The organism is Actinoplanes nipponensis, from assembly GCF_016862275.1.
In the GTDB taxonomy this organism is placed as follows: domain Bacteria; phylum Actinomycetota; class Actinomycetes; order Mycobacteriales; family Micromonosporaceae; genus Actinoplanes; species Actinoplanes nipponensis.
This window is the reverse complement of record NZ_BOMQ01000020.1, coordinates 1-54,814: the sequence shown is the minus strand read 5'-3', so window position 1 is coordinate 54,814 and position 54,814 is coordinate 1. Positions and strand designations below refer to the sequence as shown.

Genomic DNA, 54,814 nt, shown 5'->3' with positions numbered 1-54,814 from the left:
GAGATCACGACGTGGCCAGTAAGTTCACCGAGCTCGCGATCGATTGTGCCGATCCGCGCGCGCTCGCCCGGTTCTGGTGCGCGGTCCTGGACTACGAGGTGCGGAGCGAGGACCCCGACGACGGGAGCGTCACCATCGGGCCCCCGCCCGGGCCGGAGGGCCGGGCGGGCACCGGGCCGGTGCCGCCGGTGCTGACCTTCGCGCCCGTGCCCGAGGGCAAGGCCGGCAAGAACCGCCTGCACATCGACGTCAACGCCACCGACCGCGAGCAGGACGAGGAGGTCCGGCGGCTGCTCGGGCTGGGCGCCCGGCCCGCCGACGTGGGCCAGGGGCCGGACGTGAGCTGGGTCGTGCTCGCCGACCCGGAGGGCAACGAGTTCTGCGTCCTGGCGGGCCGCCGGCCCTGACCGGCCCGCTCAGCCCAGCTTCTCGACCGCCTCCACCGTCAGCTCGTCCAGTCCGGTGACGACCAGGTCGGCCAGGGCCAGGGCGTCGGCCGCCGGCGGGTAGACGCCGTGCGGCACGGCGATGACCCGGAGCCCGGCGGCGGCCGCCGAGCGCAGGCCGTTGCTGGAGTCCTCGACCGCCGCGCAGGCCTCCGGGGCCAGGCCGAGGCGCTCGACCGCGGCCAGGTAGACGTCCGGCGCCGGCTTGCCCCGGGGCACCTCCTCGGTCGACAGCGTCACCCGGAACGTGCCGGCCAGGCCCGCCGTCCGCAGCACCTGGTCGATGAGCACCCGCGCCGAGGAACTGGCCAGGGCGACCGGGAAGCGTTCGGCGATGCGCCGCACCGCCGCCACCGAGCCCGGGATCAGCGGCAGGTCCGTGCGGTAGCGCTCGGCCATCCGGGCCAGCACGTCGGCGGCGACCTGCTCGGGGGTACGGGGCACACCCACCTCGGCGCTCAGGTGGGTGGACCACTCGCCGGTGCTCATGCCCATCATCCTGCTCTGGGTGTCCGGGAGGAACTCGCGGCCGTGCTCGGCGACGTAGCCCCGGCGTACCTGCTCCCAGACCTCCTCGGTGTCGATGATGACGCCGTCGAGGTCGAAGACGACCGCCCGCAGCTCCACTGGTTCCTCCTCCGCGGGCCCCGGACGGCGCCCCGCCCCGAACCCTAGCGCCGGCGGCACGACCGGTTGACGCACCGTAGTCGATTGGTAAGTTGTTGCCCGGTCCCCCCTTTGACCCCAGGAGCCACCGCCATGCCTCCCGTGCCGCGACAGCAGGCGCGCCACGAATCGTGGGCGTCCCCCACCGTGACCGTCGTCATCCCCGCCCTCAACGAGGAACACAACCTGCCGCTGATCCTGGAGAACCTGCCGCCCGTGGACGAGGTCGTCGTGGTCGACGGCCGGTCCCGCGACGACACCGTGGCCGTGGCCCGCGAGGTACGCCCCGACGTGGTCGTCGTCCGGCAGACCCGCTCCGGCAAGGGCAACGCGCTGGTCTGCGGTTTCGCCGCCAGCACGGGCGACATCGTGGTCACGCTCAACGCCGACGGCTCGGCCGACCCGCAGGAGATCCCGCGCTTCGTCGACGCCCTGCTCTCCGGGGCCGAGGCGGCGCACGGCTCGCGCTTCCGCCCCGGCGGCGACCACCGCGACGCCGGAGCGCTGGAGCGGTTCGGTCACGGCGTGCTGTGCCGCCTCGTCAACGTCTTCTTCGGCACCCGCTTCTCCGACCTCAGCTGCGGCTACAACGCCTACTGGCGGCAGTTGCTGCCCGCGCTGGAGCTGCCCGCGCCGGATGCCCGGGGCCCCCGCCGCGGCCGGCTGGCCTGGGGCGAGGGCGCGGAGATCGACAACGTGACGACGCTGCGGATGGCCACCCAGGGACTGCGCGTGGTCGAGGTGGCCACGATCGGCTACCCCCGCATCCACGGCGAGGACGACCGCCGCCGGCGGGTGCTGCCGGCAGTGGTGCGCGCGCTGCGCACGGCCTGGAGCGAGTACGCCCGGCGGTGGCGGATCGGTCACCGGCCGGCCGCGCGGCGTTACCCGCCCGCCGATCAGTGGCGGCGCGACGTGCTCCCCCGCTACGACGCTCCCCCGCCCCGCCCCGCCGGAGCCGGCGACGAGGCGACGGGACGGCACGCCGCCCGGCACTCGGTGCCGCCGCCCGCCCGCGACCGCGATCCCCGCGACGGCCGGCGCCTCGAACGGCGGCGCGGCCACCAGCCCGGCCGCCCCGACCTCACCGTGATCCGGGGCGAGGGCCGGGACGACCGCTGGGACGGCCCGGCCCACCTGCGGGCGGTGCCGGGCGAGAAGTTCCGCGGCCGCTAGCTAGCGCGGTCGCGCAGCCGGGGCAGGATCTGCTCGCCGTACACGCGCAGGAACCGGTCCTGGTCGGGGCCGGGCGCGTGGAAGACCAGGTGCTGGAAGCCCATGTCGAGGTACTCGGCGACCTTCGCCGCGTGCTCGTCCGGATCCGAGGAGACGATCCAGCGGGTGACCGTACGGTCCACCGTCAGCGCGTCCGCGCGCCGCTGCATCTCGATCGGGTCCTCCACGCCGGTCTTCTCCTCCGGCGACAGCGCCAGCGCGCCCCAGTAGTGGGTGTCGTTGCGCGCCTGCTCCAGGTCGGGGTCGAAGGAGACCTTGACCTCGATCATCAGGTCCAGGTCGGCCGGCGCGCGGTTCGCCTTCTCCGCGCCCTCGCGGACCGCCGGCAGCAGCGTGTCGGTGTAGAGCTCGTGGCCCTTGCCGCTGGTGGTGATGAACCCGTCGGCGATGCGCCCGGCCAGCCGCGTCGCCGCCGGGCCGGAGGCGCCGATGTAGATCGGCACCGGCTGCTCGGGCTTGTCGTAGATGGTGGCCAGCTCGGTGCGGTAGAAAGTGCCCTCGAAGGTCACCCGGTCCTCCGTCCAGAGCTGCCGGATCAGGGTCACCGCCTCCTTGAGGCGGGCGAAGCGCTCCTTGCCGTCCGGCCACTGCAGGCCGAGCGGGACCTCGTTGAGCGACTCCCCCGAGCCCACCCCGAGGATGACCCGGCCGGGCGCCAGGCAGCCCAGGGTGGCGAACGCCTGGGCCACCACGGCCGGGTGGTAGCGGAACGTCGGGGTCAGCACGCTGGTGCCGAGCAGGACCCGCTCGGTGCTCGCGGCGAGCGCGCCGAGCCAGGGCAGCGCGGCGGGGGCGTGCCCGCCGTCGTGCCGCCACGGCTGGAGGTGGTCGCTGACGAACACCGAGTCGAACCCCTGCTGCTCGGCCTGGATGCCGTAGCGCAGCAACTCGCGCGGGGCGAACTGCTCCGCCGATGCCTTGTAGCCGAACCGAATCATGATCCGACCCTATCCCGCGGCGTTACCCCGCGGCCCGGTACGCCTTGCCCGCCTCGGTCGGCGAGGAGGCATCCCGGTAGAGGCCGAAATCGACGCTGTCGCCGACGGCCGGCAGCCCGAACCAGGCGTACCGCTCGACGAAGGCCCGCTTCTCCAGGCCCGCCGTGGTGCCCCTGATGAACGCCGCCTCCTGCGCGCCGGTGGGGTACTTCGGGGAGCCGGTGAAGTTCATCAGGCCGTACTCGGTGACCCAGACCGGCAGGCCGTAGCGTGCGTGCACGGCGTCGACGTAACCGAGGAACTGCCCGACCGCGGCGGGGCCGAAGTCCGAGCCGTACCAGTGCAGGGTGATGAAGTCGACGCGCAGGCCCTGCTGCTTCGCGCCCTTCATGAACCGGTCCAGCCAGCCGCCCGCGGTGTCGCCGCCGTAGGCCACCGCCGGGCTGCCCAGGCGCAGGCCGGTGGCCTGCAGCCGCGGCCAGGCGGCGAGCGCGTCCGCGACGCTCATGTTCGCCTGCCCGCCCATGTCGGGCTCGTTGAAGCCGAGCAGCACGTCGCCCTCGCGCTTGGCGGTGGCCAGGGTCGCGTCGGTGACGTTGGCCTTGCCCCAGATCATCGGGACGAACTCGACGTCCGCCGGCCCCGGCATGGAGTTGTTGTCGGGCGACCAGTTGTAGTACCAACCGGCGCCGACGTCGTCGAGCGCCCCCTTGATCCCGTCGAACTGCCAGGTGCCGACTCCCTTCTTCGCCGAGGTGGCGGTGGCCGGCACGGGGGCGGCCGGCGCCTTGGTCCTCCTCTTCGAGGGCGACGGCGAGGGCGGGGGCGGGACCGAGGTGGCCCGGGGCGTGGGCGAGCCGGGCGGGGAGAGCCGGGGCGTGGGCGCGGCGGTGGAGACCACGGCCGCGTTGGCCACCGGCTTGTCGGCGTTGGTGTAGACGACCACGGCTGCGCCGCCGCCGGCCACCGTGCCGGTCGCGAGCATGGCGGTCGCGACCCGCCGCCCGATGCCCACCCCGCCCTTCAACGCGATCTTGGCCGCCAGCGTCTTGCCCGAGACGGCGTGCGCGGCGTGCGAGCCGGCCTGGGCGCCGGAGAAGGCGGACAGGGCGCCGCCGCTCAGCGCGTGCGGCAGCGGCACGAGGGCCATGCCGGCCAGCAGCCGCTCCGCCGCCACCAGCCCCGACCAGGCCGGGGAGCACTGCCGGCAGTCCCGGGTGTGGCGGGCGATCCGCTTGCGCCACAACGCGCCCGGCCGGCCGTCCCATTCGGCGGTGACCAGCGCCAGGTCGGGGCACCGCGGGCCGGCGGCCAGCGCCCGCACGACCACCCGGGCCGTCTCGAGCTGGCCCTTCATCCGCTGGATGCGGACCGCGGCGTGCTGGCGGGTCACCTCGGTGGCGGCGACGATCTCGTCGCGGGTCAGCTCGCCGGAGGCCTCCAGCCACCACAGCGAGAGCAGCTCCCGGTTTTCCTCGTCCAGCCAGCGGGTCGCCTCGGCGGTCTCCCGGCGCTGCCCGGCCAGCTCCAGCCGGGTGATCGCCAGGTCGGTGAAGTCGGCGCCCGGGTCGCGCACGTCGTCGGGCAGCAGCGTGTCGGGGGCGGCGCGGCGGACCCGGTAGCGCTCCCGGACCTGGCGCACGGTGATGGCCACCAGCCAGGACCGGAACGCCTCGGGCTCCCGCAGGTCGCCGAGGTTGCGCAGGACCCGCAGCATGGTGTCCTGCACGACGTCGTCGACGTCGGCGTGCCCGTCCAGGGCCCGCCCGACGATCGTGTAGACCAGCGGCAGGTACCCGGCGACCAGGCGGTCGACCGCGGCCGGGTCGCCGGCGCGGGCGGCGACCACCGTCGCGGTGTCCGGTTGAAACGCCATCAGAGTCCTGACCTCTTCCCGTGGGCCTCGATCATTGCGCGCGGTCGTGATTTCGCCGACCACGGGAAGGGAGACCAGCCGAACGGCCTGCGATAACAAGAACTTCGGGCGGCCGGTTCCGGTCCGGGCCGCCGCGCAATCGCCCGTCCGGGGGTTAGTACGGCCGCCGGGCGGGAACATCACCCGCACAGGGCCGGACAGGAACCGGACCGCCACGGGGGAGGAGCCGCATGCGTATCTCGGTCCGGCTGAACCTGCCCCGCGAGGTCGACAGCGTTCCTGCGGTGCGCCGCCTGCTGCGGTGTGCCCTGTCGGCGTTCCAGGTCGACCGCCAGGACGGCGACGATCTGGAGCTCGCCCTGACCGAGGCCTGCGCCAACGTGGTCAAGCACGCCACCGGCGCCGACGGCATCGAGGTGAGTCTCGACGTGGCCGAGGACCGCTGCGCGATCGACGTCGCCGACAACGGCGCCGGCTTCGACGCGAGCGCGGTCGACGACCCGGAGCCGAACAGCGAACGCGGCCGCGGCCTGTTCCTGATCAGGGCGCTGAGCGACAACGTCCGGATGCAGTCGACGCCGCGCCGCGGCAGCCTGATCCACTTCGAGAAGACCTTCGCGCTGGCCGGCGGCACGGCCTCGCGCTGAGCGACCGACCCGCTGCCCGTACCGCCGTTGCCGGCCCATTCCGGCATGCCCCTATCATCCTTGCCGTACAGCAAATATTGCTGTCCGTCACCGCCTCGTGCCCGCGGAAGGAGAGGTCATCGTGCCCCACCGGTCGACACCCGTGGCGGCGCTGCTGCGTGCGACGTCCCCCGATCGACTTCCCGAGGTGGTCGCCGACCACCTGCGCCGGCACCATGCGGCCGGCCCGGTCGAGGTGCTGCTCGGCGACATGACCCTGAGCGGCCTCTGGCCGGTGCTGGCGCCGCAGGACCCGCCCGGCAACGCCCACGCCGTGCGCTGCTTCGGCAGCCAGCGCCCGCTGACCCACCTCACGGCGGACGGCAACCGCTGCTACCTGCCGCTGACCGTCTGGGGCGAGCGCCTGGGCGTGCTGGTCGTGGAGACCGCCCAGCCCTCCGGCGCCGGGCTGATCGACGGCCTGTCGACTGTCGCGGACGAGCTGGCGCTCGCCCTGCGCGCCGCCCACCTGGCCACCGACCGCTACCGCCGGGTGATCCGCCGGGAGCGTCTGACCATGGCCGCGGAGCTGCAGTGGGAGCTGCTGCCCGGTCGCTCGCTGGGCGACGACCGCTTCCTGGTCGCCGGCCAGCTCGAGCCGGCGTACGCCGTCTACGGCGACCACTTCGACTGGACGCTGGCCGACGACCGGCTCACCCTCACAGTCCTCAACGGCGGCGGCGACGGCCTGGAGGCGGCGGTGCTCACGGCGGTGGCGGTCAACGCGATGCGCAACGCCCGCCGCTCCGGCGCCGACATCGTGGAGCAGGCCGAGCTGGCCGGCGACGCGATCCACTCCCGGTACGGCGGCGCCACCCACGCCGCCACCCTGCTGCTCGACATCGACCTGGTCGACGGCCACGTGGAGGCGGTGGACGCCGGCTCGCCGCGCGCGGTCATCGCCCGGGACCGGGAGTTCCACCCGGTCACCCTGGAACAGCAGCTGCCGCTGGGCATGTTCGGCGAGACCCGCTACGAGATCCAGCGGTTCCGGCTGGAACCGGCGGACCGGCTCCTCGTGGTCAGCGACGGGGTGCACGCCGCCACTCCCGGCGGCCGGCCCCCGTACGGCGAGGCCGCGCTGCTGACCGCCCTGCGCCGGACGCGCTTGCAGCCCGCCACCGAGGCGGTCGGTACGGTGATGCGCGGCCTGCGGGACTACCACGAGGGCGCGGAGCCGGACGACGACGCGGTGACCGTCTGCCTCGACTGGCGGCGATGAGCGACGTGGTCCAGTCTTGAGGAGCCGATGACCGGGTACGCATTCAGCACACAGAGGACCGGCATGGAGCCCGTGACGGACGTGGCCGCGGCCGTGGAGTCGACCGTGGAGTCGCTGCTGGGCGTGCTGGACAGCGCCCGGCTGTCCCACTCGCCGGCCGTGCCGCCGGCGCAGCTGCGCGTGCTCACCATCGTCGCGCGCGGCGAACACACGAACATGAGCCGCCTGGCCGAGGCGCTGGCCGTGGTGCCGTCCTCGGCCAGCCGGCTGTGCGACCGGCTGGAGGCCACCGGGCTGCTGCGCCGGGTGCCGGATCCGCGCGACCGGCGGGAGGTCCGGCTGCTGCTCACCGCGTCCGCCCAGCGCCTGCTGGACGAGCTGCGGGACCGCCGCCGGTCGGCGCTGGCCGAGGTGCTCGAACGGATGAGCCCGGCCCGCCGGCAGGAGCTGGTCCGCGCGCTGACGGCGTTCGACACCGCGGCCGCCGCGGCGGAGCCGGGCGACCGGGACAGCCTGCGCTCGGCGTGAGGTAGCGTCTCGCCGTGCGCATCGGCATCGTGATCCTGCCCGACGAACGCTGGTCCGTGGCGGGCCGCCGCTGGCGGCTGGCCGAGGAGTACGGCTTCGACCATGCCTGGACCTACGACCACCTGGGGTGGCGTGACCTGGTCGACGGGCCCTGGTTCGACGCGGTGCCCACGCTGACGGCGGCCGCGATGGTCACCCGCCGGATCCGCCTCGGCACCTTCGTGGCGTCGCCCAACTTCCGCCACCCGGTGCCCTTCGCCCGCGCGGTGACCACGCTGGACGACATCTCCCAGGGCCGGCTCCTGCTGGGCGTGGGCGCGGGCGGCACCGGCTTCGACGCGTCCGTGCTGGGCGCGGCCGAGCTGACCCCGCGGGCCCGGGTGGACCGCTTCGCCGAGTTCCTCGCGCTGCTCACCGAGCTGCTCGAGAACGACAAGGCCGACTTCGCGGGTACGTACTACACCGCCGTGGACGCCCGCAGCACGCCCGGCCCGGTGCAGCGCCCGCACCCGCCGCTGGTGGTCGCCGCGAACGGTCCCCGGGCGCTGCGGCTCGCGGCCCGCTACGGCGACGGCTGGGTGACCACCGGCGCGCAGGCCGTGGACGACGAGCAGGGCTGGTGGCGTTCGGTGGCTGAGGTCAGCGCCCGCTTCACGGAGGCGGCGGACGGCCGCGCCGTGGACCGCTACCTGAATCTCGACTCCTCCCCGGTCTTCTCGCTGAGCAGCCCGGAGGCGTTCGCGGACGCCGTCGGGCGGGCCACGGAGTTGGGCTTCACCGACGTGCTGACGCACTGGCCGCGCCGGTCGAGCTGGTACGCCGGCGACGAGAAGGTGCTGGAAACGGTCGCACCGATGCTGCCGCGACTGCGCACTTCCTGAGCCGCCGGGCCGCGCTCGCCGCAATGTTTGCGGGGGCCGCCATTCCGGCGCCGGCCCCCTATGCCGATGGGCGGGCCGATATCGGCCCGCCGCCGGCTCCGACCGTGACCGCCCGCGTACGCATTGCCACCGGCCGCGATCTTCTAGGTGTTTTCCTTTGCCGGCCGCCGGCCCGCCCGGCGGGGCGCCGCATTACCCCCGGGGACGCCGGCGGGCCGTTTCCGGCCGGGCGATGTGCGCGGTGGCGGGCCGCCCGGCGGGCAATCATCCGGCCGGTCCGGGCGCCGGCCCCGGTGGCCGATTCCGGCGCCCGGGTCCGCCATTCCCACCGCCGCGAGCGGCGCCGGCCGGGGCGCACCACGCTGGCCGGCCCGGGTCCGTCCGAGCATTGACCACGGCCTTTGCCGCTGGGCAAGGGTCGCGGGGGCGCACCGCGGCCCGGCCCGGGTGCCGCGCCGGGCCGGTTATTGCGGACACGCCAAGGGCCGGACAACCGACAGCGGTCGTCCGGCCCTGTGACCTGAGCGGATCAGCGGCCGTGGGCCGCCCGGTACGCATCGCTGACGCTCTGCGGGATGCGGCCCCGCTCGGAGATCTGGTGGCCGTTCTCGGCGGCCCACTCACGAATGAGCCTGTTCTCGTCGCGACTGCTCGCCGTGCGGCCCGAGCCGCCGCCCGGGCGGGCCGGGGTACGGCCGGAACCGCTGCGACCGATGCGCGTGCCCGCCTCGATGAACGGGTCCAGCGCCTTGCGCAACTTGCCGGCATTGGCCTCGGAAAGGTCGATGGTGTAGCTCGTGCCGTCGAGGCTGAACTCCACCGTCCGATCGGCCGGCTTTCCGTCCAGGTCGTCGATGAGGGTCGTGATTACCTGCCGCGCCATAACGACTCCTGACGTAATCCGAAGAACGCGCCCAGTCTCGCCTGTGACGGACTCCGCGCGCAACTGTTCGCCTGAATTTCACAGAATAGACCAGGCCCCGGGCAATTATCGCCCCCGTCCGCCGCCGTTAAATGCGGGCAGCCTATTCCGCGCAATCACCGCCGCCGGGCGCGGTTAGCGCCCGGCGCGGGAAAACCCGGGTGGCTGGGCCCGCGTGGATGCCGTTAGGGTCGTCGCCATGGACGCCGACGACCGTGCCGCCTGGGACGAGCAGCGCCGGCAGGCAGTCGCCGGGCACGCCGCCGCGCTCGAGGCCGGCCGGGCCGCCGAGGCCCAGCAGGCCGGCCGGCTGCTCGCCGACTTCGTGCGCCGGGCCGCCGAACGCGGACTGCCGCCCGCCGTGCTGCGGGCCCGGGCCTTCGACGGGCATGCGACCTACCGCACCCGGCTGCGCGGCTGGTACCTCAAGGCGAACCGCTCGGTGGCCGTCGGCGAGGACGGCCGGTTCTACGTGCTGTCCGTCCCGTCGTCGCTGCGTGCCCGCTTCACCGGCGCCGAGGTGACGCCCAGCGCGCCGCGGCTGATCGTCGGGGCGGGCGGCGGGGACGGCGAGACCATGCCGCTGGAGCAGCTGCTGCGGCGGCGGCTGGACGCGGGAGCCGAGTGGCCGTGAGGCGTACGGACATGCCGGCCCCGCTCCGGCGCGGCGGTGCGGCGATCCTGGCCGCCACGCTGGCCACGACCGTCCTGACCGCCCCGGCCCGGGCCGAACCGCCCCGGGCCGAGCCGCCCCGGGCCGAACCGGCTCGCGCGGCGACGGCGCCGGTGCCGTGCCCGCGGCCCAAGGTCAAGCCGCCGGCCGGGCGCCCGCCCCGGCCGGTCCCGCCGGCCGACGACCCCGTGCTGCGCGCGGTCGGCGGCGACGACCTGGCCACCGACGGCCTGGTCGTGCCGCCCGGGGCGCCGCGGCCGCCGGCCCTGACCGCGACCAGCTGGCTGGTCGCGGACCTGGACTCCGGCGAGGTGCTCGGCGGCTGCGGCCCGCACGTGTACGGGACCCCGGCCAGCGTGCAGAAGCTGCTGCTGGCCGCGACGGTCATGGACAAGCTGGACCCGAAGCAGGTCGCCACCATCACCGACGGCGACCTGGCCATCGAGCCCTACAGCTCGGCCGTCGGGCTCCTCAAGGGCGGCAGCTATCCGGTCAGCACCCTGTGGCTCGGCCTGCTGCTCAACTCCGGCAACGACGCCGCCAACACGCTCGCCCGCCTCGGCGGGGGCCGGGGCGGGCTGCCCGCCACGGTCGCCGCGATGAACGCCGAGGCCCGGCGGCTCGGCGCGTACCAGACGCATGCGGTGACCCCGTCCGGCCTGGACGGGCCCGGGCAGTTCACCAGCGCGTACGACCTGGCCCTGATCGCCCGGCAGTGCTTCGCCAAGCCCGACTTCCGCCGGTACGCGCTCACCGAGCGCGCCCAGATCCCGGCGCAGAAGAGGCTGAAGAAGGGCGGCTTCCAGATCCAGAACGAGAACAAGCTGATCTACAACTACCCGGGGGCGCTGGGCGGCAAGACGGGCTTCACCAAGCTGGCCCGGCACAGCTACGTCGGCGGGGCCGAGCGCAACGGCCGCCGCCTGGTCGCGACGCTGCTCGGCGCCGAGGCCGTCCCGCTGCGCGGCTGGCAGCAGGGCGCCGCCCTGCTGGACTGGGGCTTCTCGCTGCCCCGGGACGCGTCGGTCGGCAAGCTGGTGGAGCCGGACGGCCCGGACCCGCGCGGCCCGGCCGGCGGAGCGAGCGCCGCCCCCGCCGCGGCAGCCGGCCCGCGGGCCAGCACACCTCCGGCCGTGCGCGCCGCCGCGAACCGCGTCCTCTACCTGGGCGCCGCCGCGGTGGTCGCGGTCGTGCTGGCCGGCGCCCCGCTGCTGCTGTTGCTCACCCAGCGCCGCCGCCGGCGGGTGCGGCGCCGCACCCGCGACGCCTCGCCCCTGCCCCGCTGACGCCTCAGGTGGCGAGCAGGCCGAAGACCCAGATCACGGCGATGCCCAGCGCCGCGGCGAACTCCACCAGCAGCGACAGCCCGACCGCGCCCAGCGCGTGCCGGGTGGACGGCCAGGCCTGACCGGGGCCCACCCGCAGCCGCTCGGCCAGCCACAGGCCGCCGACGAAGCCCAGCACCAGGCCGACCACGGGCACCACGAAGAAGCCGACGATGCCGAGCACACCCGCGATCACCAGCGACGACGTGGGCACGCCGGTGCTCTTGAGCCGTTTGCCGGGCCACAGGTACTTCACCACCGTGCCTCCGACCGCCACCACGGTGGCGAGCGCGAGCACCACCCAGCGGCCGCCGCCGGCGTCGCCCAGGACGGCCCAGAGCAGCACCGCCAGCCAGCACAGCAGCAGCCCGGGCAGCACCGGGATCACCACGCCCAGCACGCCGGCCAGCAGGGCCACCCCGGCGATCAGGGTGACGGTGGTGCCGGAATCGGTGAGATCCATGCCGCCCAGCGTGCCGTAGTCGCGCCACAACCCTCAACCCGGACCGCCCCGGGCCGATGGACACTCAGCGCCGCCCGACCCCGCCCGGCGCCTCGTGACCCTGGAGGCCCCGCATGTCCCGCAGCGTCCTGGCGGTCGGCACCCATCCCGGCGACATCGAGTTCGGCTGCGCCGGGACGCTGGCCGCGCACCGGGCCGCGGGCGACTCCGTCACCATGCTCGTGCTGACCTGCGACGGCCCGGACACCTTGCGCAGCCGGCAGGCCGAGGCGGCCGCCCGCGAGCTGGACTGCCTGCTGGTGTGGGGCCCGCAGGCGGCCGAACGCCGGTCCCGGGACCGCCGGTCGCACACCCGCGGCCACCACGACCGCCGCTCCCACCGGCAGGGGCCCGGGGAGACCTGGCCCGGGCTGATCTCGTCGGCCGCGATGACCGTGGCCGCCATCGAGAACGTGCTCACCGGCGTCGACGCCGACGTGATCTACGTGCACGCCCCCGAGGACGCCAACGCCGAGCACCGCGCCGCGGCCGTGGCCACCCTGTCCGCGGCCCGGCACAGCAGCCGGATCCTGCACTACGCCGGCGAGTCGACGCTGCTGTTCACCCCGGCGCTGTTCGTGGACATCTCGCCGTTCCTGGGCCGCAAGCTGGCGGCCCTGGCCGAGGCCCCGGCGCCGGTCGATCCCGAGCTGCCCACCGGCACCGCCCGGCACTTCGGCGCGCAGGCCCGGGTCCGGTACGCGGAGGCGTTCGCCCCCGCCCGGTTCGTCTGGGATCTGGCCGTCGCCGAGGTCCCCGCCCGCGCCGCCTGAGAAAGGGACGAAGCAACCGGTCGGCAACTACGCGTCACCGGAACCCGTACCCGGCGTCACCCAGAGTTTCTCCTTGTCAGCCGGTGCCCACCGCCGCGGGCCACCGACAACACACGGGGGATTCACATGACCAGCACCATGACGACCGCTGCCGACCTCGCCGCCGACACCGCGACCGCCGTGCCGGCCCTGTCCGCCGCGGAGCAGGAAGAGCTGATCCGCACCCACATGCCGCTGGTCGGCCACCTGGTGCGCGACATGCTCACCCGGATCCCCAACCACATCCACCGCGACGACCTCACCAGCGCCGGCCTGCACGCGCTGGTCACCGCCGCCCGCGGCTGGGACCCGACCCGCGGCATCCCGTTCAACCGCTTCGCCACCACCCGCATCCGCGGCGCGATCCTCGACGAGCTGCGCTCGCTGGACTGGGCGACCCGCTCGGTACGGACCAAGGCGCGGGCCACCGACTCCACGCGGCAGAGCCTGACCACCACCCTGGGCCGCACGCCGACGAACGAGGAGCTGGCCCAGGCGCTGGGCACCACCACGACGGACCTGCACCAGACGGACAACGACGTGCAGCGGGCCACCGTGCTGTCGCTGCAGGGCTTCACCACCAGCAGCCCCGACGACCTGGTCACCGAGCGCACGCCCGGCCCGGAGGACATGCTGATCCGCCGCGAGCAGATCGGCTACCTGCACCACGCGATCGCGTCGCTGCCGGAGCGCCTGCAGACCGTCGTCACCGAGTACTTCCTCAAGGAGCGCCCGATGGCCGACATCGCCGCCGACCTGGGCGTCACCGAGAGCCGGATCAGCCAGCTGCGGGCCGAGGCGCTGTCGCTGCTCAAGGACGGCCTCAACACCCACCTCGACCCCGACCTGGCGCCGACCCCGGAGAACCCGGACAGCATCATCGCGCGCCGCCGGGCCGGCTACTTCGCCGCGATCGCCGGCAACACCAGCCTGCACTCGCGCCTGGCGCTGACCAACGCCCACGGCTTCACGCCGCTGGCGCACGGCGCGGCGGCCTGACCGACAGCACGCGGGCGGGGCCGGTGGATCTCCACCGGCCCCGCCCGCGTGCGCGGGTCAGGCCAGCGCGTTGAGCTCCTTGGGCAGGTCGGCCGTGTGCAGCACGCCCAGCCGGCGCGTCGCCCGGGTCACGGCCACGTAGAGGTCGCTCAGGCCGCGCGGGCTCTCCTCGATGATCCGGTCGGGCTCCACCACGATCACGCTGTCGAACTCCAGGCCCTTGGCCTGCCGCACGGTCATCAACACGATGTGGTTGAGCAGATCGGGCTGCTCCCCCACGGCGGCGCCGGGCACCGCGGCGGTGAGCTCCCGGCCCAGCGACTCCTCCAGGCCCGCGGGCACCAGCACCCCCACCCGTCCCTCCGCGGCCACCGCTGCTTCCCGGCGTACCGCCGCGACGAGCTCGCCCGCGAGCGCCTCGGGCCGCACCCGGGCCGCCCACGGCTCCTCGCCGGCGGTCCGCACCGAGCGCGGCGGCTGCAGCGACGGGTCCACTGCGGCGAGCACGTCCGCGGCCACGGTCATCACCTCGGCCGGGGTGCGGTAGTTCACGGTCAGCTCGGCCAGCCGCCAGCGCTGCGCGACGTACGGCTCGAAGACCTGCTCCCAGGTCGTGGTCCCGGCCAGCTCGCCGGTCTGCGCCACGTCCCCGACCACGGTCATCGACCGGCTCGGGCAGCGGCGCATGAGCAGCCGCCAGGCCATCGGCGACAACTCCTGGGCCTCGTCGACGATCACGTGCCCGAAGACCCACGTGCGGTCCGCGGCCGCCCGCTCCGCCGTGGTCCGGGTGTCGATCACCTCGTGCCGCTCGACGAAGGCGCTGGCGTCGACGACGTCGACGGCGGACAGGATCTCCTCCTCCTGGTCCTCGAAGTCCAGCGACCGGGAGCCCTCGACGATCTCCAGGACGCCCTCGGCGTACTCGATCGCCTGCTCCCGCTCGCGGGCCACCGCCCGCGCCCGCAGGGTGTCGTCGACGCCCAGCAGCTCGGCCAGCTCGTCCAGCAGGGGCACGTCGGCCGGCGCCCAGCCGGCCCGTCGCTCGCGCAGCAGCAACGCCCGCTCGTCCGCGCCGAGCCGCGGCGCGGCCGAGGCCAGCCGGTCGGCGTCGGTGAACAGGTCGCGCAGCACCTGCCGCGGCGTGAGGATCGGCCACAGCTCGAAGAGCGCGGCCTGCACGTCCTGGTCCTCGCGCAGCTCGCGCCGCGTCTCGGCGAGGTCCGCCTCCTCGAGCAGGTTGTCGCCGCCGAGCGGGTCGGCGCCGATGCGCTCGGCGATCTGCAGCGACAGGGTGTGGATGACCGCGGTCACGAAGATCGACCGGGCCAGGTTGTGCGGCCGGCCGGACCGGCGGGCCTCCGCGCGGGCGTCCTCGCAGACGGCCCGCTCGATGCGCAGCGGGAAGCCGTCGTGGTCGACCTCCACGTAGTCGTCCGGCACGGTCTGCCGGTCGGCGACCGCGGCCGCGAGCACGTCGAGCATCTCCAGCCGGCCCTTGAGCGCCGCGGCGGCCGGCGCCTCGCTCGCCCGGGCCGTCACCGAGGGGAACATGTCGCCCAGGGTGGCCAGCAGCACGCCGGTCTCGGCCAGCGACGGCAGCACCTGCGAGATGTACCGCAGGAACGTGGCGTTCGGACCGAGGATGAGCACGCCCTGCCGGGTGAGCTGGGCCCGGTGCGTGTAGAGCAGGTACGCCGCCCGGTGCAGCGCCACGGCCGTCTTGCCGGTGCCGGGCCCGCCCTGGACCACGAGCACCCCCGGCAGCCCGGCCCGGATCACCTCGTCCTGTTCGGACTGGATGGTCTCCACGATGTCGCGCATGCGCCCGGTGCGGTTCGCGGTCAGCGCCGACAGCAGCGCCGCCTCCCCCGTCACGTCCTCGCGCCCGTCCGGCGCGCCGGCCTCGATGTCGAGCACCTCGTCGTCGATCGCGGTCAGCTCGCGCCCGCGGGTGCGCAGGTGGCGGCGGCGGGTCACCCCCTCGGGGGACACCGCGGTGGCCAGATAGAACGGGCGCGCGGCGGGAGCCCGCCAGTCGACCAGCAACGGATCCTGGTCGCGGTCCTCGGCGAACAACCCGATCCGGCCGATGTAGCGGGGATAGTCCGCGGCGAAATCCAGCCGCCCGAAGCACAGACCGTTCTCGACGGAATTCATCTGGGCGAGCTGCTCGGCCCAGTGGCTGCGGGTGGCCTCCCGCTGGGACCGGCCCTGCGGCGTGCCGCCCGCTTCCAGCAGGATGGCGCGCAGGCGCTCGTCGGCCTGCTCACGCAGCAGGTCGAGGCGGTGGTAGAGGACGGCCAGGTAGGCCTTTTCGGACTCGATGTCGTCGTTCCGCAGAGTTTCCGTACCGCCGGCGGAGCTTGACAAAGCCACTCCCTGTTGTGGTAGCATTCCGAGGTCAGCGACCTTTTATGGTCGCTTTTTTCGTTTCCGTGGAAACGCTCAGAATAGCCGATGCCTCCGCCGCCGCGCGAGTCCGTGACGCAGGTAACGGGACGGCCGGAAGGTGTCAGGAATCCGTCAGCGCGGGGCCTGGCCGTTACGCCGGATGGTCCATCGACATTAAGCGGTGCATGAACCACAGCCACCCGTTCCGACGCCTCGGCGCGCTGGCGCTCATCGCCGTCGCCACCGTCGCCCTGACCACCGCCTGCTCCGACGACGACCAGGAAGACGCCCCGGCCGGCAACGCCGCCGCCGCGGCCGCGGGCGGACCGCAGCCCAAGACGATCGAGGGCGCCAAGGCCGCCGCGCAGACCGTGTTCGACCGGTTCAGCGGCGGCGACTTCGCCGGCGCCTGGGACATGTACACCGCCGCCGGCAAGCAGGCCATCACCAAGGCCGACTACATCAAGCTCAACACCGCCTGCTCCCGCAAGGGCCTGGCCATCCAGCTCTCCAGCGCCCGGATGGAGGGCGCCGACAAGGCGGTCGTGATCGCCAAGCAGCTCGTCGCGGCCCAGTCCTACACGATGGTCTACGAGGGCGACTCCTGGAAGCTCGAACCCGCCCGGGAGGGCCTGGCCCTCTACGCCAAGGGCGCCGACCGGGCGATCGCGGCCCAGAAGAAGGCCGGCACCTGCGCCAACGCCTGACCCGCGCCTGGGGCCGGCCCGGCCGGCCGGTCTCAGGCGGCCACCGGCAGGCCGTCGGCGCCGGTCAGCGCCAGCCGGTCGCGCAGGCCGCCGCGCTCGGCGATCTGGTCGTAGTACGCCGCCCGGCGCCGCGCCACGCACCCGTCCTTGGCCGGGCTCTGCGCCGCCAGGGCCGGGTCCAGGTGCGTGTTGAGACCGTCCTTGAGCAGGGCCAGCGCCTCGGCGCGCAGTTGCGACACCCGCGACTCGGTGACCCGCAGCTCCTCGGCGATCTCGGCCATCGGCCGCTCCTCGAAGAAGTAGCCGATGACCACCGCACGCAGCCGGTCCGGCAGCACGTCGACGGCGTGCCGCAGGTAGCCGAGCCGCTCCCGGCGGATCAGCAGCTCCTCCGGGCCCGCGCTGGGCTCGGTCACCATGTCGTCGGCCCCGGCGGTGGCGAAGCCCTGCAGGCTGAACACCACCGCGCGCTGCACGTCGTCGTCGGCGGACTCGATGTCCTCGACCGTGCACCCCAGGTGCGCGGCGACCTCGGCGGCGGTCGGGGTGCGGCCCAGCTCGGCGGTCAGCTCCTGCCGGGCGACGTCCGTACGCCGGGCCCGCTGCCGCACCGAGCGGCTGGCCCAGTCCAGTCCGCGCAGCTCGTCCAGCAGCGCGCCGCGGACCCGGGCCGCGGCGAACCGGGCGAACGGCACCCCGCGCGCCTCGTCGAAGCCACGGGCGGCGGCCACCAGGGCCGCGTACCCGGCCGAGAGCAGGTCGTCGCGGTTCACGTGGGCGGGCACCCGGGCCAGCATCTCGCGGACCAGATGACCGACGAGCGGCATGTGCGCCCGTACGACGTCCTCGCGACGGCGGTCGATGACAGCGGCACCGCTCATGGGGGTCTCTCCTCGGATACCGGCCGGTGGGGGAATCCGGCCCTGAGCAGAAACGGTGAGCGTCAGGGGGTGCAGGCAGGGTCACAGCCGGGTGCGGCGCGGTTGCTACCGATCAGCGCGTACACTTGATCTCGCGGCCCGCCCAGTTCTGCCTCGGGCCGCCTTTGGATCGACCACCACGCGCCGCGACCCGTGAGGTCTGCGCCGGGCAGGACGACCCCTTCAGACTTACGGAGTTCACACCTACATGTCCTCGTTCACCGACCTCGGCGTGCCCACGAAGCTTGCCGCGGCGCTCGCCGACCTCGGCATCACCACCCCCTTCCCGATCCAGGCCGCGACGCTGCCGGACTCGCTCGCCGGGCGCGACGTGCTCGGCCGCGGCCGCACCGGCTCCGGCAAGACGTACGCGTTCGTCCTGCCCGTGCTGGCCCGGCTGGCCGAGAGCAAGTCGCCGCGGCGCCCGACCCGGCCCCGCGCGCTGATCCTGGCCCCGACCCGCGAGCTCGCCACCCAGATCGAGGCGACCATCGCCCCGCTGGCCGCGACGCTCGGCCTGCGCACCCTCACCGTTTTCGGCGGCGTCGGCGCGAACCCGCAGATCAAGGGCCTGAAGGCCGGCGTCGACATCCTCGTCGCCTGCCCGGGCCGGCTGGCCGACCACATCCAGCAGGGCTACGCCAGCCTGGACGCGGTCGAGATCACCGTCCTGGACGAGGCCGACCACATGGCCGACCTGGGCTTCCTGCCGGTGGTCAAGCGCCTCATGGACGGCACCCCGGCCAACGGCCAGCGGATGCTGTTCTCGGCGACCCTCGACAACGGCGTCGACGTGCTGGTCAAGCGGTTCATGCACAAGCCGGTCACGCACCACGTCGACTCGGCGGCGGAAGCCCCGATCGAGATGACCCACCACGTGCTGCACGTCCGCCACGACGACCGCTTCCCGGTGCTGGTCGACCTGACCGCGGCGCCGGGCCGCACGGTGGTGTTCACCCGCACCAAGCGCCGGGCCAAGACGCTGACCCGCCAGCTCGTGCAGGCCGGCGTGCCCGCGGTGGAGCTGCACGGCAACCTCGCGCAGAACGCCCGCAACCGCAACATGGCGGCGTTCTCCGACGGCAGCGCGCAGACGCTGGTGGCCACCGACATCGCGGCCCGCGGCATCCACGTCGACGACGTGGCGATCGTGATCCACGCGGACCCGCCGGTTGAGCACAAGGCGTACCTGCACCGCTCCGGCCGTACGGCCCGGGCCGGCGCGCAGGGCACAGTCATCACGCTGATGACCGACGACCAGCAGAGCGAGGTGCGCGACCTCACCCGCAAGGCCGGCATCAAGCCGACCACCAGCAAGGCCCGCCCTGGCGACGCGCTGCTCGCGCAGCTCGCCCCCGGCGAGCGCACCTACAGCGCGCCGGTGTCCCCGGTGCCCGAGCCGGCCGAGGAGTCCAACGGCGGCGGACAGCCCCGACGCAGCCGGCCGAGCGGTTCCCGCGGCGCGGCCACGGGCGGCACGCGCGGAACGGCGGCGGGCGGTGCTCGCGGCACGTCCACGGGCGGCGGCAGCCGGGCCGGCGGCGGTGGTGGCCGCGGTACGGGCGGGCGCACCGGTGGCGCCACCCGCGGCGGCGAGCAGAGCGGCCGTACGCAGGGCGCGGCGTCCCGTGGTCGGCGCGGCGGCACGGGCTCCACGGCCGTCCACACCAGCCAGTCGTCGACGGGTGGGGCGGCGGCCTTCTCGTCGCGCAGCCGCGCCGGCCGGTAACCAGTCGAGGCAAGGGGCGCCGGGTCTCCCCCGGCGCCCCTTTTCGTCGTCCGTCAGGTGGCCCGCAGCGCCGGGTCACGCCACCCGGTCAGCACGCAGAACTCGTTGCCCTCCGGGTCGGCCAGCACCACGTACGGCTCGTCACCCCGCTGGCCCACGTCGGCGGGCCGGGCGCCCAGCGCGATCAGCCGCTCCACCTCCGCGGCGGGATCGTCGGCGGTCAGGTCCGGGTGGGCGCGATTCTTGCCTGCCTTCGGGGCCGCCGACGCCTGCAGCCACACGTGCTGGGTGCCCAGCGGGGCGTCGTCCGGCGGGAGGAGCATGGCGTTGCCGTCGTCGTCCCGCTCCACGCGGTAGCCCAGCGCGGCCGACCAGAATGCCGTCATCACCTCGATGTCCCGGACATCCAGGGTCAATTGCGCGATTCGCAGCATGGCGGACGACTACCCGGGGCCCGGCGCGCCGTAACGCAGCGCTCGACAATCACGCGCCGGCGGCCCGCTGCAGTGAATCTTGTGCAGGCGAACCGAGTCAGCATGCGGTGGCCGCCCCAAGATCCACCACGTCGGCGCCCCTCGGGGGCGAATCCGAGGCACCGACTACGCCCCCGGCACACGCCCCGCGGCAGATCTTGTGCAGCCGAGCCGAGTCGGCACCGGCGCGCCGCCCCCTCGGCGTCGTGGGGGCGAACATCGGGGCACCGGGCCGGCTTGCAGCACACGCCCGTTGCGGATCTTGTGGAGCCCAAACGAGTTAGCGCCAGCGCGGCGCCCCAAGATCCACGATCCCGGCGTCATGGGGCGAACGTCGGAGCACCGGACCGACCCACGGCACCCGCCAGATGCGGATCTTGTGAAGCCGAACCGAGTCAACACCGGCGCGTCGCCCCAAGATCTACCACCTCGGCGTCCGGGGCTGAAATCCGAGCCGCCGGACCGACTTACGGCACACACCGGCAGCAGATCTTGTGGAGCCGAACCGAGTCACCATCGACGCGCCGCCTCAAGATCCACCGCGTTGGCGGCCCCAGGAGGAATGTGAGGCCACCAGACCGACCCCCGGCCCACGCCCCCGACAGATCTTGAAGAGCCAAACCGAGTCAACGCCGGCGCGCCGCCCCAAGATCCAGCATCTCGGCGTCCAGGCTGAAATCCGAGCCGCCGGACCGACTTACGGCACACACCCACACCAGATCTTGTGGAGCCAAACCGAGTCACCATCGACGCACCACCTCAAGATCCACCGCATTGGCGGCCCCAGGAGGAATGCGAGGCCACCAGACCGACCCCCGGCACACACCCACACCAGATCTTGAAGAGCCAAACCGAGTCAGCACCGGCGCGCCGCCCCAAGATCCAGCATCTCGGCGTCCAGGCTGAAATCCGAGCCGCCGGACCGACTCACGGCACACACCCGCAGCAGATCTTGCGGAGCCGAACCGAGTCACCATCGACGCACCACCTCAAGATCCACCACGTTGGCGGCCCCAGGAGGAATGTGAGGCCGCCAGACCGACCCCCGCCCCACGCCCCCGACAGATCTTGAAGAGCCAAACCGGGTCAACACCGGCGCGCCGCCCCAAGATCCAGCATCTCGGCGCCTCGAGGACGAAGGCGACCGCACCAAAACCGACCCACGCACACGCCCCCGGCAGATCTTGTGAAGCCGAACCGAGTCAGCACCAGCGCGCCGCCCCAAGATCTACCACCTCGGCGTCAGGGGCTGGAGCCCGAGCCCCCGGACCGACTTACGGCACACACCCGCAGCAGATCTTGTGGAGCCAAACCGAGTCGCCATCGGCGCGCCGCCCCAAGATCCAGCACCCCGGCGCGGTCGGCACCTCGGTGCATCGGCGCGGCGGAGCGCCGGCGCGCCGGGACGCCGATGCGCCGGGACGCCGATGCGCCGGGACGCCGATGCGCCGGGACGTCAATGCGCCGCCAGACAAAGCCAGCTCCCGAAACCAACACCACGCCGACCGGCCACCCTCGAATCCACCCACCCCAGGCCGCGAACGAGCGCCAGAAAGCCAACCAAGGCCCAAGAGCCAACAACCGCAACCAACAAGCGGCACCGGCCATACGGCCAAATCTCACCAGAGGGGTAGCGGAACGGAGCCGACAAGGGGGAACGACACCTAATCGGCGGAAGCGACGATCACCACCATGCCTCCACCCACGACCGAAAATCGTACGAAAGGCTCACCCCACCCGAACCGCGATCTCCGGCGCCAACCGGTACCCGTCGCACAGCTCGAGATCGTCCCCGCTCCAGAAGCGCCCCGGGTCGTACCAGCTCGGCTGCCTGCCCCGGGGCAGCAGCCCCATGTCCTCATAGGTCACCGCCACCACCTCCGCGCAGTACGCCGTCTCCAGATCCGCTTCCTCCTCGGCGGCTTCCCGCCACGGCAGCCGGATCTGAGGCACCCGGCCGCGGGCCCAGCGCCAGGCGAGCTGGGCGCTGGACGGGAACGGCGTGCCGTCGAGGCGGGCCACCGTCTTGAGCGCCTTGTCCTCCATGTCGGCGGTCGCCGGCTGTTCGAGCTGGCGCAGCCAGCCGCGTTGGCCGTACCGCTTGGCCCAGACGCTGACCGCGTCGCGCAGGTCGTGCAGCTGCACGCCGCGCTGGAAGGTGCCCGACCACAGGTCCGGCAGCGACTTGCCCAGCTCGGCGTGCCACATCAGCGGGGGCATGTCGTCGATGACCAGCGACATGCCGACGTGGTTGACCGGGCTGTTGGTCAGCGTCTGGATGGCCCGGTCCGGGCCGGAGCGGCCGCGGAAGATCCAGATGTCACCCGTACGCGTCAGATCCATTGCCTCGTCGAGGCTGATGTCGGCGACCACGTGTCTATCCTCAGCAGATGCGTTGGTGGAAGGTAGCGGGACTGGCCGGGCTTGCGGGGATCACAGCCACGGGGGTGGTGCTGGCACGCTCGGAGCGCCGGCGCCGGGCGTACACGCCGGACGAGATCAGGGAACGGTTGCACGCGCGGGTCGCGGAGGGCACGGCCCGCACGGAGCCGGCCGCGGACGGGGACTGATCCTCACACCACATCGGTGTCCCGCAGCAGGGTCCACAGCCCGGCGCCGTCCGGGGCGGCGAACCAGGTCTTGCCGCCGGAGCCGACCACCTCCGGGGTGCCCGAGGGCCCGGGGATCGCACCGGCCAGCACGGCCTGCGTCGGCGACAGCCGGCGGATGGCCACGGCGGCGACGTTCTCCGGGTGTTCGTGCGCGAACTCGGAGTAGATCTCCTGGTCGTGCTGGCCGTCGTCGCCGATCAGCAGCCACTTGATGTCCGGGAACTCGGCGGCCAGCCGGCGCAGCGTGTTGCGCTTGTGCTCCTGGCCGCTGCGGAACCAGCGGTCCGGCGTCGGTCCCCAGTCGGTGAGCAGCAGCGGCCCGGCCGGGTACAGGTGGCGGGACAGGAAGCGGGCCAGCGTGGGCCCGACGTTCCAGGCGCCGGTCGACAGGTAGAACACCGGCGCGCCCGGGTTCGCCGTGACGAGCCGTTCGTAGAGCACCGCCATGCCCGGCACCGCGGCCCGGGCGTGCTCGTCCAGGACGAACGTGTTCCAGGCGGCCAGCAGCGGGCGCGGCAGCGCGGTGACCATCACGGTGTCGTCGATGTCGGAGACGACCCCGAACTTGATGGCCGGGTCCACCACCCGGATCGGCGCCTCGACCGGCTGGGCGCCCTCGGTGCTGAGCCGCACGGTGGCCCAGCCGGGTTCGAGGTCGCCGGTGACCCGGGTGTCGACGTAGCCGCTGCGGTCGGTGCGGGTCTCGTGGATCCGGTCGCCGATCTGGATCTGCACCAGCGCGTTGTTGACCGGGGACGTGGTGAAGCTGCGCCAGCCGCGGACCTTGTCGCGCTTCTTCACCGACCGGGTGCGCCGGGTCAGCACGACCCGGGCCATCACCCGGGCCCAGCCGGGCGCGCCGTATCCGGTGTACGCGGTGATCACCGGCTCCCAGCCGCGCTGGCGCAGCCGCCGCTCGACGATCTCGTGCACGGCGTCCTCGACGCGCGCGGCACGGTGCAGCCGTACGGCAGGCGGGCGGCCCGCCGGGGTCAACGACACTTCGGCCTCCTGCCGTCCGTCATCAGCGCCCCTGACGGTACCTGGCCTGCCCGGTTCGCGCGCCGCAAGCCCGCGCGCCGGCCCTCCCCCGGGTGTCGCAGGTCCACTCTGGACGATCGCCGGGGGTTCAGCGGACGGCCAGTCGGGCCTCGGCCGGGCGCACCGGCGTCCACTGCTGTTCGTAGTGCACGTCCCGGCCGGCCTCCTCCCGGACGGTGAGCACCTCGGCGCGCAGGCTGCGCACCGTGGCCGCGGCCCGCTCGGCCTCCTGCCACGCCTGCCGTTCCTGCTCGGCCGCGGCCCGGTAGGCGGCGTACCGGTGCTCGCGCACGGCGGCGCGCAACGCGGCCTCCTGCGCCACCGGGTGCCGCCGCGGGTTCCACTGACCGCGGTGCGCGAGGGCCTCGTTGAGCTGGGCGATGGACAGCTCCCGCTGCCGGCAGGCCGCGGTGGCCATGCGGTGCAGGTTGCGGGTCCGGTCGGCGATCTCGGCCCGGGTCCGCCGCTGCTTGAGGATCGGGAAAGCGGCCGCGGCGGCGACGCGGCGGGCGTCGCGGTCGGCGGCGTCGAACTCCGCCCAGGCCGCGTCGACCCGCTCCTGGGCGCGCAGCCAGTCGGCCCGCCGGCGGCGGGAGACCTCGGCGGCCCGCTCCGCGGCCAGGGCACGCTCGCCGGCGCGGGGATCGGCGGGCGGCGCGGCGGCGCGGGCGGGCCGCCGGGGCACAGCGAACAGGGCCGTCGCGGCGGCGACGGCGATCAGCAGGACCATCCAGATGGTTGCGGCGGTTTCCACGATGAACTTCCGCTTCTCTCGGGTGTCTCGGCGGCTCTGATCGGGGCATCGTGCTGCGTGGCCGGCCTTCAACCGGATCCTGTACGCGCACAGGAGTCGCTCGTGAAAGCCGAGGGGCCGGCGCCGTCGGGTGACGGCGACGCCGGCGCGGTGCGGGGCAGGTCGCCCGGCTCGCGCACCGCGGGCGGACGGGCGAGCGGGCGTTAGCGCGCGGACGGCGCGCCGGCCCGGGCAAGGACCGAGCACCAGCTCGGCCGCAGACCGAGCACCAGCTCGGCCGCAGACCGAGCACCAGCTCGGCGCACGGACGGCACACCCGGGTCAGGCGCACAGACCGCGCCCGGATCAGGCGCGCGGTGGGCCGCGCTCCCCGTGGGTGCCCGGGAGGACGCCGCCGGCAGCGGCGCGGGAATCGGCGCAGATCCGGCCGCTGTGCCGCACCTGCACCGGCAGCGCGGTCAAGGTCTGCGTGGTGCCCGGTCCGGCCGGGGCGGCGGCCTGGGCCGCGCTCTCAGCCCCCTGGGCAGCGCTCGACGCGCCCTGAGCCGTGCTCTCGTTGCCCCGGGCGACGCGCGTCGCGTCCTCGGCCGCGTTGTCGACGTCCTGGGCCGTGCTTACGGCCTCCTGGGCCGTGCCCTCGGCGCCCTGGGCCGCGCTTCCGGCTTCTCCGGCCGCGCCCTCGACACCCATGGCCGCGCTTCCGGCTTTTTCGGCCGCGCCCTCCGCACCCATGGCCGCGCTTGCGGCCTCCTCGGCCGTGCCCTCGGCGCCCAGAGCAGGCTCAGCGGCCTCGGCCAGGGAGGACCCGGCGGCCGCGGCCGGCGCCGGGCCGGGAACGACGATCACCGGCAGGCCCGGGCGCACCGGGGTGTCGACCGTCGTGAGGATCGTGACCGGGGTCTCGGCGGGCGTGGCGGCCGGGCCGGCGAGCGCCGGGGCGGCGAAGGCGAGCGCGATCAGCGCCAGGCCGGTGAGGAATTGCAGCAGGCGTCGCCCGTCCCAGTGACGGGGCAGCAGGCGCGCGACGGTGGCCACCCGATCAACTTACCGTTCTCGGCCGCTGCGTGCACAGATAGTCGTGAGTGCGTCCTTCGTCCCACTCCGTTGGGTGAGGGACCATGGTGGGGTGACGCAGATCGAACAGCTCGCCGCGTGGGTCGGCGACGGCGGCGTGGTCGTGCTCAGCGGGGCCGGCCTGTCCACCGATTCGGGCATTCCGGACTACCGCGGGCCGTCCGGTGCGGCCCGGCCGAGCACCCCGATGACCTACCAGGCGTTCACCCGGGATCCGGTCGCCCGGCGGCGCTACTGGGCCCGCAGCCACCTCGGCTGGCGCACCATCGGCGACGCGCGGCCCAACGCCGGGCACCGCGCCGTGGCCCGACTGCAGGAGCTGGCCCGCCTGGACGGCATCATCACCCAGAACGTCGACGGGCTGCACCAGGCCGGGGGCGCGCACGGCGTGGTCGAGCTGCACGGCAACCTCGCCCGGATCGTCTGCCTGGGCTGCGGGGAGCTGACCGACCGCCGGGCGCATTCGGCGCGGCTGGACGCGGCCAATCCGGGTTTCGCGGCGGCGGTGACGGCGGTGAACCCGGACGGCGACGTGGACATCGCCGAGGCCGAGCTGGACGGCTTCACGGTCGTCGACTGCGTGTCGTGCGGCGGCATGCTCAAGCCCGATGTCGTGTACTTCGGCGAGACCGTGCCGGCCCCCCGGGTGAGCCGCAGCTTCGAGCTGGTCGCGGGGGCCCGGACGTTGCTGGTGCTGGGCTCCTCGCTGACTGTGATGTCCGGGCGCCGGTTCGTGCTGCGGGCCGCCAAGGACAACATCCGGGTGGCGATCGTCAACCAGGGCGTCACCCGCGGCGAGCCGTACGCGGACCTGGTCGTGGACGCCCCGCTGGGCGAGGTGCTGCCCGAGGTGGTACGCCGGGTCGAGGGTGTCGCCGTACCCGGGTGAGCTGGGTATGCGGGCTCATCCGCCGCGCCGCGGCGCCCGCCTAGGTTCGTCCCATGCCTGCGACGAAGCTGTTCCGCACCCTGGCCGGGTTGTCCGCCCTGGCCGCCGCCACCGTGTTCGCCTGGTGGGTCTGGCTGGGCCGGGACACCACCATGTACCTGGACCCCGAGACCGGCGACTACGCCGGTCCGTACACGACCGCGCAGGTCGCCGGGCTGGTGCTGACGCTCGTCGCGCTGCTCGTGGCGGCCGTGCTGCTGTGGGTGCCGGCGCTGCCGGCCGCCGCGGTGATGACCGTGGCGCTCACCGCCGCGTGGACCGTGAACGCGGCCCGCGAGGACGAGACGGGGCTCTACCTGGTGGGCACGATCATGGTGCTGGTCGGCATGACGGCGGGGACGACGGTCATCGCCCTGCTGACCTCGTGGCTGTGCGGGCGCCGACGGCCGGCCCGCTGACCCTGTCCGGTTCGCCCGGTATCGGGGCCCTTGCCAAGCACGTAAACGAGTAAGGCGCAACGTGGTTACCGTCTCGAAACCTAAATAAAGGCACCGACGCGTTGACGTGACCCGGCTCACCGGAGTTAACTGCCCGGAACCGCTCCCGAAACCGGTTCCGAAACGGCGGATTAACCGCCTGGACACAAGTCGGAGGACACGTGCCAATCACCATCGCCGATGTGGCGGCCCGGGCCAAGGTCAGCAAGACCACGGTCTCCCGGGTGCTCAACGGCAAGGGTGAGCTGGACGAGTCGACCGCCGCCCGGGTCCGCAAGGTCATCGAGGAACTGGGCTACGTGCCCAGTTCCCGGGCCGTCGGCCTGGCCCGGGGCCGCACCCGGGTGGTCGGCATGCTGGTCCCCTCGCTCACCTGGCCCTGGATCGGCGAGGTGCTCCAGGGCGCCGTCGACGTGCTGGAGACCGAGCGCTACGGCCTGCTGCTGTTCACCTGCAACCGCGGCGAGGAGTCGATGCGCCAGTTCGGCGCCCAGGTCTCCGCCAAGAGCTTCGACGGGCTGCTGGTCATCGAGCCCGAGGGCACCCTGGACTACATCGCCATGCTGCACGCCCGCGGCCTGCCGGTGGTGCTCATCGACGACCGCGACACGCAGCCGGTGCAGATCCCCAGCGTGGGGACCACCAACCACACCGGCGCGGGCGCCGCCGCCCGGCACCTGCTGGCCGTCGGCCGGCACAAGCCGCTGGTCATCGCCGGCCCGGAGCGCTTCGGCTGCACCGTGCAACGCCTCGACGGCTTCGCGAGCGTCTACGCCGAGGCCGGCCACCCGATCAGCCCGGAGCGCATCCTGCCCGGCGACTTCACCATCGCCCGCGGCTTCCAGGCCGTCCAGGCGGCGATCGGGTCCGATGTGGAGTTCGACGCGATCTTCGCCCACAACGACCTCTCGGCCACCGGCGCGATGCAGGCCGTGCTGGACAGCGGCCGGCGCATCCCGCAGGACGTCGCGGTGGTCGGCTTCGACGACATCCCGATGGCGGCGCACACCCAGCCGCCGCTGACCACCGTGCACCAACCGCTGCGCGAGATGGGCGAGGCGGCGGCGCGCACGCTGCTCGCCCACTTCGAGGGCTCACCCCTGCCCAATCGTCCCACCGTCATCCCCGCCACCTTCACCGTTCGCGGTTCCACCGGCCCGAGCCCCCATAACGACCACTCGTAAGCCGCAGCTACCCCATAACCCGTCACACGGCCGGCGTTCCGACGTCCGGCGGACTCGCCCTGCCTCGGGGCACCCCCTCTCACCCGATTCGCACCACCTGAGGAGAAATCAGAGATGCAGCGCAGGAAATTGTTCGCGGTCGCCCTGGCGGGCGTGCTGGCCTCGGGCGGCCTCGCCGCCTGCGGCGACTCCCCCAACGAGGGCAACAAGAAGGCCGGCAGCGGGGCCACGTTCCTGACCGTCGGCATGCCCAACGGCCCGCAGACCGAGAACCACAACCCGTTCCTCACCACGTCGGCCGGCGCCTCGCTCGGCTACCGCTGGATGATCTACGAGCCGCTGATGATGTGGAACCCGGTGAAGCCGGCCGAGCCGTCCCGCCCGTGGCTGGCCACCGGCGCCGAGTGGACGCCGGATTTCAAGAAGGCCACCATCACGGTCCGCGACAACGCCAAGTGGTCCGACGGCAAGCCGGTCACCGGTGACGACGTCGCCTACACCTTCGGCCTGATCAAGAAGAACGAGGCGCTGAACCAGGCCGCCACCCCGTACGGCGACATCACCGCGAGCGGCAACACGGTGACGGTCACGTTCACCAGCTCGATGTTCGTCTACAAGGACAAGTGGCTGGGCCAGACCCCGATCGTGCCCAAGCACATCTGGGAAGGCATCAAGGACCCCACCACCGACCCGAACAAGACGCCGGTCGGCTCGGGCCCGTACACGCTGAAGTCCTTCACCCCGCAGACCACCACGCTGACCGTGCGCGCCGACGGTTACTGGCAGGACCTGCCGCAGGTCAAGGAGCTGCGCTACACGTCGTACACCGACAACAACGCGCAGACCACGGCCCTGTCGGACGGCTCCAACGAGTGGTCCTTCGTCTTCATCCCGAACTACAAGACGGTCTTCATCGACAAGGACCCGGCGCACTACAAGGTGTGGGCCCCGCCGGTGCTCGGCATCCACGGCCTCTACATCAACACCACCAAGGCGCCGTTCGACAACGTGGCCCTGCGCAAGGCGATGAGCATGGTCGTCAACCGCGAGGACATCTTCAACCAGGCCGAGGCCGGCTACTTCCACCCGCTGGTGACCAGCGTGACCGGCCTGCCGTCGCCGGCCGGTGACGCCTTCGTCGCGCCGGAGTACAAGGGCAAGACGCAGGCCGTCGACGTCGAGGGCGCCAAGAAGGTGCTCGCCGACGCCGGCTTCAAGCTCGAGGGCACCACGCTGAAGGACCCGAGCGGCAAGCCGGTCAAGATCACCCTGACCGACCCGAGCGGCTGGTCCGACTACCAGACCTCGCTGGAGATCGTGAAGAGCAACTTCGCGCAGATCGGCATCGCCGCCACGGTCGACAAGGCCAACCAGGACGCCTGGTTCCGCAACGTGGAGGAGGGCAAGTTCGACGCCACCTTCCGCTGGACCAACGGTGGCGCGACGCCGTACGACATCTACCAGACCATCATGGACGGCAAGCTGCTGAAGAAGATCGGCGTCGCCTCCCCCGGTGGCAACTTCGGCCGCTTCAACAGCCCCGAGGCGACCGCGGCCCTGGCCGCGTACGCCAACGCCGGCGACGACGCCGCCCGCACCACCGCGCTCAACACGATCCAGAAGATCTTCGTGGAGCAGGTGCCGATGATCCCCGTCGGCGCGGACAACATCGGCATGGCCTACAGCACCAAGAACTGGGTCGGCTGGCCCGACGACACCAACCCCTACAGCGCCGGCCAGCCCACGCAGGCCAACGCCCTGGACGTCGTCCTGCACCTCAAGCCCGCCAACTCCTGACCCGCACCGCCGTGCCCCGGACGGGCTCGACCCCGTCCGGGGCACGGCACCGCGGCAGTTCCGACACCCCTGCGAAGGAACTCGGCATGACGTTGAGCCCAGAGGCCGAGGCGCCGGCCAACGAGGTGGTGCTTGAGGCGATCGGCCTGACCAAGCACTTCCCCGTCCGCCGGAAGCTGCGCGACCTTTTCAACCGCACGCACGACGCCGTCCACGCGGTTGATGACGTACATCTCACGCTGCGACGCGGCCGCGTGACCGCCCTGGTCGGCGAGTCCGGCTCCGGCAAGTCCACTGTGGCCCGCCTGCTCGCGCAGCTCTATCCCCGTACCGCCGGGGACATCAAGCTGCACGGGGAGAGCACGAGGGTGAAGGGCGGACGGCAGTTCCGCCAGTACGCCGCCCGGGTCCAGATGATCTTCCAGGACCCGTTCGCGTCGCTGAACCCGGTGCACACGATCCGGTACCACCTGACCCGGTCGCTGAAGATCCACGGCAACGCCGGCTCCTCCGCCGCGGAGCTCGAGGCCGCGCTGAGCAACCTGCTCACCCGGGTCAGCCTGACGCCGCCGGAGCGCTACCTCGACAAGTTCCCGCACGAGCTCTCCGGGGGCCAGCGCCAGCGCGTCGCCATCGCCCGCGCCCTGGGCGCCGACCCGGAGGCGCTGCTGGCCGACGAACCGGTGTCCATGTTGGACGTGTCCATCCGGCTCGGCGTGCTCAACCTGTTGCGGGACCTCAAGGAACGGCTCAACCTGGCCATCCTCTACATCACCCACGACATCGCCTCGGCCCGCTACTTCGCCGACGACACGATGGTGATGTACGCCGGCCGCATGGTCGAGGGCGGCGACAGCGAATCGGTCACCCAGTCGCCGGCGCACCCGTACACCCGGCTCCTGATCGATTCCGCGCCCGACCCGGACCGGATCGCGGCCATGCTGGCCGACGCCGAGGACCGCGGCAACGGCGAGCCACCCAGCCTGATCAACCCGCCCGGCGGCTGCCGCTTCCACCCGCGCTGCCCGATGGCCATGCCGCGCTGCACCACCGACCTGCCGGTCCGCCTGGAGATCGGGGACCAGCCCGGCCACTGGGCCGCCTGCTGGCTCTACGACGAGGCCACCGTCGCCGCCCAGCCGCCCGGCTCGGCCGCGACCGGCCAATCGCCCGAGGCCGTCACGGTGGCCGCGGACGCGCACCCGGAGGAGGTCCGATGAGGTTCCTGATCCAGCGGATCCTGTTCTATCTCTTCACCGCCTGGGCGGCCATCACCATCAACTTCTTCATCCCCCGGCTGATCCCCGGCGACCCGGTGAAGTCGCTGCTGGCCCGGTTCCAGGGGCAGATGAGCTCCGACGCGATCGACTCGCTCTACGTGCTCTTCGGCCTGGACAAGAACGCCAGCCTGTGGAGCCAGTACGTCGACTACTGGAAGCAGCTCTTCCACGGCGACCTGGGCCTGTCGTTCACCGCGTTCCCGTCGCCGGTCTCCGAGGTCATCTCGGACGCGCTGCCGTGGACCGTGGCGCTGGTCGGCATCACGACCGTCATCAGCTTCCTGATCGGCACCGGCGTCGGCGTGGTCGCCGGCTGGCGGCGCGGCTCGTGGATCGACGGCCTGCTGCCGGCCACCACGTTCCTGTCGTCGATCCCGTACTTCTGGCTCGGCCTGCTGGCCATCTACCTGCTCGCCGGGCCGGACAGCTTCTTCCCGTCCTCGGGCGGCTACGGCACCGACGTGGTGCCGTACCCGGACTGGCCGTTCATCTCCAGCGCGATCCAGCACAGCCTGCTGCCGGCGCTGACCATCCTCATCTCGTCGGTCAGCGGCTGGATCCTGAGCATGCGCAACATGATGGTCACCGTCGCGGCGGAGGACTACATCACGGTCGCGCACGCCAAGGGGCTGTCCGACCGGCGGGTGGCGCTGAGCTACGCGGCCCGCAACGCCCTGCTGCCCAACATCTCCGGCTTCGCGCTGGCCCTGGGCTTCATCGTGGGCGGCACGCTGCTGGTGGAGATCGTCTTCTCCTACCCGGGCCTGGGCTTCCTGCTCTTCCGCGCGGTCGGCGCCAAGGACTACCCGCTCATGCAGGGCATCTTCCTCGTCATCACCATCTCGGTGCTGGTGGCCAACCTGATCGCGGACATCGCCTACCTGATGCTCGACCCGCGTACCCGCAAGGAGGGCTGACAGGTGACCATCCCCACCTCCAGCATCGACCAGGTCATCCCCGGCCAGGGCGCGATGGCGCAGCCCGAGGCGGCGAAGCCGAGCAAGGCGGCCAAGCGCCGCAGGTTCCGGTTCGTCGCCAACGCCAAGGCCATGACCGGCCTGATCGTGCTGGGCATCTACGTGCTCTTCGCGATCATCGGCCCGTGGGTCGCGCCGTACGACCCGGACGCCCGCGGCGACCAGTTCGTGGCCCCGCCCTCGGCCGACCACTGGTTCGGCACCACCCACCTCGGCCAGGACATCTTCAGCCAGATCCTGGTCGGCACCCGGGCCGTCATGCTGGTCGGTTTCGCCGCCGGCGTCATCGCCACCGTGCTGTCCGTCCTGATCGGCGTCACGGCGGGCTACCTCGGCGGCGGCGCCGACGACGGCCTGTCGGCCCTGTCCAACGTGTTCCTGGTGATCCCGGCCCTGCCGCTGATCATCATCGTCACCGCGGCCGTGCCCAGCGGCGGTGACGCCCTGGTCGCCCTGATCATCGGCTTCACCTCGTGGGCCTGGGGGGCCCGGGTGCTCCGGGCCCAGACGCTGTCGTTACGCCGACGCGACTACGTCGAGGCGTCGCGGGCCAACGGCGAGTCCACCTGGCGGATCATCATCTTCGAGATCCTGCCCAACCTGACGGCGATCATCGCCTCCGGCTTCGTCGGCACGGTCATCTTCGCGGTCACCTCGGAGATCACCCTGGCCTTCATCGGCATCGGCTCGGCGACCTCGTGGAACTGGGGCACGATCCTGTTCTGGGCGCAGAGCCAGCAGGCCCTGGCCCAGGGCGCGTGGTGGTGGTTCGTCCCGGCCGGCCTGGCGATCGCGTTCCTGGGCACCGCCCTGTCGCTGATCAACTTCGGCATCGACGAGTTCGTCAGCCCGCGGCTGCGCAGCGCCGGCAAGACGAAGATCAAGACCGCGTCGGGACGGACCGTACGGATGCGGGTCGGCTTCACCCCGGTGCTGGACAACTCCGGCGCGCCGCACACCCACGCCAGCCCGATCCCGGTCATCGGCGGCCGGCCGACCCCGGTGAACCGCAGCACGGAGGCGACCCCATGAACGAGCCGGTGCTCGAGATCAAGAACCTCAACGTGGACTACGGCCTGGGCGACCAGGCGGTGCACGCGGTCCGCGACGTGAACCTCACCCTGCACCGGGGCGAGGTGCTCGGCCTGGCCGGCGAGTCCGGCTCGGGCAAGTCCACCCTGGCCTACGGGCTCACCCGGCTGCTGGCCCCGCCGGGCGTGGTCAGCGGCGGCGAGGTGATCTACCACCCGGAGCAGGGCGAGCCGTACGACGTGCTGGGGCTGACCGACCGGCAGCTGCAGGCGTTCCGCTGGGCCGAGACGGCGATCGTGTTCCAGGGCGCGATGAACTCGCTCAACCCGGTGCACAAGATCTCCACCCAGCTGACCGACGTGCTGGCCGCGCACGAGCCGCAGATGTCGTCGCACAGCCGCAACGCCCGGGCCCGGGAGATGCTCAAGCTGGTCGGCATCTCGGCGGACCGGATGGACGCCTACCCGCACCAGCTCTCGGGCGGCATGCGCCAGCGCGTGATGATCGGCATGGCGCTGATCCTGCAGCCGCAGGTGGTCATCATGGACGAGCCGACCACGGCGCTCGACGTGGTCATGCAACGGCAGATCCTGGGCCAGCTCATCGAGCTGCGCGAACGGCTCGGCTTCTCGGTCATCTTCATCACCCACGACCTGTCGCTGCTGGTGGAGTTCTCGAACCGGATCGCCATCATGTACGGCGGCCGGATCGTCGAGGAGGCACAGGCGGCCACGCTCTACAAGGACTCGCTGCACCCGTACAGCAACGGCCTGCTGTCCTCGTTCCCCGCCCTGCGGGGCCCGCGGCGCGAGCTGGCCGGCATCCCCGGCTCGCCGCCCGACCTCAAGGGCATGCCGAGCGGGTGCTCGTTCCACCCGCGGTGCCCGAAGGCCTTCGACCCCTGCGCCGACAACATTCCCGTGCTCGGCCGCCCGGACACGCCGGACGGGGCCACCCGCACCGTCGCCTGCTGGCTGCACCCGGTCCAGCAGACGGTCGGCTGAACGACGAACGCACAGAACGCCGACGGCCCCGGCTCGCACCAGCCGGGGCCGTCCTCGTACCCATCCCCCACAGGAGAACCATGAACCCCACCGTCACGCCCGCCCCCGGGCTGCTCCTGCCCGCCCTCGACCTGCCGCCGTCGTTCAAGTGGGGCGTCGCCACCTCCTCGTACCAGATCGAGGGCGCCGTCGCCGAGGACGGCCGCACCCCGTCCATCTGGGACACGTTCTGCCGCGTGCCGGGCGCCGTGGTGGGCGGGGACAACGGCGACGTCGCGTGCGACCACTACCACCGGATGCCGCAGGACGTCGCGCTGATCAAGAGCCTGGGCGTGGACACGTACCGGTTCTCGGTGGCCTGGCCGCGGGTGCAGCCCGGCGGCCGCGGCCCGGCCAACCCGGCCGGCCTGGCCTTCTACGACCGGCTGACCGACGAGCTGCTGGCCGCCGGCATCGACCCGTGGGTCACGCTGTACCACTGGGACCTGCCGCAGGAGCTCGAGGACGCGGGCGGCTGGCCGAACCGGGACACCGCGTACCGCTTCGCCGACTACGCGATGCTGGTCTTCGACCGGCTCGGCGACCGGGTGCGGACCTGGACCACGCTGAACGAGCCCTGGTGCTCGGCCTGGCTGGGCTACTACGTGGGCGTGCACGCCCCCGGCCGCAAGAACTTCGGCGACTCCATCGCCGCCGTGCACCACCTGCTGCTCGGCCACGGCCTCGCGACCCAGCGGATGCGGGCCGCGGCGACGCGCGAGACGACGTTCGGCATCACGCTCAACATGGGTACGGCCGACCCGGCCACCGACACGAGCGCGGACCGGGACGCGGCCCGCCGGGCGGACGGCATGGGCCTGCGCATCTACCTGGACCCGCTGCGCAAGGGCGAGTACCCGGCGGACATGGTCGAGGACCTGGCCGCGCGCGGCACGGCGTTCCCGGTCCGCGACGGCGACCTGGCGGTCATCGCCACGCCGTTCGAGGTGCTGGGCGTGAACTTCTACTTCGGACAGGACTTCAGCGGCACCGACGAGCACGGCAACACCACCGACGCCGACGGCCTGCCCGTCGTCCGCGCGGTGCTGCCCGAGGGCCCGCGGACGGCGATGGACTGGCCGATCACCGCGGACCGCTTCACCCGGCTGCTGGTCCGGCTGTCCCGCGACTACCCGGACCTGCCGATGGTCATCACCGAGAACGGCGCCGCGTTCGACGACATCGCCGACGCGGACGGGGCCGTGGCCGACGCGGACCGGACCGCCTACCTGGCGGAGCACATCGCGGCGGTGGTGGCCGCCCGCGAGCAGGGCGCGGACGTCCGGGGCTACTTCGCGTGGTCGCTGATGGACAACTTCGAGTGGGCCGAGGGCTACGCCAAGCGCTTCGGCATCGTCCACGTGGACTACGCCACCCAGGTGCGGACGCCCAAGCAGTCCGCGCTCTGGTACCGCGACACGATCAGCCGGGCCCGCGGGAACTGAGGCGGTCCGGGGCGCGGCCGTTCCGGCGGCCCGCGCCCCGGCGCACGGCCCGTACCGGGATACTGCGGTGATGACCGGTTCCGCCCTGCCGCGGCTGCTCCGGCCCCGCGCCCTCGCGCCGGGCGACCTCGTCGTCATCGCGTCGCTGTCCGGGCCGCTGCACGCCACGTACGAGCCCGACCTCGCCCGGGCCGAGGCCACGCTGGAGCGCATGGGCTTCCGCGTGCGCCGGGCGCCGCTGCTCGAGGCGGGCCGGCGCCACTGGTGGAGCGCGGCCCGGCCGGCCGAGATCGCCGCGGAGCTCAACGGCCTGCTCCGCGCGCCCGAGGTGCGCGCGATCATCGCCCATGACGGGGGCCAGACGGCGCTGGGCTACCTGGACCTGATCGACGTCGCGGCGATCGCCGCCGATCCCAAGCCGATCCTCGGCTACAGCGACATCTCGCTGCTGCATCTGGTCCTCTACGCGCGCACGGGCCTGGTCGGCTTCCACGCCGACCTGGCCACGCCCGGCCTCGGCGGGGCGTGGCCGGCCGTGCCGGCGGCGCGCCGGGCGGAACTCGAGAGGCTCTACTCGGCGCTGCTGAGCAGCCCGGAGCCGATCGGCACGCTGCCCGCCACCCCGTCCCGGGAGTGCTGGCGTCCGGGCCGCGCCGAGGGCCGCCTCATCGGCGGGGTGATCAACCGTATCGTGCTGGCCCAGGCCACCCCGTACGCCCTGCCCCTGGACTGCTTCGACGGGGCGGTGCTGTTCTGGGAGGAGACGGGCGGCCAGGCCGCGTACGTGTGGAGCTATCTGCAGGTGCTGCGGCACAGCGGCATCCTGGACCGGATCTCCGGCATGGTCGTGGGGATCCCGCACGCGATCGACGGGCTGGGCCCGCCCGGCGCGTCGCCGACCCTGGCCGAGATCGTCCTGGACGTGCTGGGCGAGCGCAACATCCCGGTCCTGGGCAACGTCGAGTTCGGACACGCCGGCCCGAATCTGCCGATGCCGGTGGGCATCCGGGTCGCCCTCGACGCCCGGCAGCGGACGTTGTCGCTGCTCGAACCGGCGGTGCGGCCCGCCGTCGAGGACCGCACCGCCGGCTGAGCAACGCGGACCGGCCTCAGCTGCGGCCGCGGCTCAGCGCGCGCCGGTGGGCGGCGCGGGACGGCGGCGACGACGGACCCGGCGTGGCCGGCAGGCCACCGTCGGCCAGCAGCCGGGCGATCGGCAGGGTGGCCGCGCCCATCGCGACGGCGTCCGGCCCGAGCTGACACAGGTCGATCCGGGTACGGGAGTACGGGTGCCGCAGGGCGTTTCGCGAGGCTGCGGCGCGAATGTCGGAAAGAAAGCGCTCTCCCAGCGCCAACCCGGCCGGCCCGCCCAGCACGATGCGCTCCGGCGAGAACAGGTTGACCAGCCCCGCGATGCCCGCGCCGAGGTAGCCGACGGTCTGCGTGATGACCGCCCGGGCCGCCTCGTCCAGCGCGCCGTCCGCCGCGAGCATCCGGGTGAGCAGCTCGGGGTCGGGCCGCCGGCCGGTGGCCGCGGCGAGCCGGGCGATGACCGTCTCCGACCCGATGTACGCCTCCAGGCAGCCCCGCGCCCCGCACCGGCAGACGTCGCCGTCGTACACCAGGGTGGTGTGGCCCCACTCGCCGGCGTTGCTGAACGCGCCGCGGTAGCCGCGCCCGTCCATCACCACGGCCGCGCCGACCCCGGTGCCGACCATGACGATGACCGCGTGCCGCGCGCCCCGCCCGGCGCCGAACCACATCTCGGCCTGGCCCAGCGTCTTCGCGCCGTTCTCGACGAACACCGGCACGTCGGTCCCGGCCCGCAACATCTCGCCCAACGGCACGGCGTCCCAGCCGGTGGTCTGCGAGTGCACCACCGCGGACCCGCCGGAGTGGTCGACGACGCCGGGGACGCCGACGCCGAAGCCGAGCACCTCGCTCCGCGCGACGCCGGCCTCGGCGATGACCGCCTCCAGCCCCTCGAGCAGCCGGGCGGCCGTCACCGCGGGGTCCGGGCCGTCGTCGCCGAGCGAGAACCGGGCCACGGCGAGCCGGGACATGGCCAGGTCGTACAGCTCCACCAGCAGCCGGGTCTCGCCGACGTCGGCGCCGGCGACGTAGCCGTACCCGGGCGCCACCCGCAGCAGCGCGCGGGGCCGGCCGCCGTCGGAACCGACCAGGCCGGCCTCCTCGACCAGGCCCTCGTCGATCATCTCGCCGATCAGGTTGCTCACGCTGGCCTGGCTCAGCGCGGTGGTGTCACCGAGCTCCTGCCGGCTCTGCCGGCCGCCGTGGAACAGGTCCGTGAGCAGGCTGGCCCGGTTCGCGCGGCGGACGTCCCGCACCGTCGTACGCCTGGTCTCCAACCCCTACCGCCTTCGCATTCAGCCCCGTCGACCTGCCGTCTCACGCTATGCCACTGCCATCATGTGGCACCGGCGGCCCGGAAACCACCTCGTGACCTGGCCGGTCGTGGGATACCGTCCGGCCGTGAGCGACTACCGCACCGTGAACCTGGCCAGCTGGGACGAACGCGCGCCGGCCCATGCCGCCTCCGCCGACTACGGCGTGGCGGCGTTCGCCGACGATCCGGCCCACCTCAGCGCCGTGGTCCGCTACGACCTGCCCCTGCTGGGCGACGTCAGCGGCCTGCGCGGCGTGCATCTGCAATGCCACATCGGCACCGACACCGTGTCGCTGGCCCGCCTCGGCGCGACCATGACCGGCGTGGACTTCTCCCCGGCCGCGCTCACCGAGGCCCGCCGCATCGCCGCGCTGGCCGGCGCCGCGGTCGACTACGTCGAGTCCGACGTCTACGCCGCGGCCGACGCCCTCGGCCGCGGCGGCTTCGACCTCGTGTACACCGGCATCGGGGCGCTCTGCTGGCTGCCGGACATCCGCCGCTGGGCGCGGGTCGTGGCCGACCTGCTGCGCCCCGGCGGGCGGCTGTTCCTCCGCGAGGGCCATCCGGTGCTGTGGGCACTGGCCGACCCGCTGCCCGAGGGCGGGGTGCTCGCGCTGGAGCACCCGTACTTCGAGCAGCCGGAGCCGACGGTCTGGACCGAGGGCGGCACGTACGTCGAGACCGAGGCCGAGTTCGTGCACAACACCACCCACGAGTGGAATCACGGCCTGGGTGAGACGGTGACCGCCCTGATCGACGCCGGGATGGCGGTGACCGGGCTGGCCGAGCAGGACAGCGTGCCGTGGGAGGCGCTGCCCGGCCACATGCGCCGGGTCGCTCACGACGAATGGCAGCTCACCGACCGTCCCGAGCGGCTGCCGCACAGCTACACCCTGCAGGCGGTACGCCTGCCCGTTTAAAGATCGAAGCATTCGGGGTATCTCGCGGCCAGTCCCCACGACCAAGGAGCCCCGATGCGCGCAGGATCAATCGGCGGAGTCATTCTCGTCCTCTGGCTCGTCCTCGGCGCCGTCGCCGCGTTCGAGCGCGGATACTTCAAGGACACCGGCGACGCGAGCTGTGCCGAAGCCGGCACGGTCGTCGTCACGGTGGTCGCCGGCCCGCTGAACTGGCTGGGCGTCAACCCGAAGATCACCTGCGACATCCCCGAGCCGTCGAAGTAGGCCGGGCTCGCCGGCTGATCGCCGTCGACCGCGAACGCCGCCATCCCACCGGGGTGGCGGCGTTCTGCCGTCAGCCCCTGCTTCAGCGCACCCAGGGCGGGCTGATCGACGAGCCGTCCGGCAGGGTCGCCTCCAGGCCGACGCTGGTGGTGACCCACGCGGTGGCCGGGGCGTCCGCGGTGTTGTCCAGGGCGAACCGCGCCCCGGCCGGCACGAACGCGACCTCGCCGCGGCGCACCGTCGTGGCGGCGCCGTCGATGGTCGCGGTCAGCTCCCCGGTCAGCACGAGCAGCACCTCCTCGCGGCTGACCCGGTGCGGCACCCCGGTCGTGCCGGGGGCGACCTCGAGCCGCCAGGCACAGAGCTCGGCGCTGCCGGACGACGGCGCGACGAAGGAGTGGAACGTGGAGCCGTGCAGCCGATGGGCGACGGCGTCGCGCTCCCGGACGACCGACATGATGATCCCCTTCCGATAGTCAATCTGCTTGACCAAATAGTCAAGTAGCTTGACGTATCTGTCAAACTCCTTCCGTGGACCGCGATCTTCTCGACCTGCCGGTGCTGCTGCTCAGCGCCGCCCGCGCCCTGGTGGACGGCATCGACGCCGGCGTCCGGGCGCGCGGCTTCGCCGACCTGCGCCCGGCGCACGGCTTCGCGTTCGCCCGCCTCGCGGGCGACGGCGCCACCGTGGGCCAGCTGGCCGAGCACCTCGACGTGACCAAGCAGGCGGCCAGCCAGATGGTGGAGGAGCTCGTGACCAAGGGGTACGTGACCCGCGGCCCGCACCCGCAGGACGCCCGGGCCCGCCTGATCGTGCTGACCCCGAAGGGGTGGGCCTGCACCCGGGCCGCGGACGAGGCCGCCGCGGAGGTCCTGCGGCCCTGGGCCGACACCCTCGGCCCGCAACGCCTGGCCGCGCTGCGGGCGGACCTGTCCCGCCTGGCCACCCCGGGCCGGCTGCGCCCCACCTGGTGAGGCCGCGCCCGATTACTTTCGCCGGCCCGGACCGTACTCCTGCAAAGCCCTTCGACCAGGAGTCATCCCGATGCCGAACCCGCAAGCCGAGGTCCGCGCGGAACGCGCCGACCAGGCCGACCTGCTGGCCACCCTGACCCCCGAGCAGTGGCACGCCCCGACCCTCTGCGCCGGCTGGCGGGTGCGCGAGGTCATCGCCCACACGACCATGCCGTACCGCACCTCGACCGCCCGCGTCCTGCTGGACCTGGCCCGCGCCCGCGGCGACGTCAACCGCATGGCCGACCGCGCGGCCCGCCGCGACGCCGCCCGGATGACGCCCGACCGGCTGATCGCGGCGCTGCGCGACAACATCGACCACCCGTGGACCCCGCCGGGCGGCGGAGCCGAGGGCGCCCTCTCGCACGACCTCATCCACGGACTGGACATCACGGTCGGGCTCGGCCTGGACCGCCGGCCGCCGCCCGAGCGGGTCGGCCTGGTGCTGGCCGGGCTGCGCCCGAGGAACATCGGCTTCTTCGGTACGGACCTGACGGGCGTCAGCCTGCGGGCCACGGACCTGGACTGGACGTACGGGTCGGGCAGCCCCGGACGCGGCGCCGCCCAGGATCTGCTGCTCGTCGTCTGTGGCCGGCGGCTCCCACCAGGCCGGCTGGAGGGACCGGCCGCCCGCCGCTTCACCACCGCCGCCTAGACCAGGAGCGGCACGGTGAGCAGGTAGACGACCAGCAGCAGGCCCGCCTCGGGACGGGTGAGCCGCCGGCGCCGGTGCAGCAGCAGCCAGGCCAGCAGGCTCACCCCGACCAGCGCGCCCGCGGCGGGCCACCCGAGACGGGCCGGCGTACCGCGCCCGGCCAGCCCGACCAGCGCCCCGCCGCCCACGCTGTTGATCAGGTTGCTGCCCAGCAGGTTGCCCACCACCAGGTCCCCCTCCCGCCGGCGCTGGGCCTGCACCGTGGTGACCAGCTCGGGCACGGAGGTGCCGAGGGCGACGACGGTGAACCCGATGACGGCCGGCGACAGGCCGAGCCGTCCGGCCGCCCCGGCGGCGCTGCTGACCAGCACCTGCGCGCCGAGCAGCGTGCCGGCCAGCCCCAGCAGCGCCCGGAGGACGTCCCGGCCGGCCCGCGGAGCCGGGCCGGTGGCGAGGAACTCGGTCACCTCGGCCGCCATCGGGTCGGCCGGGCGTACCCGGGAGAAGCGCAGCAGCAGCACGACCGCGCCCCCGGTGGCCAGGGCCAGCACCGCGCCGCCGGCCCGGCCGAGCCCGACCGCGGCGAGCAGCGCGAACAGGGCGACGGCGGCCGCGGCCAGCGGCGCCTCCCGGCGCGGGACCGAGGACCGCACCGCCAGCGGGCCGACGAGGCCGGCGAGGCCGAGGACGAGCGTCAGGTTGATGATGTCGGACCCGGCGAGGTTGCCCAGCGCCAGCCCGGTCTCGCCGTGGGCGGCGGCCAGCCCGGAGACCACCAGCTCCGGGGCGCTGGTGCCGAACCCGATGACCACGACGCCGACGACCACCGGCGAGACGCCCCAGCGCGCCGCCAGCCGGCCGGACCCGACCACGAGCTGATCGGCGGCGACGGTCATGACGATCAGGCCGGCCAGGCCGAGAACGGCGAACTCCCACACAGCGACCTCCGGGCGCGCGGCGACGACGCCGACCAGGCTTCCCGGCACACCGTGTGGAACCGCTCCGACCGTAGCCGACGACCGCCACCCGGTCCGGCGGCCGATCAGCCGGCGGCGGCCTCGCGCTGGATCTGCTCGAACTGGGCGGCCATCGCGCCGGCCAGGGCCTGCGCGGCCGACAGCGGACGGACCATGACGGTGAACTCGTCGATCAGCCCGCTGTCGTTCAGGTGCAGGAAATCGCAGCCCTCGACGGCCACCTCACCGATCCGCGCCCGGAACACCAGCGCGTGGTCGCGGCCGCCGTCGCCGCTCAGCTCACGGACGTACCGGAAATCCTCGAACACCCGCAGCACGCCGCGCAGGATCGCCGCGGTGAGGGCCTTGCCCGGGTACGGCTTGAACGCCACCGGGCTGCGGAACACCACGTCGTCGGCCAGGGTCGCCGCGATGGCCTCGGGGTCACGGGCTTCCACCGCGGTGCGAAAGTCGATCACCGGGCCAGCGTACGACAGCCGGCCGCCGTGTCGGTACCGATCCGAAGTCCACAGTAGAGCGCCGGGGGCCGGGAGAGCGCGACCCTGGTACCGGTACCCCGGGCGGAGACGGCGCTGAGCACGCCGCCGAGGTTCCGACCGTCGGTGGATGGCGGCGGGTGAGCGCCCGCCGACACTGGGCGGACCTTCACCGAAAGCGGGTCCGTCCGTGTTCGCCACGCTCTCCGATCGCACCGCGTCGATCGTCTTCGTCCTGTTGGTCCTCGGGGTCTCGCTGGGCACCGCCAACGTTGCCGGAGGCCTGATCCTGGCCTTCTCGCCGCTGCTCGTGGTGCTGGCGATGCTCCTGGTCGTCACCCGGGAGGGCTATGCGCGCGACGGCTGGGCCCGGCTCGGGACGGGCCGGCTCGGGCTGCGCTCCTGGCCGCTGACGATCGCCACCACCGCCGGCGTCTGCGTGCTCGCGACCTTGGGCGTCGTGGCGCTGGGCTTCGCCCGGTTCACCGTCCCGCCGCAGCCGTGGCTGACCGACGTGCTGGCGCTGTGCGTCGCCGGCCCGATCCTGGCCTTCGCGGAGGAGATCGGCTGGCGCGGGTACCTTCAGCCGCGGCTCGCCTTCCTGGGCGAACGGGCGGCGATGCTCACGGTCGGGGTCGTCTGGATCGGCTGGCACCTGCCGTACATCCTCCTCACGCCGTACTACCACAGCGAGGGCAACCGGGTCCTGGTGCTCACGCTGTTCGGCGGCTCCGTGCTCGCGTTCTCGTTCCTGTTCGGCTACCTGCGGACGGTGTCGGCCAGCGTCTGGCCGGCGGTGCTGGCCCACTTCGCGCACAACGCCACCTTCGCCGCGCTGACCATCCCGGTCGCCACCGGGCGGCCGGTGCTGGTCAACGAGTACCTCAGCGGTGACACGGGTCTGTTCGTGCTCGCCGGCACCGCCGCGTGCGCCGTCACGATCGGCGTCAGCCGGGCGCGGGCGGCTCGCCGGTCAGCCCCAGTGTCTGGGCGAGGATGACCGCCTGGACCCGGTCGCGCGCCTCCAGCTTGCGCAGCACCGAGCCGACGTGGGTCTTGACGGTCGACTCCACCACGTGCAGCCGGGCGGCGATCTCGCCGTTGGTCAGCCCCAGCCCGATCGCCGCGAGGATCTCCCGCTCGCGCGCCGTGAGCCGGGCCAGGCCGGGCGGCACGCCGTCCGGCCGGCCGGCGGTGGACGCGGTCGGCGCCGCGAGGACGAACGAGTCGATCAGGCGACGGACGAGCCGGGGTGAGACCGGCGACTCGCCGGCCGCCGCGGCCCGGATCGCCGCCAGCAGCTCGGCCGGGCCGGCGTCCTTGACCAGATATCCGGACGCCCCGGCGCGCAGGGCGGCGACCAGCAGGTCGTCGGTGTCGAAGGTCGTCAGCATGACGACCCGCGGCGGATCCGGGGCGGCGAGCAGGCGCCGGGTGGTCTCCACCCCGTCCAGGCCGGGCATCCGGATGTCCATCAGGACGATGTCGGCCCGGTGCCGGGGTTGCCGCAGCGTGTCGAGTGCCGCCTGCCCGTCGCCGGCCGACCCGACCACCCGCAGGTCCGGGGCCGCGTTCAGGATCATCGCGAAACCGGCGCGGACGAGTTCCTGATCGTCGACGAGAAACACCCGGATCGGCTCGGACGGGCTCATGGTCGCCCGCCGCCGGCGGCAACCGGGACGGTGGCCTCGACGCCGAACCCGCCGCCCGGGCGTGGACCGGCCGCCAGAGCACCGTCCAGGGCCCGGAGCCGTTCCCGCATCCCGCCGAGCCCGTGACCCGGCCCGGCCGCGACCACCCCGGGGGCGGGGCCGGCGCCGTCGTCCTCGACGCGCACCCGTACGGCCCCCGGCGTTCGCTCCACGACCACCCGGGCCGTGGCCCCGGCGCCGGCATGCTTCAGCACGTTGGTCAGCGACTCCCGGACCACCCTCAGCACGGCCAGGCGCACCGCGGCGGGCGTCCGCTCGAACACGGCGGGGTCGGCCCGGATCTCGACCCGCAGCCCGGCCGCCCGGACCGCCGCGACGAGCCGGCCCAGGTCGGCCAGGCCCACCGACGGTCCGGCCGGGTCGTCCGCCCCCTCGGGATCGCGGAGCACGTCGATGACGCCGCGGACCTCGGCGAGGGCGGTCCGCGCGGTCCGCCCGATGGTGGCCAGCACCGCCCGAGCATCCGTACGATCCCACGGCTGCGCGTGCTCGGCGGCATACTCGGCCCCGTCGGCCTGCACGACGACCACGGTGAGCGAGTGGGCGACGATGTCGTGGATCTCCCGGGCCGCCTCGACCCGCTCCCGCTGGGCCAGGAACCGCTCGCGTTGCCGCCGGCTCTCCTCCAGCCGCGCGTAGGCCTCGCCCAGCGCCCTCGTATTGGTCTCGCGGCCCCGCACGACGTTCCCGATCAGCCAGATCAACCCGGCGAAGACGGCGAGGAAGGCGGCGATGACGAAGGCGTTGCGGGTGTAATCCGGCGCGGTGCTCCACCGGAAGCCGGCGGCGAGGCTCCCGGCCAGCGCCGCGCCCAGCGCGCCCAGCCGTACCGCCAGCGACGCCACGTGCGCGGCGACCGTGTAGATCATGAGGGCCTGGGCGATGTTGGCCGGCAGGGGAATCGGCAGCACCACCAGCTGGACCACGAAGACCGCGGCCGTCCAGGCCAGCAGCGCGGCCGGCCGCTTGCGCCGCCAGGCGAGCGGAAGGACGGTCGCGGTGGCGACGGCCAGACCGGTCGGCCCGGCGAGCAGGCTGAGCAGCCCGAACACCAGCCAGATGACACCGGCGAGGAGCCCGTCGACCAGCAGCGGACGCCCCCGGGACCAGCGATCGACCCGGGCCGCGAAAACCGTGCTCTGTTCCACCGCTCCCCCGCCGCGTGCCGACCTGGCCGGCCCAGCCTAGTCATGATCCGCCACGCCGTCCGTCGCACGGGCGGGGAGCGCGGCGCCGCTACCCTGCAGCCATGCTGACCGCGGAACGAATGAGCGTGTGGCGGGGCCGCTACCGGTTGGTCGCCGACGGACGACCCGTCGCCGTGTGGGATCCGTCGTGGTGGCGGACCGGCGGCGACTTCGAGGTCGACGGGCGCCACTATCAGGTGCGGGCTAACGGCTGGGGCACCAAGTACCGCATGTTCGACGAGGCGGGCGGCGAGGTCGCCCTGGTCGAGCGGGCCGGCCGCAAGCACTGGACCGTGCGGGCCGGCGGACGCACCTACGAGTTCCGCCGCGCGTCGATGTGGGGCAACCGGCAGGAGCTGTGGGCCGACGGCGTGAAGGTGGGCGAGATGCGCCGTACGAGCGCCTGGTCGGGCGCCATCGAGGCGGACCTGCCCGGGCTGCCGCTGCACGTCCAGATCTGCGTCATCGGCGTCCAGATAGCGATCTGGCAAGCGCAGCAGTCCGCTGCGGCCAGCGGCTGACCCGGTTCCCGTGCGAATGGACGATCGTGCCGAGCCCGGGCTGGTGGTGCGTACCGCCGTCGCGTCCGATCTCCCGGCCTTGCAGCAGATCTACCGCGCGGCGTCGCTGTCCAATGCCGGCGACGCCGCGATGTTGCTGGCCCGGCCCGAATTCCTGGTCTTCACAGGCGAAGGCATTGCCGCCGGCCGCACTCTGGTCGCCCGTACCGACTCACCGGACGCGGAGCGGATCGTCGGGTTCGCCACCGTCGCCCCCGGCCGGGACGACGGTCCCGAAGTCGAGGACCTCTTCGTCGACCCGGGCCGGCGCCGCCGCGGTGCCGCCCGCCTGTTGATCGAGCGGATCGTCGCCGACGCCCGCGAGGCCGGGCACCGGCGCCTGTGGGTCACCGGCAACCCGCACGCGCTGGCCTTCTACCGGGCCGTTGGATTCGTCCCGGTCGATCAGGTCGCCACCGAGCTGGGCGCCGGCCTGCGCCTGTCCCTCGACCTGAGCCGGACCTGACGGGTCCGGCGTTCGGGTCTGCGGGGACTGCGATGCCTCCGTTAGTCTCCGGCAGTTGCCACAGCGCGACTATTGCCGAAAGAAGGAAAGCGCGTGATCAAAGGACTGAACAAGGTAGAGGTCATCACGTTGTTCGTGGAGGATCTGGCCGCCACGCGGGCCTTCTACGAGAAGGTCTTCGGGCTCGAGGTCGTCTACTCCGACGAGGCCTCGGCCGTGGTCCGGCTGGAGAACCTGATGATCAACATCCTGCGGGCCGACCGGGCCGGCACGCTCGTCGAGCCGCGGCCGGTGGCCGGGCCGGAATCCGGCGCGCGCCTGCTTCCCACCATCGCGGTGGAGGACGCCAACGCCGTGTACGAGGAGCTCAAGCAGCACGGGGTCACCATCCTCAACGGCCCCGTCGACCGGCCGTGGGGCCGCCGGACGGTCGCCTTCACCGATCCGGCGGGCAATGTCTGGGAGATCGCGCAGATCCTGTCGCAGGCGTCCTGAGGCTCGGGGGTCAGGTTCGGCCGGGGCCGCCCGCCGGCGGCTCCCGGCCGTTCCGTGCGCTCAGCTGTCCGTCGTGGAGATTGTCGCCTGGTGGTTCGCGCAGGGTGTTGAGTGCTCGCCGGAGCTTGGCCCACGGCTCGGCCGCGGCGGCAACGGCCTGGTTGGCACGACGTAGGCGGCACGGGCCGGACGGTCTGCCGCTCGGTGATCGATGCTGCTTCCGGCGTGACCAACATGGTGATGGTGAACGGCCCGGACGCCGCCCAGCAGGCACGGGCCCACGGGGCGAACGTCTGCGGCCGCATGGTGGTCGCGGCCATGGGTGTGCTCAGCCCTGCGCCGCGTGGGAGACGTGCTCCCAGTCGGCCCAGGTCTGCAGACGCTGGGCGTAGAGGTGCTTGACGAGCTCGGTGGACTGGGAGCCGAACAGCACGCGCAGCGGCGGGTTCTCGGCGTCGACGATCTGCAGCAGGGCCGCGCCGGTGGCGGCCGGATCGCCGAGCGCCGACCCGGCCCTGCGAGCGGCCATGGCGTCGCGCATCGGCTGGTAGGCGGGGTTCGGGTCGGCGTGCACCGCGGACGAACCGGCCCAGTCGGTGCTGAAGCCGCCGGGCTCGACCACGGTGACCTTGATGCCGAAGCCGGCCACCTCCTGCGCCAGCGATTCCGTCAACCCTTCGAGGGCCCACTTGGAGGCGTGGTAACCGCCCAGTGACGGGAAGGCGCCGATGCCGCCGATGGAGGAGATCTGGATGATGTGGCCGCTGCCCTGCTCGCGCAGGATCGGCAGCACCGCCTGGGTGACGAAGAAGACGCCGAACAGGTTGGTCTCCAACTGCTCGCGCAGCTGCTGCTCGCTGATCTCCTCGACCGCACCGAACAGGCCGTAGCCGGCGTTGTTGACCACGACGTCCAGACGGCCGAACTTCTCGTGGGCGGCGGTGACGGCCGCGGTGACGGCGGCCTTGTCGGTGACGTCCAGCGCGAGGGGCAGGACGTTGTCGCCGTACTTGGCGACCAGGTCGTCGAGGGCGCCGGTGGTGCGGGCGGTCGCGGCGACCCGGTCGCCGCGTTCGAGGGCGGACTCGGCGAACTGCCGGCCGAAACCGCGGGACGTGCCGGTGATGAACCAGACCTTGCTCATGGGAGATCCCTTCCTGATGGTCGGCACCTGTCCGACCAGCTGCGCCTCCCAGCGTACACCGAACTTAGACTCCGTCTAATAATGGATGGCGTCCATCATGGATATGATCTACCGGAGGAGGTGACACGATGAGCTTGCGAGAGCAGAAGAAGCTGGCCGCATGGCGAGCGATCCGGAGCGCCGCGCTGCGGCTGTTCGACCAGCGCGGCTACGAAGCCGTCAGCGTCGAGCAGATCGCCGCCGCCGCGAACGTCTCCCGGGCGACGTTCTTCAACTACTTCGCCAGCAAAGAAGCCGTCGTCTTCGACCAGGACCCGCAAGAACGCGACCACTGGCGCGCGCTCATGAACGCCCGCCCCGCCGACGAGCCGCTGTGGGACGCCCTGACCGCGATCATGATCGGCTTCAACGAGCGCCTCGCCGACCGCATGCCCCTGCAGCGCCGGCTCAAGGCTCAATCGCCCGCGCTCGCCCAGTCGACCCAAGACCTCGGCGAGCAGTTCCGCACCGACCTCCGCGACTGGGTCGCCACCCGGACCGACGGCACGGACCCCCTCACGGCCACGCTGCAGTTCAACCTCGCCTTCGCCGCGGTCTCCACGGCCTATCAGACCTGGCCGGCCGACGAGTCCTTCGACCAGTACCTGCAACGGCTCCGGCGCTGCCTCGCTCAAGCCGGCGCAGGCCCCGCGGCCAAGGCGAACTGACACGGCTCGAGCTACCCCGCCCGCCGGCGAAGGCTCTCGATCGCGCAGGACCCGGGGCCCGTGTTCCTCGCCTAGGTCGGCGAAGCCGACCACGACCGACAGGCGCCGGCGGACGGTCGAGGGCTGGTAGCGGCGGACATCCTGCAACCAGCGAACGTAGCGTTCGATCTCGGCTCGGCCCAGGGTCAACGGATCAAGATCCTTCGCTGGACACCAGGTCCGAACCACCTGGAGATCCGAGCCAGTGTGCACTCGGGACTCACCGCGATACCGGCCCAGGTATGCGCCTACTGCACGCGGAACATGCTCGTCGACAGCCACAACAAGCCGATCGGAAACAGAAGTAGTAGCAACTCCCCAATTCATTCCTGCGAAGCACGTCACCGATCATCGAGCGAGTCGGCCACCTTGGACGACGCGTTCCTCGACGTCTAGGATCGATACGATCAAGCGTCACGTGCGACTACCGCGGAGAACTTCCGCACTGCGCTCGCCTGACCGCTTCCAAGAACCGACCATACGGCCAAGCCGCCAGAAGCTGTCGTCGTGCTATTCGTATTCGATTACTTCAGGCGGTAATTTACTCACACCGTCATCTGTATCGCGGTACGGGTACGTTACACGCCCCGCCATTCGCCGCTCAAGATCAATAATTCGATCCGGCGCCACTGGGAGTGGTTCCGCACTGAATCGTTCCAGCATTCCTTCATGATTGCTGAAAGCGGTGGTGACGCGGTCGAGGTAATCACGCCAGATCACTGCCGTGCCCGCCGATATGCCGGTAGACGCCGCGAGGGTGGCCCGCCTCCGTCCGACGTACAGCCATATCTTATCTACTTGACATTCACGTGCAACTCTGGCTACATCCACCATTCCTGTGACGTCGACCCGGAGATAGTTTCTTTCCCGCTCGTCGAGTTCACGAATACGCTCCAAACCTATCGGCAAAATGACTCCATCAATGCTCGCGCCGGTGTGTGACTCCGCGTTCAAGAAGAGCACCTGAAGCTCCGGACGGTCGCCAGTCCTGGGATCAAAGTATGCGACCTCCTGTTCGTGTACCATATTGTCGGTAGCTACTGACCAGGCGCGCCTGTAGTCGTGAAGTTCCGCTCGAAAGATGTTTGGCTCTTGATCGACGCTCGAACTGCATAGGGCTTTTGCGGTCTCAGGATGGACGAGCGACCCGTAGGCAAAGATAGCCTCAGCGGCCCGCGCAGCCCTGTCGACATGGCCTTCCAGCACAGCAGCCTCCAGCTTGGTCCGTTAAGTACTCCGTGACAAGCGCCCGCAAGTCCGATAACATCCGGGCAGTCCCGCTCTGCGAGGTGCCAGGTGCGCATATCCCGAATGAGATTCCCGCGACGGCCCCCTCGACTCTACTCGCCGTTAGCGGTACGACTCAGTCAGTTGTCATTTTTGAAGATCTTCTTGGTCTATCTCGGACTGTCGATCACGTGGTCAATTTTGGCTTCTCTGCTTCTCCACGTGCTTAACAGCGATACCTTCGGTCTTCCGGGTGCAGCACGAACAGCGTTGTGGTCCTTGTGGGGTCCGGACAACTTGTTCACCGTCCAAGGCAGACCCTTTGTTTACTACTTATTCGCGGCGGTTAACGCCGTCATCGCTGTGATGCTCCCACTCCTTACGCTTGGCGCATTCGTCTTCAAGCTTTTTCGTCATGACCCGCTCACCTGGCGGTCAAAGTTAACAATCGAGGCAAGTAGAACCGGGAACTTCACACTGGCTGCGAGGTTCTACAACAGATTCACAGAGGACATCGGCGACTTGAACGCCCGGGCCTGGATTCGGTGGACCCCGGGCGACGGAATTGGCGTCTACCGTAACAAACCACTGGATCTGCTTATACGTAATCAGCTGTCCGAGTTCGCTAGTTGGCCGTTGGCACGTTCCGCAGAGCCGACGACGGTGCGAATACCGATTTGCCCAACGACGCGCATTCCGCCCCTGACGGATGAGGCGGTGCTTGTTCAGGGAGATGTAATCCCACGCGCGTCAGCCACAATCATCTTCATCGTCACCGGCACTGTCGGTGGCCTCAATGAAGATTTTAAAAGCATTCATACGTTCGACCTGGACGGCAACAGGGAAACTATTCAAAGTGAGTGGTTCCAGACTATCTCACTTGATCGCCGAGATCAGAGAGAATGGGCGAACTTTGATGGCACTCAGCTGATTTACGTTTTCCTGCACGACACCATGATGCATAGCGACAGCCTTACCCGCGCGGGCTTGCAACACAACCGGGTCGGGCCAGCGGCAATTTCAGGCTACCGTCGTTTCTGGAGCCCAGTGCCTGCCGAGGCGTCAAATGGTTCGGTGCTCGCTTCCGGCCTTGCGCCGTCATCCGGCAATAACGTACACGGGCTTGTTGTCATCGCAGACTATCTGCAGCTTGCCCATTTGGACAGATCTCGGTTGATTGGGGAGCGGTCCGACGTGACGCGCCGCATTATCTGGCCGCCTGGCGCCGAACCACCGCAGCCCTTCCGCGTATTTTCCTATGTGGTTACCTCGCCGCACACCATAGCTACGGCACGGTACTCCCGAAGAAGAATGGCAGCGGCATTTCGGCGTCGGGAGGCAGAGCTCAGCGAGGCGGCCAGCCAGGTGGGTGACGATTGCGAGCAAGACGTGGCGGCATTTCTTGAGGGCTCGGAGCACCAGATTCGGAGGCTGGCCCGCTAAGCACGCCGTGGCCTTTCAGGTAGGGCTCGGAATGAGCACTCTCTTCGGCATATGAGCGCTGCGCCGAAAGGCGCATTGACGTCTGGACTGCAACTGTCCGTCACCCACTGTTGAGCCGGCCCGGGCGCCTCCGTAGGACCCCCTCAGGCCGTCCGTCAGCATCAGTCGCTGGGTCCGGAATAGGGGGCACCGACGATCCATCCGCCGAGATGGTGCGGGGTGGCGGTGGTTGTGGTGAGGCGGACCGGGTCGCCGACCCGGATGGTGCCCGGGTGTATCACCCAGGCGTTGAGCGCCAGCTCGCCGCCGAAGTCGCGGCGTAGGCGGCGGAAGACGTCGAGGTCTTGTTGTCCGGTGTCGGGATCGATGGTGGTGACGTTGCACCGCATACGCAGGGAGTGCAGCCCGATCACGGCGTCGCCGATGATCAACGCGTGGCCGGGCCAGGTGGCCTCGGCGTCGGCGGGGACACCGCCGAGCAACAGGTTGGGTCGTAGCCGGCGCACGTCGTGTCCGAAACGGGCGACGGCGCCGTCGGTGGCGACGAGGAGGTTGCCGATGTCGAAGCGTTCGGGGCCGGCGTAGGCCCGCAGTTGGGCGGTGTCGCCGGCTCGTTGACGGATGAGTGCGGCGGCGTCCGCGGTGTTCCACGGGTGGCCGGCCACCCGTGGAACACCGTCGGCGCCGGTGCTCGCCGGCAGGGTGAGCAGCCCCGGCCGGGTACGCCCGGTCAGCGGGCCGCGGGGACCCCGGACGTGCACGAGACGGTCACCGTGCAGGCCGTCGGTGGTGACGGCTGCTTGCTCGAGTTGCTCGCCGGCCAGGGACTTGACCGGGTAGCGCCACAGTGCCGCGACGTGCATGAAGACTCCTGCCGCTCAGATGGACTGCTGGGTGGGCCGCCTTGCTCAGCGCAGCGGCAGGTCGGCGTCGCTTTCGGAGGCCGGGCGGGCGCCGTGGATGCGCCGGTCGCCGGCGTTGATGCGGACGTCGTTGATGCTCGCCTCGCGTCGGCTCATGTAACCGGCGGCGTCGAACTCCCAGTTCTCATTGCCGTAACTACGCCACCACTGCCCCGCCTCGTCGCGCCATTCGTACTGGAAGCGGACGGCGATCCGGTCGGCGGTGAAGGCCCACAGGCTCTTACGGAGGGCATAGTCCTGCTCGCCGGCCCATTTACGGGTGAGGAAGGCGACGATCTGCTCGCGGCCGGTGAGGAACTCGTCGCGGTTGCGCCACTGCGAGTCCGCCGTGTAGGCGGCGGCGACGCGTTCGGGGTCGCGGCTGTTCCAGGCGTCCTCGGCGGCTTGGACCTTGGCCCGCGCTCCGGCCTCGTCGAAGGGCGGCAGCGGCGGGCGGACGGTTGCGGCAGCCGATCCGGGGGTGGCCGGCGTCGTGGTCTCGTTCATGCGGTCACGACGGGGAAGTCGATGTCGACGGCGGCGGCCTTGTTGAAGTAGTTGGTCAGCACGTTGAGGGCGACGTGGCCGATGACCTCGGCGATCTCCTCGTCGCTGGCCCCCGCGGCGCGCACCAGGTCCAGGTCGTGGGCAGTGACGCTGCCGCGCGCGGTGTTGACGGCGACCGCGAAGGTGAGCAGCGCGGCGATCTTCGGGTCATCGTTGTCGCCCTTACGGGCGGCGGCGATGTCATCGGCGGACAGCTTGGCGGCGTGCTCGGCGAGGTAGGAGTGCGCCGAGAGGCAGTAGTCGCAGGCGTTGTCCTGAGCCACGGCCAGCGCGAGGCGCTCGCGGGTGGCGGCCTTGAGCGAGCCCTTGGCGAGCGCGCCGGACAGGGCGAGATAGCCGTCGAGCAGCGCGGGGGCGTTGGCCATCGCCCTGGTCATGTTGGGAGTGACGCCGAGGCCGCGCTGGACGGCGGCGAGCAGGTCGGCGGTCTTACCGGTGGCAGTGGCCGGGTCGATCAGGGGCAGGGTGCTCATGGGTGGTGCTCCTCAGCGAAGGCAAACGTCTTCTAACGCCGACGGCGTGTCGTTGCCGTTAGAAGTTGTAGCAGACATGCTCTCACGCTGACAAGCCGGTGTTACCGTTAGAACATGGATGAGGGAAGCCTTGAGGACGTGAGCACGGTGCTCGTGCTGCCGGGCGAACCCCGGCCGGTCCGCTTGATGAACACCGTCTGGGCCGACCGTCACGGCGTCCACGAGGCCCTCGCTGCCCCCGCCGACCTGGCGCGATGGCTGAAAGCAACCGGCCTCACCTACACCGAACCGTCGGTGACAGCCACGGATCTCCACACCGCCATCACCCTGCGCGACGCCCTGCGACGCCTGGCCGCCCTGAAGACGCAGGACCCCCGGCCCCCCGCACGCTCCGCGATGCGCGACGTCGACACCGCCGTCCAGGTGGTCAACACAACGGCAACCGCCGGCCCCTCCCGGGACACTCTGGACGTTGTTGGAGACCGACTACGCCTACGCCCCACCGCGCCCACCGCGGACCCGGCCATCGCCCTGGCCACCGTGGCCGCCGAGGCCATCGCCCTGCTCACCGCGCCCGACCTGATCCTGAACGCCTGCCACGCCCCCGGATGCGTCCTCTACTTCATGAAAGACCATCCCCGACGCGAGTGGTGCTCCACCGCCTGCGGCAACCGCGCCAGAGCCGCCCGGCACTACCGCCGCCACCACTCCACGCCCGAACCCGCCACCGAGGCCCCCTGACACCCGCACGGACAGCGCGTTACTACCCGAGCGGCGTCCCCGGGGGAAGGGGGATGAAGGCATGAGCCGTGCCTCAGTACCGGGGGCGAGTAGCTTCGGTCCTGGTCGACGAGTCTGGCGCGGTCCGACGGTGAGGCCCGTGTCGAGCGCAATTCCAGCGCGGAGTCCGACGCATCGGCTGCGCAAGTGTGGCGGCCCAGCCGGCCCGCCGTGGGCCGTGGCGTCCCGCACGGTGGGCGCAGGTGCCGCCGGCCGAGGCGGGGGTTACCGTGGATCATTGGCAATCGGGGGATGAGGCTGCAGATGATCAATGTGCAGGAGTTCGCGCGGCGGCTGAGCACTCTGGGAGGTGAGGCGTTCACCAGCGACGACGTCGTGGACCTGGCGACCGCCGCCGATGCTCGCATCAGCGCTGACCTCGAGATCGACGCCACTCTGGCGCAGCGCTTGCTCGACCAGATCTCGCCCCCGCTGCCGGTCACCGGAGCGCAGATCGCGGCGTTGCAATGGCCGCCACCCACGTCGTCCCGTCCAGCGGCGCCTTCGGTGTCCTTCTCCAGCCCCGGCGCAGTTGACGGACCGGCTGATCAGCCGACCCGAACCCGCGGTTCCGGGCCTGCGCGCAACGGTCGGCGACCCGGCTCCCGACGAACCGGCAGGTGAAACCGCCGTCCCATCATGCCGTCATTTCGCCTTGCCCGGATGACTCCAAGCCGATATCCCGTTTGATCGCGCGCACCGATTGCATCCGCAGAAACGCCGGGATGACAGGCAGCAGGACGACCGCAGCGAAAGAGGCGAGGACAGCATTCTCGACGTCCTTGCCGAACCCGCCGAGACTCCCCTCGCCACCGACCACTCACCGCCACACCCGCCCA

General features: G+C 72.3%; 60 protein-coding genes (1 of these 60 cut by a window edge). 36 read left to right on the top strand and 24 right to left on the bottom strand.

Annotated elements, in window-relative coordinates; genetic code table 11:
- Together Ani05nite_RS08325 and Ani05nite_RS08320 are read left to right on the top strand one after the other, a co-directional pair.
- Positions 1-22 carry the final stretch of an FAD-dependent monooxygenase gene (locus Ani05nite_RS08325; RefSeq protein ID WP_203766542.1) on the top strand. 1,199 nt of this gene lie to the left of the window's left edge, so only the last 22 of its 1,221 coding nucleotides appear in the window; the start codon falls outside the window, past its left edge; the stop codon is at positions 20-22.
- Complete coding sequence (locus Ani05nite_RS08320) at positions 12-407, top strand: VOC family protein (protein ID WP_203766540.1); 396 nt, start codon at positions 12-14, stop codon at positions 405-407. Before Ani05nite_RS08325 ends, Ani05nite_RS08320 begins: the two co-directional genes overlap by 11 nt.
- Positions 408-416: 9 nt before the next feature.
- On the opposite strand, the gene Ani05nite_RS08315 is transcribed toward Ani05nite_RS08320, so the two are convergent.
- On the bottom strand, positions 417-1,073 hold the full coding sequence (locus tag Ani05nite_RS08315) for an HAD family hydrolase (RefSeq protein ID WP_203766538.1): 657 nt from the start codon (positions 1,071-1,073) through the stop codon (positions 417-419).
- 132 nt (positions 1,074-1,205) lie between these two features.
- On the opposite strand from Ani05nite_RS08315, the gene Ani05nite_RS08310 reads away from it, so the two are divergent.
- Positions 1,206-2,288, top strand: coding sequence for a glycosyltransferase family 2 protein (locus Ani05nite_RS08310; protein WP_203766536.1), 1,083 nt, complete (start codon positions 1,206-1,208; stop codon positions 2,286-2,288).
- Here Ani05nite_RS08310 and fgd read toward each other — a convergent pair.
- Positions 2,285-3,286 carry a glucose-6-phosphate dehydrogenase (coenzyme-F420) gene (gene fgd, locus Ani05nite_RS08305; protein WP_203766534.1) on the bottom strand — a complete coding sequence of 334 codons (1,002 nt, stop codon included), beginning with the start codon at positions 3,284-3,286 and terminating at the stop codon, positions 2,285-2,287. The genes Ani05nite_RS08310 and fgd overlap by 4 nt on opposite strands.
- 22 nt (positions 3,287-3,308) lie before the next feature.
- Positions 3,309-5,162 (bottom strand): sigma-70 family RNA polymerase sigma factor, encoded by a 1,854-nt coding sequence (locus Ani05nite_RS08300; protein ID WP_203766533.1) that lies wholly within the window; start codon positions 5,160-5,162, stop codon positions 3,309-3,311.
- A gap of 230 nt (positions 5,163-5,392) precedes the next feature.
- Between Ani05nite_RS08300 and Ani05nite_RS08295 the strand changes: the two genes are divergently transcribed.
- From Ani05nite_RS08295 to Ani05nite_RS08280, 4 genes are all read left to right on the top strand, one after another.
- The gene (locus Ani05nite_RS08295; RefSeq protein ID WP_203766532.1) at positions 5,393-5,809 is read left to right on the top strand and encodes an ATP-binding protein; all 417 of its coding nucleotides are present in this window, start codon (positions 5,393-5,395) and stop codon (positions 5,807-5,809) included.
- 121 nt (positions 5,810-5,930) lie between these two features.
- Positions 5,931-7,070, top strand: coding sequence for a PP2C family protein-serine/threonine phosphatase (locus Ani05nite_RS08290; protein WP_239129478.1), 1,140 nt, complete (start codon positions 5,931-5,933; stop codon positions 7,068-7,070).
- 63 nt (positions 7,071-7,133) lie between these two features.
- A complete protein-coding gene (locus tag Ani05nite_RS08285; protein WP_203766531.1) occupies positions 7,134-7,598 on the top strand; it encodes a MarR family winged helix-turn-helix transcriptional regulator in 465 nt (154 codons plus the stop codon).
- A gap of 14 nt (positions 7,599-7,612) precedes the next feature.
- Positions 7,613-8,479 (top strand): LLM class flavin-dependent oxidoreductase, encoded by an 867-nt coding sequence (locus Ani05nite_RS08280; protein ID WP_203766530.1) that lies wholly within the window; start codon positions 7,613-7,615, stop codon positions 8,477-8,479.
- 529 nt (positions 8,480-9,008) lie between these two features.
- Here Ani05nite_RS08280 and Ani05nite_RS08275 read toward each other — a convergent pair.
- A complete protein-coding gene (locus tag Ani05nite_RS08275; RefSeq protein WP_203766529.1) occupies positions 9,009-9,362 on the bottom strand; it encodes a histone-like nucleoid-structuring protein Lsr2 in 354 nt (117 codons plus the stop codon).
- 238 nt (positions 9,363-9,600) lie between these two features.
- Here Ani05nite_RS08275 and Ani05nite_RS08270 point away from each other — a divergent pair, with 238 nt between their 5' ends.
- Entirely contained in the window at positions 9,601-10,035 is a 435-nt protein-coding gene (locus tag Ani05nite_RS08270) for a hypothetical protein (protein WP_203766528.1), read from the top strand.
- A gap of 11 nt (positions 10,036-10,046) precedes the next feature.
- On the top strand, positions 10,047-11,360 hold the full coding sequence (locus Ani05nite_RS08265) for a D-alanyl-D-alanine carboxypeptidase family protein (RefSeq protein WP_203766526.1): 1,314 nt from the start codon (positions 10,047-10,049) through the stop codon (positions 11,358-11,360).
- A 4-nt stretch (positions 11,361-11,364) separates the two neighbouring features.
- Here the strand turns inward: Ani05nite_RS08265 and Ani05nite_RS08260 are convergent, their stop codons facing one another.
- Positions 11,365-11,862 (bottom strand): DUF456 domain-containing protein, encoded by a 498-nt coding sequence (locus tag Ani05nite_RS08260; protein ID WP_203766524.1) that lies wholly within the window; start codon positions 11,860-11,862, stop codon positions 11,365-11,367.
- Positions 11,863-11,975: 113 nt separating this feature from the next.
- Here Ani05nite_RS08260 and Ani05nite_RS08255 point away from each other — a divergent pair, with 113 nt between their 5' ends.
- Together Ani05nite_RS08255 and Ani05nite_RS08250 are read left to right on the top strand one after the other, a co-directional pair.
- Positions 11,976-12,674, top strand: coding sequence for a PIG-L deacetylase family protein (locus Ani05nite_RS08255; RefSeq protein WP_203766521.1), 699 nt, complete (start codon positions 11,976-11,978; stop codon positions 12,672-12,674).
- Between the two features lie 126 nt (positions 12,675-12,800).
- Positions 12,801-13,712 carry a sigma-70 family RNA polymerase sigma factor gene (locus Ani05nite_RS08250; RefSeq protein ID WP_203766520.1) on the top strand — a complete coding sequence of 304 codons (912 nt, stop codon included), beginning with the start codon at positions 12,801-12,803 and terminating at the stop codon, positions 13,710-13,712.
- A gap of 57 nt (positions 13,713-13,769) precedes the next feature.
- Here the strand turns inward: Ani05nite_RS08250 and Ani05nite_RS08245 are convergent, their stop codons facing one another.
- Positions 13,770-16,109, bottom strand: coding sequence for a HelD family protein (locus tag Ani05nite_RS08245; protein WP_203766518.1), 2,340 nt, complete (start codon positions 16,107-16,109; stop codon positions 13,770-13,772).
- Positions 16,110-16,291: 182 nt separating this feature from the next.
- Between Ani05nite_RS08245 and Ani05nite_RS08240 the strand changes: the two genes are divergently transcribed.
- On the top strand, positions 16,292-16,813 hold the full coding sequence (locus Ani05nite_RS08240) for a hypothetical protein (protein WP_203766516.1): 522 nt from the start codon (positions 16,292-16,294) through the stop codon (positions 16,811-16,813).
- Positions 16,814-16,845: 32 nt separating this feature from the next.
- Here the strand turns inward: Ani05nite_RS08240 and Ani05nite_RS08235 are convergent, their stop codons facing one another.
- Positions 16,846-17,694, bottom strand: a complete 849-nt coding sequence (locus tag Ani05nite_RS08235; RefSeq protein WP_203766514.1) for a sigma-70 family RNA polymerase sigma factor — start codon at positions 17,692-17,694, stop codon at positions 16,846-16,848.
- Positions 17,695-17,941: 247 nt separating this feature from the next.
- Between Ani05nite_RS08235 and Ani05nite_RS08230 the strand changes: the two genes are divergently transcribed.
- Positions 17,942-19,462 carry a DEAD/DEAH box helicase gene (locus tag Ani05nite_RS08230; protein ID WP_203766512.1) on the top strand — a complete coding sequence of 507 codons (1,521 nt, stop codon included), beginning with the start codon at positions 17,942-17,944 and terminating at the stop codon, positions 19,460-19,462.
- A gap of 53 nt (positions 19,463-19,515) precedes the next feature.
- Here the strand turns inward: Ani05nite_RS08230 and Ani05nite_RS08225 are convergent, their stop codons facing one another.
- Positions 19,516-19,896: a VOC family protein gene (locus Ani05nite_RS08225; protein WP_203766510.1), complete on the bottom strand. Its 381-nt coding sequence runs from the start codon at positions 19,894-19,896 to the stop codon at positions 19,516-19,518.
- Between the two features lie 1,767 nt (positions 19,897-21,663).
- A complete protein-coding gene (locus tag Ani05nite_RS08220) occupies positions 21,664-22,308 on the bottom strand; it encodes a hypothetical protein (protein WP_203766508.1) in 645 nt (214 codons plus the stop codon).
- A gap of 17 nt (positions 22,309-22,325) precedes the next feature.
- Here Ani05nite_RS08220 and Ani05nite_RS08215 point away from each other — a divergent pair, with 17 nt between their 5' ends.
- Positions 22,326-22,505 carry a hypothetical protein gene (locus tag Ani05nite_RS08215; RefSeq protein ID WP_203766507.1) on the top strand — a complete coding sequence of 60 codons (180 nt, stop codon included), beginning with the start codon at positions 22,326-22,328 and terminating at the stop codon, positions 22,503-22,505.
- Between the two features lie 3 nt (positions 22,506-22,508).
- Here the strand turns inward: Ani05nite_RS08215 and Ani05nite_RS08210 are convergent, their stop codons facing one another.
- From Ani05nite_RS08210 to Ani05nite_RS08200, 3 genes are all read right to left on the bottom strand, one after another.
- Positions 22,509-23,549, bottom strand: coding sequence for an App1 family protein phosphatidate phosphatase (locus Ani05nite_RS08210; protein WP_203766506.1), 1,041 nt, complete (start codon positions 23,547-23,549; stop codon positions 22,509-22,511).
- 127 nt (positions 23,550-23,676) lie between these two features.
- Entirely contained in the window at positions 23,677-24,342 is a 666-nt protein-coding gene (locus Ani05nite_RS08205; RefSeq protein ID WP_203766505.1) for a hypothetical protein, read from the bottom strand.
- A gap of 345 nt (positions 24,343-24,687) precedes the next feature.
- On the bottom strand, positions 24,688-25,377 hold the full coding sequence (locus Ani05nite_RS08200; RefSeq protein WP_203766504.1) for a hypothetical protein: 690 nt from the start codon (positions 25,375-25,377) through the stop codon (positions 24,688-24,690).
- 91 nt (positions 25,378-25,468) lie between these two features.
- On the opposite strand from Ani05nite_RS08200, the gene Ani05nite_RS08195 reads away from it, so the two are divergent.
- The 10 genes from Ani05nite_RS08195 to Ani05nite_RS08150 all read left to right on the top strand — a co-directional run bounded on the left by Ani05nite_RS08195 (position 25,469) and on the right by Ani05nite_RS08150 (position 36,653).
- Entirely contained in the window at positions 25,469-26,305 is an 837-nt protein-coding gene (locus Ani05nite_RS08195) for an NAD-dependent protein deacetylase (protein WP_203766503.1), read from the top strand.
- A 53-nt stretch (positions 26,306-26,358) separates the two neighbouring features.
- Entirely contained in the window at positions 26,359-26,763 is a 405-nt protein-coding gene (locus Ani05nite_RS08190; RefSeq protein WP_203766501.1) for a hypothetical protein, read from the top strand.
- Positions 26,764-26,963: 200 nt separating this feature from the next.
- Positions 26,964-27,986, top strand: a complete 1,023-nt coding sequence (locus tag Ani05nite_RS08185; RefSeq protein ID WP_203766499.1) for a LacI family DNA-binding transcriptional regulator — start codon at positions 26,964-26,966, stop codon at positions 27,984-27,986.
- Between the two features lie 114 nt (positions 27,987-28,100).
- Entirely contained in the window at positions 28,101-29,783 is a 1,683-nt protein-coding gene (locus Ani05nite_RS08180; protein ID WP_203766496.1) for an ABC transporter substrate-binding protein, read from the top strand.
- An 86-nt stretch (positions 29,784-29,869) separates the two neighbouring features.
- Positions 29,870-31,003, top strand: coding sequence for an ABC transporter ATP-binding protein (locus Ani05nite_RS08175; protein WP_203766494.1), 1,134 nt, complete (start codon positions 29,870-29,872; stop codon positions 31,001-31,003).
- Positions 31,000-31,980 carry an ABC transporter permease gene (locus Ani05nite_RS08170; protein WP_203766492.1) on the top strand — a complete coding sequence of 327 codons (981 nt, stop codon included), beginning with the start codon at positions 31,000-31,002 and terminating at the stop codon, positions 31,978-31,980. The genes Ani05nite_RS08175 and Ani05nite_RS08170 overlap by 4 nt, the downstream gene beginning before the upstream one ends.
- Positions 31,981-31,983: 3 nt before the next feature.
- Positions 31,984-33,072, top strand: coding sequence for an ABC transporter permease (locus Ani05nite_RS08165; protein ID WP_203766490.1), 1,089 nt, complete (start codon positions 31,984-31,986; stop codon positions 33,070-33,072).
- Positions 33,069-34,076, top strand: a complete 1,008-nt coding sequence (locus Ani05nite_RS08160; protein ID WP_203766488.1) for an ABC transporter ATP-binding protein — start codon at positions 33,069-33,071, stop codon at positions 34,074-34,076. Before Ani05nite_RS08165 ends, Ani05nite_RS08160 begins: the two co-directional genes overlap by 4 nt.
- A gap of 80 nt (positions 34,077-34,156) precedes the next feature.
- On the top strand, positions 34,157-35,560 hold the full coding sequence (locus Ani05nite_RS08155; protein ID WP_203766486.1) for a GH1 family beta-glucosidase: 1,404 nt from the start codon (positions 34,157-34,159) through the stop codon (positions 35,558-35,560).
- A 70-nt stretch (positions 35,561-35,630) separates the two neighbouring features.
- Complete coding sequence (locus Ani05nite_RS08150) at positions 35,631-36,653, top strand: S66 peptidase family protein (RefSeq protein WP_203766484.1); 1,023 nt, start codon at positions 35,631-35,633, stop codon at positions 36,651-36,653.
- A gap of 16 nt (positions 36,654-36,669) precedes the next feature.
- Here Ani05nite_RS08150 and Ani05nite_RS08145 read toward each other — a convergent pair whose 3' ends face one another.
- Entirely contained in the window at positions 36,670-37,929 is a 1,260-nt protein-coding gene (locus Ani05nite_RS08145; protein ID WP_203766482.1) for an ROK family transcriptional regulator, read from the bottom strand.
- A 124-nt stretch (positions 37,930-38,053) separates the two neighbouring features.
- Between Ani05nite_RS08145 and Ani05nite_RS08140 the strand changes: the two genes are divergently transcribed.
- Positions 38,054-38,887 carry a class I SAM-dependent methyltransferase gene (locus Ani05nite_RS08140; RefSeq protein WP_203766480.1) on the top strand — a complete coding sequence of 278 codons (834 nt, stop codon included), beginning with the start codon at positions 38,054-38,056 and terminating at the stop codon, positions 38,885-38,887.
- A gap of 54 nt (positions 38,888-38,941) precedes the next feature.
- Positions 38,942-39,151 carry a hypothetical protein gene (locus Ani05nite_RS08135; RefSeq protein WP_203766478.1) on the top strand — a complete coding sequence of 70 codons (210 nt, stop codon included), beginning with the start codon at positions 38,942-38,944 and terminating at the stop codon, positions 39,149-39,151.
- A gap of 82 nt (positions 39,152-39,233) precedes the next feature.
- Here the strand turns inward: Ani05nite_RS08135 and Ani05nite_RS08130 are convergent, their stop codons facing one another.
- Positions 39,234-39,608, bottom strand: coding sequence for a cupin domain-containing protein (locus Ani05nite_RS08130; protein ID WP_203766476.1), 375 nt, complete (start codon positions 39,606-39,608; stop codon positions 39,234-39,236).
- 74 nt (positions 39,609-39,682) lie between these two features.
- Here Ani05nite_RS08130 and Ani05nite_RS08125 point away from each other — a divergent pair, with 74 nt between their 5' ends.
- Positions 39,683-40,126 (top strand): MarR family winged helix-turn-helix transcriptional regulator, encoded by a 444-nt coding sequence (locus Ani05nite_RS08125; protein WP_239129477.1) that lies wholly within the window; start codon positions 39,683-39,685, stop codon positions 40,124-40,126.
- A 70-nt stretch (positions 40,127-40,196) separates the two neighbouring features.
- Complete coding sequence (locus tag Ani05nite_RS08120; RefSeq protein WP_203766475.1) at positions 40,197-40,820, top strand: maleylpyruvate isomerase family mycothiol-dependent enzyme; 624 nt, start codon at positions 40,197-40,199, stop codon at positions 40,818-40,820.
- Here the strand turns inward: Ani05nite_RS08120 and Ani05nite_RS08115 are convergent.
- Together Ani05nite_RS08115 and Ani05nite_RS08110 are read right to left on the bottom strand one after the other, a co-directional pair.
- The gene (locus Ani05nite_RS08115; protein ID WP_203766607.1) at positions 40,817-41,716 is read right to left on the bottom strand and encodes a sodium:calcium antiporter; all 900 of its coding nucleotides are present in this window, start codon (positions 41,714-41,716) and stop codon (positions 40,817-40,819) included. The genes Ani05nite_RS08120 and Ani05nite_RS08115 overlap by 4 nt on opposite strands.
- 146 nt (positions 41,717-41,862) lie before the next feature.
- Complete coding sequence (locus Ani05nite_RS08110; protein ID WP_203766474.1) at positions 41,863-42,255, bottom strand: nuclear transport factor 2 family protein; 393 nt, start codon at positions 42,253-42,255, stop codon at positions 41,863-41,865.
- 208 nt (positions 42,256-42,463) lie between these two features.
- On the opposite strand from Ani05nite_RS08110, the gene Ani05nite_RS08105 reads away from it, so the two are divergent.
- A complete protein-coding gene (locus Ani05nite_RS08105; RefSeq protein WP_203766473.1) occupies positions 42,464-43,273 on the top strand; it encodes a CPBP family intramembrane glutamic endopeptidase in 810 nt (269 codons plus the stop codon).
- On the opposite strand, the gene Ani05nite_RS08100 is transcribed toward Ani05nite_RS08105, so the two are convergent.
- Complete coding sequence (locus Ani05nite_RS08100; RefSeq protein ID WP_203766472.1) at positions 43,221-43,925, bottom strand: response regulator; 705 nt, start codon at positions 43,923-43,925, stop codon at positions 43,221-43,223. The genes Ani05nite_RS08105 and Ani05nite_RS08100 overlap by 53 nt on opposite strands.
- On the bottom strand, positions 43,922-45,133 hold the full coding sequence (locus tag Ani05nite_RS08095; protein ID WP_203766471.1) for a sensor histidine kinase: 1,212 nt from the start codon (positions 45,131-45,133) through the stop codon (positions 43,922-43,924). The genes Ani05nite_RS08100 and Ani05nite_RS08095 overlap by 4 nt, the downstream gene beginning before the upstream one ends.
- Before the next feature lie 101 nt (positions 45,134-45,234).
- On the opposite strand from Ani05nite_RS08095, the gene Ani05nite_RS08090 reads away from it, so the two are divergent.
- The 3 genes from Ani05nite_RS08090 to Ani05nite_RS08080 all read left to right on the top strand — a co-directional run bounded on the left by Ani05nite_RS08090 (position 45,235) and on the right by Ani05nite_RS08080 (position 46,693).
- On the top strand, positions 45,235-45,693 hold the full coding sequence (locus tag Ani05nite_RS08090) for a hypothetical protein (protein ID WP_203766470.1): 459 nt from the start codon (positions 45,235-45,237) through the stop codon (positions 45,691-45,693).
- 16 nt (positions 45,694-45,709) lie between these two features.
- The gene (locus Ani05nite_RS08085) at positions 45,710-46,198 is read left to right on the top strand and encodes a GNAT family N-acetyltransferase (protein ID WP_203766469.1); all 489 of its coding nucleotides are present in this window, start codon (positions 45,710-45,712) and stop codon (positions 46,196-46,198) included.
- A gap of 93 nt (positions 46,199-46,291) precedes the next feature.
- On the top strand, positions 46,292-46,693 hold the full coding sequence (locus Ani05nite_RS08080; RefSeq protein ID WP_203766467.1) for a VOC family protein: 402 nt from the start codon (positions 46,292-46,294) through the stop codon (positions 46,691-46,693).
- A 328-nt stretch (positions 46,694-47,021) separates the two neighbouring features.
- Here Ani05nite_RS08080 and Ani05nite_RS08075 read toward each other — a convergent pair whose 3' ends face one another.
- Complete coding sequence (locus Ani05nite_RS08075; RefSeq protein WP_203766465.1) at positions 47,022-47,837, bottom strand: oxidoreductase; 816 nt, start codon at positions 47,835-47,837, stop codon at positions 47,022-47,024.
- Between the two features lie 128 nt (positions 47,838-47,965).
- Between Ani05nite_RS08075 and Ani05nite_RS08070 the strand changes: the two genes are divergently transcribed.
- On the top strand, positions 47,966-48,544 hold the full coding sequence (locus Ani05nite_RS08070; RefSeq protein ID WP_203766463.1) for a TetR/AcrR family transcriptional regulator: 579 nt from the start codon (positions 47,966-47,968) through the stop codon (positions 48,542-48,544).
- A 549-nt stretch (positions 48,545-49,093) separates the two neighbouring features.
- On the opposite strand, the gene Ani05nite_RS08065 is transcribed toward Ani05nite_RS08070, so the two are convergent.
- Complete coding sequence (locus Ani05nite_RS08065) at positions 49,094-49,789, bottom strand: hypothetical protein (protein ID WP_203766461.1); 696 nt, start codon at positions 49,787-49,789, stop codon at positions 49,094-49,096.
- Positions 49,790-49,954: 165 nt separating this feature from the next.
- Here Ani05nite_RS08065 and Ani05nite_RS08060 point away from each other — a divergent pair, with 165 nt between their 5' ends.
- Positions 49,955-51,253, top strand: coding sequence for a hypothetical protein (locus Ani05nite_RS08060; RefSeq protein ID WP_203766459.1), 1,299 nt, complete (start codon positions 49,955-49,957; stop codon positions 51,251-51,253).
- Between the two features lie 161 nt (positions 51,254-51,414).
- Here Ani05nite_RS08060 and Ani05nite_RS08055 read toward each other — a convergent pair whose 3' ends face one another.
- The 3 genes from Ani05nite_RS08055 to Ani05nite_RS08045 are packed head-to-tail and all read right to left on the bottom strand — an operon-like array spanning position 51,415 to position 53,195.
- A complete protein-coding gene (locus tag Ani05nite_RS08055) occupies positions 51,415-52,116 on the bottom strand; it encodes an MOSC domain-containing protein (RefSeq protein ID WP_203766457.1) in 702 nt (233 codons plus the stop codon).
- Positions 52,117-52,161: 45 nt separating this feature from the next.
- On the bottom strand, positions 52,162-52,662 hold the full coding sequence (locus Ani05nite_RS08050) for a nuclear transport factor 2 family protein (RefSeq protein ID WP_203766455.1): 501 nt from the start codon (positions 52,660-52,662) through the stop codon (positions 52,162-52,164).
- Positions 52,659-53,195 carry a carboxymuconolactone decarboxylase family protein gene (locus Ani05nite_RS08045; RefSeq protein WP_203766453.1) on the bottom strand — a complete coding sequence of 179 codons (537 nt, stop codon included), beginning with the start codon at positions 53,193-53,195 and terminating at the stop codon, positions 52,659-52,661. The genes Ani05nite_RS08050 and Ani05nite_RS08045 overlap by 4 nt, the downstream gene beginning before the upstream one ends.
- Positions 53,196-53,309: 114 nt before the next feature.
- On the opposite strand from Ani05nite_RS08045, the gene Ani05nite_RS08040 reads away from it, so the two are divergent.
- Together Ani05nite_RS08040 and Ani05nite_RS08035 are read left to right on the top strand one after the other, a co-directional pair.
- Complete coding sequence (locus Ani05nite_RS08040; protein WP_203766451.1) at positions 53,310-53,936, top strand: CGNR zinc finger domain-containing protein; 627 nt, start codon at positions 53,310-53,312, stop codon at positions 53,934-53,936.
- Positions 53,937-54,227: 291 nt separating this feature from the next.
- On the top strand, positions 54,228-54,599 hold the full coding sequence (locus Ani05nite_RS08035) for a hypothetical protein (RefSeq protein ID WP_203766449.1): 372 nt from the start codon (positions 54,228-54,230) through the stop codon (positions 54,597-54,599).
- 13 nt (positions 54,600-54,612) lie between these two features.
- Here the strand turns inward: Ani05nite_RS08035 and Ani05nite_RS08030 are convergent, their stop codons facing one another.
- Positions 54,613-54,795, bottom strand: coding sequence for a hypothetical protein (locus Ani05nite_RS08030; protein WP_203766447.1), 183 nt, complete (start codon positions 54,793-54,795; stop codon positions 54,613-54,615).
- Positions 54,796-54,814 lie beyond the last annotated feature (19 nt).

Bases quoted from the DNA above. Each gene is read 5' to 3' on its own strand.
- Ani05nite_RS08285 (WP_203766531.1), top strand. From the start codon at position 7,134: ATGGAGCCCGTGACGGACGTGGCCGCGGCCGTGGAGTCGACCGTGGAG.
- Ani05nite_RS08045 (WP_203766453.1), bottom strand. From the start codon at position 53,195: ATGAGCACCCTGCCCCTGATCGACCCGGCCACTGCCACCGGTAAGACC.
- Ani05nite_RS08130 (WP_203766476.1), bottom strand. From the start codon at position 39,608: ATGTCGGTCGTCCGGGAGCGCGACGCCGTCGCCCATCGGCTGCACGGC.
- Ani05nite_RS08240 (WP_203766516.1), top strand. From the start codon at position 16,292: ATGAACCACAGCCACCCGTTCCGACGCCTCGGCGCGCTGGCGCTCATC.
- Ani05nite_RS08245 (WP_203766518.1), bottom strand. From the start codon at position 16,109: ATGCTACCACAACAGGGAGTGGCTTTGTCAAGCTCCGCCGGCGGTACG.
- Ani05nite_RS08055 (WP_203766457.1), bottom strand. From the start codon at position 52,116: ATGCACGTCGCGGCACTGTGGCGCTACCCGGTCAAGTCCCTGGCCGGC.
- Ani05nite_RS08155 (WP_203766486.1), top strand. From the start codon at position 34,157: ATGAACCCCACCGTCACGCCCGCCCCCGGGCTGCTCCTGCCCGCCCTC.
- Ani05nite_RS08180 (WP_203766496.1), top strand. From the start codon at position 28,101: ATGCAGCGCAGGAAATTGTTCGCGGTCGCCCTGGCGGGCGTGCTGGCC.
- Ani05nite_RS08090 (WP_203766470.1), top strand. From the start codon at position 45,235: ATGCTGACCGCGGAACGAATGAGCGTGTGGCGGGGCCGCTACCGGTTG.
- Ani05nite_RS08040 (WP_203766451.1), top strand. From the start codon at position 53,310: ATGGATGAGGGAAGCCTTGAGGACGTGAGCACGGTGCTCGTGCTGCCG.
- Ani05nite_RS08150 (WP_203766484.1), top strand. From the start codon at position 35,631: ATGACCGGTTCCGCCCTGCCGCGGCTGCTCCGGCCCCGCGCCCTCGCG.
- Ani05nite_RS08190 (WP_203766501.1), top strand. From the start codon at position 26,359: ATGCCTGCGACGAAGCTGTTCCGCACCCTGGCCGGGTTGTCCGCCCTG.
- Ani05nite_RS08265 (WP_203766526.1), top strand. From the start codon at position 10,047: ATGCCGGCCCCGCTCCGGCGCGGCGGTGCGGCGATCCTGGCCGCCACG.
- Ani05nite_RS08295 (WP_203766532.1), top strand. From the start codon at position 5,393: ATGCGTATCTCGGTCCGGCTGAACCTGCCCCGCGAGGTCGACAGCGTT.
- Ani05nite_RS08050 (WP_203766455.1), bottom strand. From the start codon at position 52,662: ATGAACGAGACCACGACGCCGGCCACCCCCGGATCGGCTGCCGCAACC.
- Ani05nite_RS08085 (WP_203766469.1), top strand. From the start codon at position 45,710: ATGGACGATCGTGCCGAGCCCGGGCTGGTGGTGCGTACCGCCGTCGCG.
- Ani05nite_RS08235 (WP_203766514.1), bottom strand. From the start codon at position 17,694: ATGAGCGGTGCCGCTGTCATCGACCGCCGTCGCGAGGACGTCGTACGG.
- Ani05nite_RS08135 (WP_203766478.1), top strand. From the start codon at position 38,942: ATGCGCGCAGGATCAATCGGCGGAGTCATTCTCGTCCTCTGGCTCGTC.
- Ani05nite_RS08070 (WP_203766463.1), top strand. From the start codon at position 47,966: ATGAGCTTGCGAGAGCAGAAGAAGCTGGCCGCATGGCGAGCGATCCGG.
- Ani05nite_RS08115 (WP_203766607.1), bottom strand. From the start codon at position 41,716: ATGACCGTCGCCGCCGATCAGCTCGTGGTCGGGTCCGGCCGGCTGGCG.
- Ani05nite_RS08300 (WP_203766533.1), bottom strand. From the start codon at position 5,162: ATGGCGTTTCAACCGGACACCGCGACGGTGGTCGCCGCCCGCGCCGGC.
- Ani05nite_RS08310 (WP_203766536.1), top strand. From the start codon at position 1,206: ATGCCTCCCGTGCCGCGACAGCAGGCGCGCCACGAATCGTGGGCGTCC.
- Ani05nite_RS08225 (WP_203766510.1), bottom strand. From the start codon at position 19,896: ATGCTGCGAATCGCGCAATTGACCCTGGATGTCCGGGACATCGAGGTG.
- Ani05nite_RS08075 (WP_203766465.1), bottom strand. From the start codon at position 47,837: ATGAGCAAGGTCTGGTTCATCACCGGCACGTCCCGCGGTTTCGGCCGG.
- Ani05nite_RS08260 (WP_203766524.1), bottom strand. From the start codon at position 11,862: ATGGATCTCACCGATTCCGGCACCACCGTCACCCTGATCGCCGGGGTG.
- Ani05nite_RS08230 (WP_203766512.1), top strand. From the start codon at position 17,942: ATGTCCTCGTTCACCGACCTCGGCGTGCCCACGAAGCTTGCCGCGGCG.
- Ani05nite_RS08250 (WP_203766520.1), top strand. From the start codon at position 12,801: ATGACCAGCACCATGACGACCGCTGCCGACCTCGCCGCCGACACCGCG.
- Ani05nite_RS08035 (WP_203766449.1), top strand. From the start codon at position 54,228: ATGAGGCTGCAGATGATCAATGTGCAGGAGTTCGCGCGGCGGCTGAGC.
- Ani05nite_RS08270 (WP_203766528.1), top strand. From the start codon at position 9,601: ATGGACGCCGACGACCGTGCCGCCTGGGACGAGCAGCGCCGGCAGGCA.
- Ani05nite_RS08255 (WP_203766521.1), top strand. From the start codon at position 11,976: ATGTCCCGCAGCGTCCTGGCGGTCGGCACCCATCCCGGCGACATCGAG.
- Ani05nite_RS08100 (WP_203766472.1), bottom strand. From the start codon at position 43,925: ATGAGCCCGTCCGAGCCGATCCGGGTGTTTCTCGTCGACGATCAGGAA.
- Ani05nite_RS08170 (WP_203766492.1), top strand. From the start codon at position 31,000: ATGAGGTTCCTGATCCAGCGGATCCTGTTCTATCTCTTCACCGCCTGG.
- Ani05nite_RS08120 (WP_203766475.1), top strand. From the start codon at position 40,197: ATGCCGAACCCGCAAGCCGAGGTCCGCGCGGAACGCGCCGACCAGGCC.
- Ani05nite_RS08160 (WP_203766488.1), top strand. From the start codon at position 33,069: ATGAACGAGCCGGTGCTCGAGATCAAGAACCTCAACGTGGACTACGGC.
- fgd (WP_203766534.1), bottom strand. From the start codon at position 3,286: ATGATTCGGTTCGGCTACAAGGCATCGGCGGAGCAGTTCGCCCCGCGC.
- Ani05nite_RS08275 (WP_203766529.1), bottom strand. From the start codon at position 9,362: ATGGCGCGGCAGGTAATCACGACCCTCATCGACGACCTGGACGGAAAG.
- Ani05nite_RS08175 (WP_203766494.1), top strand. From the start codon at position 29,870: ATGACGTTGAGCCCAGAGGCCGAGGCGCCGGCCAACGAGGTGGTGCTT.
- Ani05nite_RS08215 (WP_203766507.1), top strand. From the start codon at position 22,326: ATGCGTTGGTGGAAGGTAGCGGGACTGGCCGGGCTTGCGGGGATCACA.